This is a genomic window from Bacillus sp. TCT6 (assembly GCF_056033845.1).
In genome coordinates this window covers 57,672-115,342 of the sequence record NZ_JBVYHX010000002.1, presented here as the reverse complement: position 1 = coordinate 115,342, position 57,671 = coordinate 57,672, and the positions used below count along the sequence as shown (strand labels likewise).

The following is a 57,671-nucleotide window of genomic DNA, read 5'->3' as shown; positions in this document are numbered from 1 at the left end:
GTCGGGTTTTCAGATAATAAGTATGTAATTGGTCGTCCACCTGTAAGCTATAATTTATATAAAAAAGATAGTGGGGAAACTATATTAGATAATGTTATTGGTTATAAAAAAGGAAAAACTAAAAGCTATATTCGGAATGAAATTGAATTTGTAGTGATAAATGAGACAAAGGGTAGCTATGAATTGTATAAAATAGAAAAGGCTTCAGAAAAGGATATAGAACGACTGAAAGAAATGAAGAAATTAGAATAAAAGAGACTATCTGAAATGTAAAAATGTCCACTTGTTATTGTTAAATCTAAAAAATGGTTTAGACTGATAATCGGGTTTTATTTTATGAAAAGAATTATTATTAAAATAAAGTATTAGGGGTTCAATCCCATGCCCTCAAGCTAATATTTTGAAGTGTCCTCAAAACGAAAATTTTCTTCGTTTTGGGGAACTACCAATTTCTTAAGTTGATGGATGTGTGATACTACCCCTAGAAATATAGAACTCTTTTTTCGATTTTTGATGATATCATTTTAATTAAATATATAGAATGATTTAGAATTATGATTTAAAATTGGAAGGGCGTATAAAATATGAAAAAAAATTAACTAAAATTACAATGATAAGCGGTATTATTATAATAATTTATAATTTAACTAAATGGTATTTAGTTCAATTAGTTACACCATTTTTCATGCCGTTTGTTAGTATTGCAATTTATGGGTCATTTTTTATAATATTTATTATAGGAATTATAAACTTTATAAAATGTAAAAACTGGAAACCTTTAGTTATACAATTAATCATAATTATTATTTGTATATATGTGCCTTTTGTAAAAATATATATGAAACTAGATTTTATAATTTATAAAGAAGATCGTAAACAAGTAATAGAACTTATAGAACAAAAAAAGTTATTTCCAAATGTTGAGTATAATAGTAAGATGATTCATTTACCTAAACAATTTGTATCAACTTCCAAAAATGGTGGGGATATATTGGTTCAAGAAAAAGAAAATAGTACTTTAATTTTCTTTTATACTTATCGTGGTATATTAGATAATTTTTCAGGTTTTATATATTCGTTTAATGATATAAAACCAATTAAGTCGGATTTTAATAGTGATTTTAAAGAAATCATAAAGGTAGAAAAGAATTGGTATTATGTAACATCATATTAAATAATAAAATTTGATTTGAAGCCTTTGTATTCTTCGTTGGAGCTATTTATTCGTTTAAATTATATAGATAGGAATTTAAATTATTCACTTACAAAAAACAATAAAAACAGTAGGGATTTTATGCACTACTGTTTTTTATTGCCTCTTTCATATTTATAATAAATAAAAAGTACTTATTAATGTTTTAAAAGTGGTTTTAACTTGATGTTGATGTGACGGAACCTACAAATTTTAAAACTGTCATTGCGATTTCCATATTATTTCCTCCTCTGTTGTTGATGCTAATGATTTATCTTTATGCTTTTATCGTAGTAAGCGCTTCCATTTTTAACGATACATTATTATATTCAATATTACATATAGAGAGGTAACGAAATATCACATTTTCTCATTAAGGGGGTCTCGCCACATCGCTATCAAGCTAATAAAAAGAAATGCCCCCTTAAAATGAAAAAATACGCTATTCTTTCTGTAGAATCATAGGAAAGGATGGCGTTTTTTATGTTTGTTTCTGTGTCTAACGAATTACAACTATTTGCTCAAGAGATTCAAAGTGCCCTATCTCCAAATGCCTTACGAGATCTTGCTAGAGATGTTGGCTTTGTACAACGAACCAGTAAGTACCAAGCAAAAGATTTAGTCGCTTTATGTGTATGGGTGAGCCAAAATGTAGCTATGACTTCTTTAACTCAGTTATCTAGCTGTTTGGAAGCATCAACTTTTCTTGTCCAAAAACAATGATAGGTATAGAATTATCCATTTTTATGTCTTTGTACATTTTTACAACTGCAGAAAGACATAAAAGTCTAAACTAAAATTTCATGAACAATCGTTAATAAATAGCCATTATCATAAATTTTGTAGGTACTTTCATGTCTCAATAAAGGGACATGAAAGTCTAAACTACTTATCCAGTAATAATACAATATTCAAAAGTAAGCTTTTGAATACTAGTTTATAGTTTCTTGTCCTTGTACAAAAAGGGGAAGAGGTTAACTCCCATCCATTGAAGAGTTCGTTAAATTCCTATTTAACGAACTCTTGGATACTGAAATTCTATTCCTATTATAGTGTTAGCTTATTTGATTTTTAGGTTTATAATTCATAGCTAGTTTAAGTTAAGTGACTATTTTGAGTGATCTATAAAGAATTAATCGTTTTTATATAATTATATAAAAATAAATTATACATTTTCGGGTATGGATCCCTTTAATTTACAAAAAATAGGAAAAATACATTTTGATTTTATGATATTTTCCCTCCGTTGCATTCATTGCAAGTGACAAATATTTTAAAAGCGTAGAAAGATCTTATTTCTACGCTTCTTTTAATAAGTAGTAGATTTAGTGTTTTTTAAAATTTGTTATATAAGATTTTACAGCTTGCAATAAGAATTCTTCCTGTTTCATACCAGCTTCCGCTGCCATTTGAACTACTTTTTGCTTAAATTCATAATCTGCATGAAAAGTTAATGGCTCTACATTACTTTTAAAGTAAATACCTTCTACATGTGGAAGAATCGTGCCAGATTTCATATGAGAATGTAAGTACTTAATCTCTTCTTGAAACTGCAATGGATCTACTTGTAATACGAAAGGTTTAATTTCTAATCTGATAGTATCTGCTGAAATACTCAATCTCATATTTGTGATACCTACCTCCTTATAAAATAAGTTTATTAGATTATAAGTAATGGAATTAAATAATTGAGGTTTTTTAAAGGAAAAAGATAAATACCCTCGTTTTGTAATTACCGCTTTTTTAATGAAAGGTTCAAAGGTGTAATCATGTTGTTTATAAGTGGATAGAGGGAAAATGTCTTCGTCCTCTGTAAGAATCTTGCCGTCTGCTCCATTGATCTCTATTACTCTAGCTGTTTTTCCGTTATGTTGATGTGTTAATAATTGATATAAGTATATATCTTCATTTTAAATTTTCGTAATGAATGTTTTTCGCTCTTTTGTTTTGGTTTTTTCATAATCAAGCATAAAAATCTCTAGTTCTTCCTCATCGATAAGATATACTTGTTTTCCTCTTTTTTCTACCATTGTGGCGGGTAATTGTCCAGATTTGATGTATGTAAAGATAGTAGATGGTGCAACATTAAGAATTTCAGCTACTTCTTTCGTGCTAAGGCCTTTAACCTTATTTTGATTTTGTAAACGTTCAATATCCTCTAAATAGAAAATCTTACTACCGAATTGCTTCCAGTTATCTTTATATACACGTTCTATTAATCCATCTTTTTCTTTTTTAAAAATTGTTTGTACCGTTACTCCTAATAAGTCAGCTGCCTCTTCGGTCGTTACAGTAGGTTTTGTAATGAACAATAAATCTTGTGTCATGAAAGGACACCTCCATAACTATCGTTTGTTAATATTTTAGGTATGTAGATATCATATCAGAATCTGATTTATATTTTAAATAAGAAATAGATTTTATTAAATATAGTATTCATTGTTATGGTTTGGAAATATTTTTCGTTCAATTTATATGTTAATGAATTATTATAGTTGTTTTTATTATAAAATCACTATGAATTTTAAGTATTTAACTGTTAAAAGATATATATTTAATAATAAATTATTAAAAAATATAATTATAAGTAAATAAAGAAGAATGTAGCGTTCTTACAGAAGAAAAATGAATTATCATTGGTATAATTAATAGAAGTAAAATAAAATAATAATTATAGGTAATAAAGAGAATTATTATTATAATCTTCAATAGGAGAGGTAAATTTGAAATATGGATAATAAAAATTAAAAAGAAAATTTATCTATTATAAATAAACAAAGTGAATATATAGATACATATGTAGAGAATATAAGAAATGTCGTTCCATTTCTGTATAACGATGGTCATGTGGATAAATTGGAAGAGAAGATGGAGGTTGCAGAAAAAGAGGGAAAGAGTAAATATACGTATTTAAGTGACCTGGAAGTTATTTATCATTTCGTACATTTACAAAAAGATATGGATGAGAAGAAGAATAGAAAAGAGGATACGAAAAAGAGTTATGTGTCTGAAATCTTGTCATTTTGTCAGTGCATGGTGCAGCATGCAGAAGAATTTGAATTGAATGGGGAAGAGGTACAGAAAAATGACTCTTTATTGAAAACATTGCAACCTTGGCATATTCGTAAATACAATTCTTGGCTGAAACGGGTAGAGAACGGTAGGAATGGTGACACATATGCAGTCGCAACACTTGCAAAGAAAACAGTGCTCATTCGTTCTTTTCTAAAACATCTTCATGTATTTTCTTACATTGAAAAGCCTCTTCATGAAGAACTGCAGCGCGCAAATGTAAATGAGCAGGATCGGCCAAATCGGGACTTATCCTATGATGAGGTTATGAAAATTTTAGGGTTTTATAAAGAAAGAGGACATGTAGTAAACTATACAATTTTACTTGCTCTGGCAAGTACTGGTGCAAGAATTCAAGAATTGTGCACCGCGAGAGTGAAAGATTTACATTATGACGGAAAGTACTGGTTAAAAGTCACTGGAAAAGGAGATAAAGTACGTGAACTTTTCATTTCGGAACACTTATACCAGTGTATTTGTGAAATGAGGCGGAGAAGGGGATGAGAGTCCGTTATTTATAAATCAAAGAGGAAGTACTTATAACTCTAAAACACTATCGAATCAAGTAACAGATATGATAAAAAAGACAAACTTAGAGTTTCTACAGTATCGTGAAAATCCTATAATGGCACATACATTCCGTCATGCATTCGCAATCATGGCAGTTGAACAAGGAAATGCAGATTTATATCATTTAATGCAAACATTGGGGCATGAAAACATTCAAACATCAAAGATTTATTTAGAAAAGCACATGAAACGAGAAAATAATGTAGGTACCTCAGCAGATCTGTTAGTGTGAATTTGAAATAATCCAAACCCTATTTAATTGTGTATTTTTTATATAATTAAATAGGGTTTTATTCATGTGGAAATATAAATGGATAATTATTGGTAAGTAAATGAAATTATAATTTCACCTGTTAGTTGGTATATAAGTATAGAGACAGCTAGTGAATTAGGAGACATTTGGGTTAGAGGAATTCTCACATGTAAGTAGTTTTGTAGGTGGAGAAATTACGAGATATTTATTTTGAATTAGAAAGGAACAATTATCAGATGAAAAGACCTGAAACTGTCTTCCGTATAGCCATAATAAAGATGTTTAATTTCTAATAAGGATAGCACCACATGGCGATTAACTTAAGAATTTAGAATTACTCCAGAACAATAAAATTTCGTACAAGTTGCTTAATTTTATTATTGTAGGGTAGTTTATTTTTGTTAGGTACTAGTGATGTGGCAGTACCCCTAAAAAGACACATAGAAAATCATTATACATATACAAAAGAGTATTATGTTAATGATAAAATTTTATAAATTTAAACATTTTGATGTATAATACTTTTCAGAATTATACATGTTTTTATATTTTAAAAATTAATATCGTATATTTTAGATTCTTAGTATACAATATATTACCTGAACTATATATAAGAATGGAGAGTTTTAATTGGAATTTTTAGCAAACAGTAAGGTTGGTACAAAACTAAACATATTAATACTTATATCTTGTATCTCCTGTATAGTATTATCCCTAATAGGCGGATGGGGTCTAGAAAGAGGAAAAAGTGCTTCTTCTAATATGTATGAAGATGACTTAAAATCAATCGAGTGGATAGGAACCATAGAATCTAAATTTTACCATGTTAATATGAACTTTATGGAAATAATGCTATCCAAAGATGAGAAAAGAATGAACGATTTGATAAAAGAAATGGATGGGATGCGTAAGGAAAACGATCAGTTATTAAAGCAGTATGAAGCTAAAATTATCTCTAATAAAGAAAAAGAACTATATAACACATTTCATGAAGCATTTAATGAATTAAGAACTCAGATGGAAAAAGCACAAGAATTAGGGAAATCTAATAATGAGGAAGCTTATGCCTATTATCTAAAAGAAATTGAACCTAATATGCAAAAAACAATTCAGTCAATTCGTGAACTAATTATATATAATAGTAATAATGCAGACCAGTTACAAAAAGTTAACAATAGCAGTGCTCAAAATACAATGATAATGTTTGTGGTTATTTCAATTTTAGCAATTGTCATAGTTATATTTATTGGATATATTATTAAACTTACTATACGAAAACCACTTATTTTATTACAAAATGATATGGAAAAAGTAGCTGCAGGTGATTTAACAATACGTACTTCTTATAAAGCAAATAATGAGTTAGGAATCATTGTACAGTCTTTTAATAGTATGTTAGATAACCTACAACAATTAATTGCAAATGTTAAGACGACAACACAAGAGGTGATTTCTTCTACGGAGGGGGTTTTACAAGATACAAAGCGAGCATCTAATATTTCAAATGAGGTTGTTCAGACTATTACTGAAGTAAAAGAAAAAATAGCAGGACAGGTAACTAGTATTCAAGAGAGTTCATCGTCAATGGAAGAAATAACAATTGGTGTGCAAACAGTAGCTGAATCTTCAGCAGTAGTTGCTGAGGTAGCAGTAACAACCACGGAACAAATACATAAAGGTAGTGAAGTGATAAAACATTCTATTCTTCAAATGAATAGTGTTCATGATGTTGTCGAGGAAACATCAAAAGTAATAGATAGACTTGTTACACGTACACAACAGATTGATACAGCTTTGGATGCAATTACTAATATTGCCGAGCAAACTAATCTTCTTGCTCTAAATGCTGCTATTGAAGCGGCACGTGCTGGAGAGAATGGGAAAGGGTTTGCAGTGGTTGCAGCAGAAGTGAGGGATTTGGCCGAAAAGTCTAAAGAGTCCGCGAATGAAATTAATCATTTAATCAAATCTATTCAACAAGATACTCAAGATACAGTTCATGTCATGCAAAAAGGAGAACAAAAAGCAGCAGAAGGAAAAGAAGCGGCCCACAAAGCGGATCAAACATTCTCATCTATTATGAGAGATATTGATAAAATTACAAGTCAAATTCAAGAAGTCTCTGCAGCAACAGAAGAGATGTCTGCTGGCACAGAAGAAGTAAATGCGTCTCTTTCACTAGTATCTGATACTGCAGCACAAGTAGAAAGAGAAACAACTCAAACAGTACAATCAATTCAATCACAATCAGATTCGATCAAAGAAATTTCAATACAGTCGAACAATATGAAAGACAAGGTAGAAGCATTAACAGAATTGCTCTCAAGATTTATTATTACAGAACAAAAAATTAAATAGTAAATCAAAAGACAATTTGGAACAATAAATAAGAAAAATCTTTATATAATAATTTTAAAATAAATGAAATGATATACGATATTTTAAGATGCAAAAACACCTTTCATTCACTATTAATGAAAGGTGTTTTTGCATGTATCTTTTCGTGCATTACTTATATAAATTTATGTTGATGATATTTCGCTTTGTATAATCCCCTTAGTTTACCTAGAATAGATGGGCTAGGAGAGAATTCAATGAATCAGGGATTAATATATAAAGTGGTTAAATTGTAACGATTCTTTTAACTATTAAAACAGTATGTAATATTGCAATTTATTTTGAAAGCAATTCTAAATATCTAATTCCATTAGGATTTTTGAATAAAATATATATAATCTATAGAGAAGAGATAACATCCTTTTTTATACTAGTGAATAGTACAAAATTAGTACTTAAAGGCTTATGAAGAAAAGTTGTTTTTTTCTAAAAAATGAATATTTATACGTAATTTATAATTTTTATGCTTATGTGATTTTATATATCATAAACTTATTAATTTCCATCTACAATAATTATTTATTACAACAGCTTATATACCTAAAATAAGATGTTTCGACAATGGACGATATAAGTATCTTTATAATGACTTTCCAATATAATCAATGTGTTAATGAAAGGAATTCTGTATTATTTTTGCTTTTATACTAACTAATACAGCTTCAAACAAAGGACACAATTGCTACATTATAAGTGTAATCTATTACCTATTCAATATTCTGTTTATTCAATCATTCTAAAAATAAAAAAAGATTAAACTCATAAATATACAAGTTATAATGAGGGCGACGAAAGATAATTTATTCCTCTCTAGAGAAAATATTAAAGCTATTTTTGTGAAAAAATTCTAAAGACCTTGCAAGTAACCTTCTAAAATTAGACACTAATAGGATTATACTACGAAATTTTTGTGATCCGAGAGGAAATTTATTCGACAAAAAAGAAAGCGCTATCAAGTAATCTTATTTTCAATTAATCATTGTAATAACCTAGATTTAACTGCAATTATAAATTATGGAGGTGCTTTATAAATATGAATGTAGCATCTATTAAAGAAAAGAAGGTTATTAAATACAAAAGTTGTTTTGATGTGATTGGACCGGTAATGATAGGTCCTTCAAGTTCACATACTGCAGGTGCTTTGGCTATTGGAACAATTGCCAATAAATTATTTCAAGGTCTTCCAAAAAAAGTCGTGGTAAGATATTATGAATCATTTGCTGAAACCCATAAAGGACATGGAACTGACTTTGCAATTATTGCTGGAATATTAGGATTTGCTGCCGATGACAGCAAAGTGCCAGATGCTATTAAAATAGCAGAATGTAAAGGAATTGACATTACTTTTATTGAAAAAGCGGGCGATAGTCCTGCTGGTCACCCAAATACGGCAGATGTATATTTAGAGGATGAAAGTCGGAGTATTAGAACGATGGGTATTTCGGTCGGCGGTGGATTAATTGAAGTAAAGCATGTTGAAATTGACGGTTTTAGTTTAGATCTACAGGGGCCATTGCCAGTTATTATTACGATTTCTGAAAGAGCTGATTTTGAATTTGTCTTACGCAGGATCTTTAAAGAATATGATGTGGAAATTAACAACTTTCATAGTTTAGAAAAAAACGAAAAATATTTATATGCATTCGCTTTGGATTCGTTATTACCTGGTAATGTTCAGAAGGAATTAGGAAAATTAAGAAATAAAGCTAATCTCATTATTCTTTAGTTATATTAAGGAGTGAAAAAATATGTATTTGGCCATAAAAGAAATTGTAGATGCAGCTAATAAAACCCAAAAGCCAATTTATGAATTAGCAATTGAACAGGAAATCGAACAAACTAAAACTTCTTATGAAGAAGTTTGGAGTAAAATGGAAAGAAATTTAGCGACTATGGAAAATGCCATAAATAAAAGTATCGAGGGCGAAGGGGTATTTTCTCCGACCGGTTTAACTGGAGGTGATGCCGTTAAAATTAAAAACTATAGGAAAAATAGGAAAACTCTTTCTGGAGATTTGATGGTGTTAGGAATACAAAATGCTATCGGTGTTAATGAAGTAAATGCTGCTTTAGGGGCAATTTGTGCAACTCCAACAGCTGGTGCGAGTGGGACAATCCCAGGGGTCCTATTTAGTATTAAAGATACGTTGCAGTTAAGTCATGAAGATATGATTCATTTTCTATTCACTTCAGCATTATTTGGAACAATAGTCGCAAACAACGCTTGTATTTCAGGAGCGTACGGAGGATGTCAAGCTGAAATAGGCAGTGCCTCAGCGATGGCGGCTGCAGCAGCGGTAGAAGCAGCCGGTGGAACGCCACAGCAATCTTCTGAATCTTTTTCAATCGCGTTACAAAATTTACTCGGTTTAGTTTGTGATCCGGTCGCTGGTTTGGTAGAAATTCCTTGTGTAAAGCGAAACGCTATTGGAGCGACAAATGCTTTAGCAGCAGCGGACATCGCATTAGCTGGCGTAAACAATATCATCAATGCTGACGAAGTTATTGAAGCAATGTATAGAGTTGGAAGACAGATGCCTCGCGAATTAAGAGAGACAGGTTTAGGTGGAATTGCGTCTACACCTACAGGGATTGCCATTAAAAATAAAATCTTTGGAGAGAAACAATCAAATTAATGAACAGTTATCGGATATATTGTGAAATAGTTAACAATATATTCTCTATTGTTCTCCTAAGGATGTCAGTATATTGGGGGAAGTACCAATAAAATTTACTACTATATAATTGAAACATTCTGTAAGTGGTAACGAACCCATCCGGTTGCTGCTTCGCTAATTTTTTTGACTTTGATCAACTTAGAAGAAGGATATACGATGTGGCGCACTTTATAAGTATTTCATTTTTCAAGAACGGTCTCTATTCCTATGCCTTAAATTAAGAATAGGACACAAGGAGGAATTATTATATGAATGGGAACACTGCAAAAAACATAGAATTTCAAGCTGATAATACTACAGTAAAAAATGAGAAATATCTAGACCCTAAAAAGTGGCATAAACAGGATACTACCTGGGCATTGAGTCTATTTGGAACAGCAATTGGAGCGGGAGTACTCTTCTTACCTATTAATGCAGGTTCAGGTGGTTTATTATCATTGCTGTTAATTACCATACTTGCCTATCCTGTTATGTATTACTCACATAGGGCGCTTGCTAAAATGATATACGCTTCGAATTCTGCCGAAGAGGGGATTACGGGTACAATAAGAGAGTATTTCGGAAATAAAGCAAGTATCATTTTTAACATCGTATACTTCGTCTCAATTTATACAATCGTGCTGATGTATTCGGTTGCACTTACAAATACTGCAAGTAGTTTTATTGTGCATCAATTGCACATGCCGGAGCCTCCAAGGGCTATTCAATCACTTGTATTAGTACTCGGTCTTATCGCTATACTAAATTTTGGACAAGATATTACTGTAAAGATAATGAGCATGCTAGTATATCCTTTCATTGCTTCTCTACTTTTTATTGCAATATCTTTAATTCCACAGTGGAATACGTCAATGCTAAGTTTTTCAAGTATTTCTACTGATTCAACTGGAACAGGGTATTTTGGAACGATTTGGATGATACTACCGATCATAGTATTTTCGTTTAATCATTCACCTATGATTTCGTCATTCGTTATGAAACAGAGAGCTACGTATGGAATAGAGGCTACTGATGCAAAATGTGCTCAAATACAGAAAGTTTGTTATATCATGACATTTGCTGTTGTTATGTTCTTTGTTTGGAGCAGTACTTTAAGTTTGACTCCAGATGATCTTAAGGTGGCAAAAGAACAGAACTTATCAATCCTATCATATCTTGCTAATGAGCTTAATTCGCCAGTAATTACTATTGCAGCACCTATCATTGCGTTTATGGCTATTACAAAGTCTTTCCTTGGTCATTATATAGGTGCGTATGAGGTAATGCGTGACATGATTATCAAGTCCGGTAAAAAACGTGGGAAAGATTTAGGAGAGAAAACAGTTAAGACAATAATTCTTACTTTTGTCGTATTAACATGCTGGTATGTTGCTTATACAAATCCAAGTATTCTTGGAATCATTGATGCCCTTAGCGGTCCGTTAGTTGCTGCTATTCTATGTCTACTACCAATGTATGCAATTCGTAAAGTGCCTGTACTAGCAAAATATAGAGGAAAGATGAGCAATGTATTTGTAATTGTTATAGGAATACTTACTGTTCTGGCAAGTATTAAGTCATTATTCTAATTTACTATTGTTAGTTCAGATGCAAAAATAGTAGGAGGTGAAAAGAGAATAAAAGACTTTTAGCGGAAATGAATTATATATTTTTAAATCAGAGAGATTATGGTTTTGGACAAACTATTCACCCGGGATAGTTTGTCCTTTTTGGAAATGAAAGAGATACAGTAATGCTTTGTTCAATATTGATTTATATATAAATTCATTTAACACAATATGAAATAATACATTTTATGATAATTTATTAAGATGAAATGTTATATTTTTGTGTGGAATATATAAATGGAGGAAATGTAATGAACAAAAATTTTAAATTTACTCAACTGATAATCGGTATGAGTACGATGGCATTATCATTTGGAAGTATTCAAACACAGGTATCAGCTGAAGAAAAAGCACCCCATAATCTGTTGCAGATAAAACCAATTGGAACAGAAACTTCAAAAGATGAAATGGCTCATGCTACAAAAGCGGACGAAACATTGAATTTTGAAGAGCGTTTAAAAGTAGGCGATTTTTCACAACGACCTAATTCGGTGATGAAACATGATGAAAGGCAATTAAAGCAAAGCTATAATCTGGCAGAATTGAATAAAATGTCTGATAGTGAATTCATTGATACGCTATCAAGAGTTTCATGGAATCAAATTACAGATTTATTTCAATTCAATCAAGATACGAAAGCTTTTTATCAAAATAAAGAACGTATGTACGTTATCATTGATGAATTAGGACAAAGAGGGAAATCTTTTACGAAAGAGGATTCAAAGGGAATTGAAACTTTTGTTGAAGTATTACGTTCTGCTTTTTATGTGGGATATTTTAATAATGAAGTAGGTTACTTAAAAGAGAGAAGCTTCCATGACAAATGTTTACCATCATTAAAAGCAATTGCAAAAAATCCAAACTTTACATTAGGTACAGCTGAGCAAGATAGAGTAGTAGTTGCGTATGGAAAGTTAATTAGTAATGCTTCTAGTGATGCTGAAACAGTACAGTATGCAGCAAATATTTTAAAACAGTTTAATGATAACCTTTCTATGTATGCTAAAAATTATACGAAAGAACAAGCTGTATATGAAATTGTAAAAGGTATTGATTATGATCTACAGTCTTATTTGCAGGAAACGAATAAAAAACCTAATGCAACAATGTGGTATGGAAAAATTGATAATTTTATAAATGAGGTTAGTAGAATTGCTCTCATACGGAATTTAACAACTGAGAATAGTTGGCTAATTAATAATGGTATTTATTATGCAGGACGTTTAGGGAAATTTCATAGCAATTCAAATAAAGGGTTGGAAGTTATTACACAAGCGATGAATACATATCCTCGTCTAAGCGGACCTTATTTTATAGCGGTAGAGCAAATCAAAACAAACTACGGTGGAAAAGATTATGATGGAAATGCAGTAGATTTACAGAAAATACGTGAAGAAGGAAAGTTACAATACTTACCTAAAACATATACATTTGATGATGGATCTATTGTTTTTAAGACAGGCGATAAAGTAACAGAAGAAAAAATTAAAAGGTTATATTGGGCAGCCAAAGAAGTAAAGGCACAATATCACCGTGTAATTGGAAATGATAAAGCACTAGAACAAGGTAACGCAGATGATGTACTGACAATTGTAATTTATAATAATCCAGATGATTATCAATTGAATAGACAATTATATGGATATGAAACGAACAACGGTGGTATCTATATTGAAGAGAAAGGTACTTTCTTTACATATGAGCGTACGCCAAAACAGAGTATTTATAGTCTAGAAGAGTTATTCCGTCACGAATTCACTCATTATTTACAAGGAAGATACGAGGTTCCTGGTTTATTTGGGAGCGGAGAACTATATCAAAATGAACGCTTAACTTGGTTCCAAGAGGGGAATGCAGAATTCTTTGCAGGATCTACACGTACAAATAATGTCGTTCCTCGTAAAAGTATTATAAGTGGCTTATCATCTGATCCAGCAAGCCGTTATACTGCAAAGCAAACTTTGTTCGCAAAATATGGATCATGGGATTTTTATAATTATTCCTTTGCACTACAGTCTTATCTATATAATCATCACTTTGAAACCTTTGATAAGATTCAGGATTTAATCCGTGCAAACGATGTGAAAAATTATGACGTGTATCGTGAATCATTAAGTAAGGATGCACAGCTGAATACAGAATATCAAACGTATATGCAGCAATTGATTGATAATCAAGATAAATACAATGTACCGCAAGTAACAAATGATTACTTAATACAACATGCACCTAAGCCGTTAGCTGAAGTGAAAAACGAAATTGTGGACGTAGCAAATATAAAAGATGAAAAAATTACCAAACACGAGTCGCAATTCTTTAATACATTTACCGTGGAAGGCAAGTACACAGGTGGTACATCAAAAGGTGAGTCTGAAGATTGGAAAACGATGAGTAAACAAGTAAATCAAACTTTGGAGCAGTTATCACAAAAAGGGTGGAGCGGCTATAAAACAGTTACAACCTATTTTGTAAACTATCGTGTGAATGCAGCTAATCAGTTTGAATATGATATTGTTTTCCATGGTGTTGCGACAGAGGAAAAAGAAAAAACGACTACTATAGTAAATATGAATGGACCATACAGTGGGATAGTAAATGAAGAAATTCAATTCCATAGCGATGGTACAACAAGTGAAAATGGAAAAGTTATTTCTTATCTATGGAACTTTGGGGATGGTTCAACAAGTACAAAAGCGAATCCTACCCACGTATATGGAGAAAAAGGAACATATACTGTGGAACTAACTGTGAAAGATAGTAGAGGAAAAGAAAGTAAAGAACAGACAAAAGTTACTGTAAAACAAGATCCGCAAACAGGCGGGTCCCTTGAAGAAGAGAAGGTACTCCCATTTAATACGCTTGTAAAAGGAAATCTGGTTACTCCTGATCAAACAGATGTTTATACGTTTAATGTTACAGATCCAAAAGAAGTAGATATTTCTGTGGTAAATGAACAAAATATTGGGATGACATGGGTACTTTATCATGAATCAGACATGCAAAATTACGTAGCTTGTGGTGAAGATGAAGGAAATACTATAAAGGGAAAATTCGTAGCGAAACCAGGGAAATATTATCTGAATGTGTATAAATTTGATGATAAAAATGGTGAATATTCACTATTAGTAAAATGAATTTATTTCCAATATGTATATAATCATTGTTTTTTTTAGAAGGAGTCTGTCACGATAGACTCCTTCTGTTTTTTTATAAGTTAGTGAGCAGTTAGCTTTGGCTAGCTGCTTTTTTGTATATATTGGAATCGATTCTACATTTTACTGCTTTTTGATGATTCATATATAGATTTTATGGCTTTTAAAAACTCTGTAAGTGATTTGTAATATTTACGAGAGACTTTTTTAACAGTTATGAGAGAGAAAAGAAAGATTTGTTATATATGATGAAATTAATCTTACTAGTAGGTGTTCTAATTGACCTAGAAACCAAGGAGGAAAAATAACAATGAAACAATTAAAGCCAGCAATTAGTGTATTAGGTAGTGTATCGATGGCACTGACTCTAGCATCTCCAGCTTTAGCAGATGTAAAACAACCGAATCCAGGAGGTACAGTTGAAATATTCAAAGAGAATGCAAATGCAAAAAAAGAAGATAAGAATTTCACGCTCGGATCCGATGGGGAGATAGGTTCGCTCATTACACAAAACATTGAAATGGCAAACAATGATTGGGACAAAGATGGTATTTCTAACGACTTAGAGATTAATGGATATAAAATTGAATTCAATTCACAAACTGGAAAAAATGAAGCGAAAGCATGGGATCCTGAGAAGGATAAAGGAAAACCAAAATTTATATCGAATCCTATGAATGCAAATACGGATGGTGATCCTTTTACCGATATGTATGAGGTTGAGAATTATAACAACGATTCTGATACTAATTTCAATCCGATAGTTGCCAACATGCCGAATCTGCAAATTAGTGTCAAACGAATTGAAGTAATCCCTATTGCAACCATTACGGATAATAATGGCGAATCCGTTAGCAGAGGATGGGAAAAAAGCGTATCTACACAACATTCATTTAATGTAGGTCTAAGTGGTTCAGGTGGTGTAGAAGGCTCAGCAGCCGGTCCTGTTCCTTCCGGAAGTGTTTCAGCAAATGTGGGATACGGATATTCCAAAACAACTACGGAAACGGAGAGTTATACAAACAATTTTGATTGGTCCACTGCAACAACTGTGGACACAGCGAACGCAGCAAAATTACGGGTACATTTGGAATATAAGAATGTAGGAACAGCATCTGCTGAAAATGTTTCGCCACATTTTAATATTCGTTTAGGAAACAAAATTATTAATACTGTAAAGGCAACACAAGATCGTTATAAAGCAAACTATTTAAGTACAGAAAAAGGTGGACGGAATCAAACAGAAGTAGTAATTGACAGTTTAGAAGGACAAGCAGATGCAAATATTGTCTTATCTTTGGATGAATTAAAAGCTGTTGAACAAGGAGAACTTCTTTCGATTGAAGTTTTACCTACAAGTACAATGGATTTATCTATTGAAAAAGGTGAAGAAATTATGCATTTGGGGGATGCAGGGAGATATGAGTCTAGGGTGAATGCAGCTACTGAACAATTAGAAACAGATATAGGAAATATACCAAAGGTTAGGGTATATACTCCTAAAGACAAATCCCTTGCTGATAAGCCAGTTTTATCCTATAACGAAGTTTTTCAACATGTAAATATAGATACGAAAAAAGTAAATCATATTGTAAACAAGGCTAAAAGTACTAATAACGTATCAGTGGTTTCAGCTAATAATGGAACTGATGCATTAAACCATTTAAAAGCGGGACAGGGAGATCGCGGTTATTTACATAAAGACTCTGTACACGGTGCTTTTGCAAAACTACAGCAACCAACATTAGTAGAAGGTAGTTATGATTCTGTGACACAAAAGATTAGGGCAACAATTTTACCTGGTTTATTTGGAGTGAGTAAAGAGATTCCTACTACTTATAGCAAGAAATGGAATGCTCCGTCACAAACAGTAAAACTAGTTAAACGTGAGAATGGATTTACATATGAATCTAGAGAAAATATACACCCTATTAAATCTGAAATTGCTGCGCACAGAAAAGTTACATTTGAAATCAATGACGCACACAATCTAACGCCTACACAAAAGATTGATAATGAAGTTAAAGCTAATAAAGAGTTTGAAGATTATGTAGTAGATAATTCAGGTGAATTTGTTACTGAAGGAATTCCTTATACTATAGCTTCATATGGAAATACAGCTTATTGGGGAAGTCATCACGCCGGGAATAAATGGGAGTATCTGTGGGCTGAGCAATCTAGTGATGAAAAAGTGAATGTAATTATTGAAAGAGTAGGTCAACCTAAACCCGGAAAACCAATTAAAAAGGATGAAGAGGTATTAATTAAATTCCAAAATCCTATTTATTCAGATTACGCATATTTAAAACTTCAAGATAGTTATATTCATTTAGATCAAAAACGGAACGCAAGTACTTTTAAATTTAATCATGCATACCCAAAGAATTTCACTGGACACCATAAGCAATGGAACATACTATCTAATGGTAACAAGTTAAAGGTAGGATATTTAATTGATTATATGAAATATGGTAATGGAGAAAACGGGACGGATACTATAGCATGGAATCTATCAAGAGCTCAGTAATAGGTAACAGTTCTGTTGCTAAGGTTGATAATTAACAGTAATGAACTGAATAAAAAAAGTTAGATACAAAAATTTAGACTACTAATAGGGAATGAGTTTGATGTTGAATCGGACTCATTCCTTTTAATTTATATGATTTAGACACTACTATTTTAAATGCTTATCTAGGCATATAAGTAATCAAATGTTAAGATTACTATCTGTATCACATAAATAGTATTCTGAATTTTTATTTGTTTGGATGTTGAAATGAGGAATTTTGATTTGTTGATACAATCAGTTTATATAAATTTATTCGAGAATAGAAAAAATAAATTTTTTTGTTATTGATGAAAAAAAGTGAGGATAGTATATGAAGAAAAGAATTTTAATCGTAGAAGATGAAGAAAATATTCGAGAAGTATGCAAACGGTATTTAGAAAGAGAAGAATATGAAGTATATACTGCTGTAAATGGTAAAGAAGGTTGGGATTTATTTCTTACATATCAACCAGATTTAATTATATTAGATTTGATGATGCCAAAAAAAGATGGATGGGAATTATGCGAGGAAATTCGTCAACAATCAAACGTACCTATTATTATGTTAACTGCTAAGGGAGAAGAAAGGGATCGAATTTTAGGCTTAACAATGGGGGCGGATGATTATTTAACAAAGCCATTTTCCCCTCGTGAATTAGTATTAAGGGTCCAAATTATACTAAGAAGAGGAAGCCAAGTGGCAATACAAATAAAAGAATCTCTATCGGAAGTGATAGAATTTCCAGACTTAAAAATATATCCAAAGACAAGAGGTGTACTTGTTTGTAATAAGGAAGTGGAGTTAACGGTAAAAGAGTTTGAGGTACTGTATCTCATGGCAAAGCATCCAAAACAAGTATTTTCTCGCTCACAGCTTCTTGAACTAATTTGGGATTTTGGACATGAAGGAGCATCAAACACGGTTACCGTGCTAGTGAGCCGTTTACGTGAAAAGCTCGAGAAGCATACGATAAAGAATCGCTGGATTCATACGGTTTGGGGTATAGGATATCGCTTTGAGCCGAATGGAGGAAATGAAACGTGAGATTACGTATTCAATTGTTACTCATGAATTTATTAAGTACCGGTATTATGGTAATTGCTATATGGTATAGTGAGACGAAAATGTTACTTGAACCGGAACAAACGCGTTTATTAACAGTAATTGCATTTGTGGCATTTATTATTTCAACGTTTATTTTTTGGTTAATGACACGCCCTATCATGAGATCTATACAAAATTTAATAAAATTGACGAAACAATTTAGTGATAGACACTTTGAAACAATGTATATAATTGGGCAAGAACCACGTGAGTTTAAAGAATTAGCAACAGCCTTTCAACAGATGGCAAAAAAACTAGAAGAAGGGTTTACTAAGTTAGAGAAACAGGAAAAATCTCGTAAGGAGCTAATTACCAATATCTCACACGACTTACGAACACCTATGGCTAGCATGCAAATGATGATAGAAGCATTACAAGATAACCTGATTGAAGATCCTGAAATGAAAAAGCAATACTTAGCGACGATTTTAAAAGAAATAGAAAGATTAAGTGGATTAATTAACGACTTATTTGATCTTTCGAAATTAGAATTTGAGCAAGTAGATTTTCACCCAAGTTTCACACATTTAGATAAAGTTCTATTAGATGTATTAGAGTCGCATTCTGTCTTATTGGAAGACAAACAAATCAATGTGCAATTGGTTGTTCCAGATACATTACCTAGACTTTTAATTATGCCTTGTAAAATAGAAAGGGTCATAGGGAATTTATTACATAATGCAATTCGCTATTCTCCTAGCTCTGGAACAATTGAATTAACTGTAGAAGAAAATAAAAAAATTCAACAAGTCCAATTCACCTTGCGGGATGAAGGGATGGGAATTTCCCCTAATGATCAGTTACGTGTATTTGAACGTTTTTTTAGAACAGATCGATCAAGAAGTTCGCAGTCTGGAGGTTCCGGTCTTGGATTAGCTATAGCAAAATCATTGATAGAAATGCACAAAGGGGATATTGGTGTGAGGAATCGCGCAGATGGTAAGCAGGGAAGTGAATTTTGGTTCACTCTTCCCATCACATCCGAAAAAAATAAGACAGCTGAAAGACTTTTGTAACATTTATGTTAGAAAAATGAAAGACCTTCTTGTTAACATACTACTAGACAGTATGTTACAGGAGGTTTTTTACTTTATGAAAAGAAAATATGTATGGCTTATAGGTGGTTTAATAATTGTATTGGGGATTTTATGGTCATTGTTCCGACCAGAGAAATTATTTATTGATAAGCACGTAAATGAATCATTGCCACAAGCAGAGATACAATCAACTGAAGTAAAGCAACAAGGTGATCGAGTAATAAGGGAAGGTCATTTTCAAAACGGTGTCCATGAAACAACCGGAACGGCAAAAATTCACCAATTAGCGAATGGAAAACGTGTTTTACGACTTTCTAATTTTGCAACATCTAATGGGCCAGATGTACGAGTTGTATTAGTTCCTACAAATCGTTTGAAAAATAATGAAGACGTGAAAAGCTATCAGTATATTGAATTAGGAAAATTAAAGGGAAATAAAGGAGACCAAAACTACGAAATTCCTGAAGGGATAGATGTAAATGAATATGGTTCGGTTTCTGTTTGGTGTAAAAGATTTAATGAAAACTTTGGTGCGGTTTATTTTAATAATTAAATATGAACTTGAAATTTCATCTTACAGACGAAATTCATATGAGATATGGTAATAGCTGCAGGAGACTTAGTTGCTAAAAAGGGCACTCATAAGAGTGTCTTTTTCATAGTTCTCAAATTTTGTATATTTTAGAGTTATTGGACGTTTACGGGGTACCGCCATACATCCATCAACTTAAGATATTAATTGTTCCAAAAACGAAAAAAATGAGCCTAATTCTCAGTAGTAACTGTAAGAATGCTCATTTTTTTGTTTTGAGGTATTTACATTTCTTAGCTTGATAGAGATGTGGTGCTACTTCATAAGTAAAACAAAAAAATTAATTAGCTCACTAGAAAAGTGACTTTAAGTAAGAGGTATATATACGGAATGCCATCAGCATATCTCTCATTTTCCACTTTAATTTATGGAATGAAGTATTTGACGCAAATAACTTCTTCTAATAATAAGGTAGTAAATTATTTGTACACTAATAAAGCTCGTGAATATCAGAATAGAATTTCCTGCAATAGGTAAGTCTATGTGCCTGCTCTGTGCTAAAAACCTTATTGCCAAGAAGGCCACGCTACTATGAAGAACAGCAATCACAATAGGTATAAAAAATAATATACTAATTTGTTGGGTTACAATTTTTTTTATCTCTCTTTTAGTTAACCCTAATTTAGAAAGCATTTGAAATTGGCTTTTATCACGATCTAAATCTGTAAATAAACGGAAGTATAAGAAACTAATTGTAAATATAAAAAATACAACACCTACTAGTACACTGAGAATAGATAGTATCGCATTCACTTGTTTACCTTCTAACCATTTTAATACCGGGGAATCAAATATAAAAGGTGGGCGTCCGCTTCTATAATCATTTGGAATTATCTTTGTAAGTTTTTTAGCCATATCTGCTGTTTCATACATGTTTTTAATTAAAAAACGATAGTCTATATACTGATCGACCGTTGCTTCTCCTAACTGTGTATTGAGTATTGTTTCGTACATTGAATCCGAAACAACGACAGAAAAATTATCAGATGGGCTGATAATATTATCCATTAATATTTTATTACCAGAAAAATTATAATTCATATTACAGTGTTCCAGTGTAAGGGATGAAGACAGTTTCTTTAATTTCTCTTGAGGAACTACTCTCAGATACATTTTTGATGGTAGGATTAGACTGTCTGTTTCCTTATTTAACGTTTCTGCTGGGTATCCTAGTGTTTTGGCAGTTGCGTTGTAATCAGTCAGTTTCATAATTGGTGTTGCGTGACTTGTTGTATTAAAACCAGTAGAAGTTACTAATTTATATGAGAATCCATCATTATGTAATTGTTTCTCTATTTGAGAAATATGAAATGCCTCCTCCTTGTTGTGTTTATATGATTTATATTCAAATGCATAAGGACTGTTAACTTCCGCTAATGCGCCATTTCCAATAGAAAGGCAAGCACCAATAGAGGTAAAGGCAACTGCGGAAAGTATACTTACTAGAAAGAGTGTTCGTGCGTTATCTGTCATTCGATATGTTAGCTCTGAAATCATTAACATATTGGTTTTTTTAAAGAAAGTGTATTGACGATTTTTCAATATTGTAATGACATAAAAGCTGAGCTGAGTAAATAAAAAGTATGTTCCTAATACAGTTAAGAAAACACATAGTAATAGAACATATATCTCAATTCCTTTTTTTAATGCTATATCCAAATAAAACGCTGAGGCATATCCAATGCAAATACAAAGAATTGAGAAGAAAGCTAGCCATTTAGATGACTTTGGTTCCGCTTTTGGTTTTTCTTCAGATTTCATGAGTTCAATTAGCTGTGATACCTTCATTACTCGTACAGTGAAAAAAGAGACAAGTATAAATAAAATAAAAAACATAAGAGATGTCACTAAAATTGCATTAGTAGGAAAATGAAATGGAAGCCCACCTTTTAACAGGAAAAGGGAACCACTTATCAGTAAGATTAATTTTCCAAAAACTAATCCAAGTCCAATCCCAACAATAATTGCAGAACATCCAATTAACATATTTTCCATGAAAATTAGCTTTTTTAATTGTGCATTAGACATGCCATGGAGTAATAAAATCCCAAATTCCTTTTTCCTTGTTTTTAAAAACATAGTAATAGAATAGAGAATGAAAAAGAAGGAGAAAAATATAATTAGATATTGAACAATTTTAAATCCTTTTGTACTTAAAGAACTCATGGTCTCACTGGTCGATACAAGATTTCCAGTGAAATTAGGGTGAAATGCAAGCAATTCAAAAGTAAATAGAATCATCACGGCAAATGTACTACTCAAAAAATGTCCAAGGTATAATCGTTTATTACGAGTGACATTATTATATACAAGTTGACGAAAATTCATGTTAATTACCTCCTAGTAAAGATAGTACATCTGTAATATCTTTGTGAAATTTTAAACGATTGTCATCGCAATAAATTTCATTATAAAAAGATCCATCTGTAATGAAGATTACTCGATCACAGTAACTCGCAGCTACGGGATCATGTGTCACTAGCATCATAGTTACTTGTTGATCTTGATTTAATTTCTTTAGGAGTTCCATCACATCATTTGCCGCTTTTGAATCTAAATTTCCTGTTGGTTCATCTGCTAATATTAATTGAGGGGAATGAATAAGGGCACGAGCAATGGCGGTTCGTTGAGCTTGTCCTCCTGAAATTTCATAGGTTCTTTTATTTAAAATCTGTTCAATCCCTAGTTTTTTAGAAATAACTTCTACTTTGTTGTTCATTTCATTCAAACTTACATTATCTAATGTAAGTGGTAAAACAATATTCTCTTTTACAGTTAGAGTATTCATGAGGTTAAAGGATTGAAAGACAAACCCTAGTTCACGGCGTCTAAATAATGCTAGATCATTAGAAGATAAACAATGGGGATTTTTTTCGTTAATAAATACTTCTCCTGATGTTGGTGCATCAATAGTAGAGATCATATTTAGTAAAGTTGATTTGCCACTTCCTGATGCTCCCATAATTCCTACAAATTCTCCTTTTTGTATTGTCAAATCAATATTGGAAAGAGCTTTATAAGATACTTTTCCTGTATTATAAATTTTACTTAAGTTACGGACTGTTAATATACTCATAGTTATTATCTCCTGTTCGTTTATTGGCTATATATAATTTAATCTAAAATATTATAGTCCTCATATTGAATTGTCTTACATTTACCTTACAAGCATGTAAGAATTCTATCTTTTAAGAAAATTGTTTCAGAGGAGGTTGAAGATCTAACTCAACATATTTATAGTGTATAACGCCTATTAAATTAAAGGAAGGAACCTATCATATTTCCTAATAGATTCCTTTTTTAAATACAAAAATTTCAAATATATAGAGTCATGCTTCGAATCGTTTGCGTTTTCATAAAGATCTTATAAAGTTAAATTTCTTGTTTTATTTTAGCTTAATATTGATAAGGTACTAGCCTCCCATTTTTTATTATTCAAATTAGAATAAATATTTATTTTCGTTTAATAGGCAATGCATAATAGCCAAAAGCTAAATCCAGTAAGGAACTGGCTTCTTGACGCAGTAACACATCTTTCGGACGGAACATAAAAGATCCGTCAGCATTGATGGAAGTATCAGGGTCTAGAATTCCTTGGGAGGCAAGTGCCTGAATAGATTGGACTGCCCAATCATCTGCGGCATCAAGTAATTTAACTTTAATAGCTCTATCAGGTTGAATCGGTTTCAAGTCTTGAATTTGCTTTACGTTTTGAATCATGGTTGCTGCGGCCTGTCGGGTAATCGGAGTAGCACGATTATACTCTGGAATTCCATTCATCATTTTTTCCCTTGCCTCCTTGGATTCGTCTGGAAAACCATTCCATCCGTGAGCAAGTAACAGCATATCCGCAAATTCTCCTTGTGTCATGGTGTCCATCGGATTAAATAGATTATCTGTTTTAGCACCCATAATGTTTAGAGCATGAAGGTTATCAATGTGACTTCTATATTTACTCTTTGCTGGCACGTCATCAAACGGTGATTTGTTGTTAATTTTCTGAGCATCTGCTACAAAATCAAGGCTTTTAGGAGAGGTGTAGTGAAAATATGTGATTTCTCCTGCTGAATTCTTTTTGAAAGCGACTTTATTGCCTTCTGAATCCTCAAATAACAATGGATGAATCATTTTGAGAACTTGTTTTCCCGTTGTTCCACCCTCCATAATCAAATTCCCATTTTCATAAGTTAAATGAGTGCGAATGGCAGCGAAACGCGTATTCTGGAATAAACCCAAGTATTTATGAGCCTCTTTTTCCTCTAACGGGAGATAACTTGTTTTTACTTCATTCTTCTTAGCGGGGAAATAGTGATCCATGAGAGCTTCATATATGTCTATACTCATCATTGAATCATTATTGTAAGACATGAAGAATGCTGTTTTTTGTTCAGGCACTAAAATCAGCAGTGATTGATGCCCAGGCATACTTCCACCTTTCATTACAACATGTTGACCGTTAGCAAATTTATTAAAAGGCGTTTCAAATCCAATTGTCGCAACAGGGACTGTCTTATCATCAAAAACTTGATAGGCATGCATCATATCTATGCCTTTTTTGCTTACAATTTCTTTGTCTTTAAACGTTCCTTTCTGTAGTTGCATAATCATGTATTTTGACATGTCTTCCGCAGTAGATAAAATGCCTCCTTGTGGTGTATCCCTTAAACCGCTCCCACTTGTTGGAATCGGATCACCTGTGGGACCATAATGTGTAGCCATTCTTTTGAGAAGGTCAGGCGTAAAGCTCATACTCGTAGATTCCATATCTAATGGTTTGAAAATATTTTTTTCCATATATTTTGAGAAAGGGGTGTTAGTAGCATTTTCTACTGCAAACCCTGCGAGCGCAAATGAGACGTTGTCATACGTATAAGCTTCCCCTGGTGGCCGTATCACCGTTGGCATATGCTTAGAGAAAAATTCTTTCATTGGTATACTATTATGAACGTATTCGGGTCCAGTTATATTTGTGAGATCCGGAAAATCTACCCCGCTAGTATAAGTAAGCATATCAAACAGGGTGAGAGGTTTCCCTGTTTGATTAGGAATTTGTAATCCACCAAGGTATTTTTGTACATCTTGATCTAGTTTAAGCTTTCCTTTATCGACTTGCTGCATCACAGCCAAAGCAGTAAAGGTTTTTGAGACTGAAGCGATTTGAAAGACCGTGTCCTTAGTGACAGGGATTTTCTTTTCTTTATTGGCATATCCATATCCTTTATTGACAACAACCTTTCCATCATGAACGACGACAAAACTAGAACCGTTCACATTATACTTCTTCATTTTTTCTTCAAATAACGGGTCTGCAAAAGATTCTATTTCTTTTTTATTAGTAGGTCCTTTCGGCATTTGGATATTAGTTCCGGATGCCAATGGCTTTGATTTTTCAGCCTCTAATGATTGTTGGGAACACGCAGAAATCATGGTTGAAGAAGAAAGAAGAACTGCAACAATCCCCAGTTTGTTAATTGCTTGTTTCATTTTTGTACGCTCCTTTATTTAATTGGGATTTTTTGTTAGCACAACGAGTTAGCGGCTCGTTAGTGTATGAACAGAGTGTAGCAAGAGGCAAGTCATAGTAGGTAGTGAGTTTTTGTAATATTTATAAAGAAGAACAAAAATTGAGTGGGATACAGCGGTATTAATAGTTATGTCATACAAACAATGACATTTTGACACTACCGTATGTGACATAAAAAAACTTAGAATCAAAGAGCAGTTTTTAAAGCATTAACAATAAATGAGGAGGGGAGATTTTCATTGTGCATGACAAAAATATAAAGGGGCGTGAAAGGGGAAACAAGTATGACTTATTTATGAAAAACAAACCAGTAATAAGAGTATTTTAAGGAAAATAAATAATTTATAGGGTCAACATACATGTGGAAAAAGAGCAATTTACCGCTTGTTAGGGCACAATAGCATTTGTGAAAATAATGCTGAGTAAGATAATTACAAATCCATTTTTGTCCATTTATCTTTGGTTAAGATGAAAGCTGTGTGACTAATAGAAAACAACAAATAACTACCGATAAAATATGAATAGAGGAGAGAAATATCTTTATGAAAAAACATTGTCAGATTACATCTACAGGTTTAGTCCTTTTAATGACTGGAAGTTCTTTGTTATACACAACACCAAGCTCAATTGTAAAAGCAGAGTCTGATCAAAGTGTATCTAGTTTGTTACAAACAAATACTCAAAGAGATCGTACTTCCGTCAAGAAAGCAATGCGGGATACACTACAACTTGGATACCCAGGGATACTCGCCAAAATTTCAAAGGATAGAAAAACGTGGAGTTATGCTGCTGGGGTAGCGGATCTGAGAACCAAGAAACCAATGAAAGCAGATTATCGCTTTCGTATTGGCAGTGTTACGAAGACATTCATTGCAACAGTTCTACTTCAATTATCTGGAGAGAACCGCTTGAATCTAGATGACTCCATCGAAAAATGGTTACCTGGCGTCATTCAAGGAAACGGATATGATGGTAACCAGATTACGATTCGGCAGTTATTGAATCATACAAGTGGGATTGCTGAATACTTAAAGTCAAAAGACTATGATATTATGGATACAAAAAAATTGTATACGGCTGAAGAATTAGTAAAGATGGGAATTTCTCTTCCGCCAGACTTTGCTCCAGGTAAGGGCTGGTCTTATTCAAACACAGGATACGTAATACTAGGTATGCTTATTGAAAAAGTAACTGGAAACAGCTATGCGGAAGAGGTTGAAAATCGGATTGTTGAACCGCTCGAATTGTCGAATACATTCCTACCGGGTAATTCAACTGTTATTCCAGGTACCAATCATGCCCGTGGATATCTCCAACTAGACGAAGCAAGTAAGCCAAAAGATGTTACTTATTCTTACCCAGGTAACTCAGATGGAGATATGATTTCTACTGCTGACGATTTGAACAAATTTTTCTCTTACTTACTTAGTGGCAAATTACTGAAGGAACAACAACTAAAACAAATGCTTACTCCAGTTCCTACAGGAATAGTAGGAATGGATGGTTATGGTCTTGGAATTTATGAAAATAAACTTCCAAACGGTGTCTCGATTTGGGGACACACAGGTGGCTCTCCAGGTTTTTCTACTCTTGCTGGAGGCACAATTGGAGGCAAGCATACATTAACCATCAATTTGAACAGCAATAAAGCTAATAGTCCTAATCCTTTTAAAAATATTTTACTTGCTGAATTTAGCAAGTAGGCAAAAAGGAAAAATAGATAAATTTTGTCATAGTTTTTATAGTTGAAAATATCCTTTTCTGGTTCAAAAAACATCTTAATTTTAAAGTTTTTTTAAAATTAAGGTAGTAAATGCTGTTAAGCTAATAAAACAAAATCCTCCGTAACATGAAAAACGTTATTCTTTCTCTAGAATCATAGGAAAGGATAACGTTTTTTTACATTTGGGGTAAAGCAGGGTCCTAATTTGATGGACATGTGGCAGTACCCTATGACTATCAAGTTAATAGAACTGAGTTTTCTTAAAATAAAAACCACCGAATTATAGAAGTGGTTTTGAGCGTAAGGAATTTGTAAGAAAGGAGTAAGAGAAAAGAGATTTTCATTGTGTATGATCAAAATGTAGAGAAGAACGAGAGGGGGAATAGATACTATATATTTATATAAAAACAAATTCATTAACAAAACTCTATGGAAGAAAAGAAGAAATTACAGAGGTTAACATACATCTGAAAAAGAGGAATTAATCATTTATTAGGTCAGAAAGTTGTTTGTAGAAATAATAGGTGCATAGATGATTGCAAATTCAGTGTTGACTTTTATCATTGGGAGAGTTGATAGCTGTGTGGTTAGCATATGACATAGCTATCAACCATCAATACAATTTAAATAGAGGAGAGGAATGCTTTATGAAAACAAGCAGTAAAATTAAATGTGCAAGTCTAGCACTTTTAATAGCTGGAAGTTCCCTGTTATACATAACACCAACATCAATTGTAAAAGCAGAACCTACGCAAAATGTATCTAGTTCGCTACAAACAAGCACTCAAAGAGAACGTAATTCCGTCAAAGAGGCAATGCGGGATACATTGCAACTTGGATATCCTGGAATACTTGCTAAGACTTCTGAGGGTGGAAAAACATGGAGTTATGCCGCTGGGTTAGCGGACCTGAGCACCAAGAAACCAATGAAAACAGATTTTCGCTTTCGCATTGGTAGTGTAACGAAGACGTTCATTGCAACAGTTCTACTTCAATTATCTGGAGAGAACCGTTTGAATCTAGACGACTCCATTGAAAAATGGTTGCCTGGTGTTATTCAAGGAAACGGATATGATGGTAACCAGATTACGATCCGGCAAATATTGAATCATACAAGTGGTATTGCTGACTATGTAAATTCAAAAGACTTTGATATTATGGATACAAAAAAATCGTATACGGCTGAAGAATTCGTCAAAATGGGGATTTCACTTCCCCCAGACTTTGCCCCAGGGAAGGGTTGGTCTTATTCAAATACAGGATACGTATTACTGGGGATCCTTATTGAAAAAGTAACTGGCAAAAGTTATGCGGAAGAGGTTGAAAATCGAATTATTGAACCGCTTGATTTGTCAAATACATTCCTACCTGGCAATTCAAGCGTGATTCCAGGCACCAAGCATGCCCGTGGCTATTTCCAACTAGACGGAGCAAGTGAGCTAAAAGACGTTACTTATATTAACCCAGGTAGCTCGGATGGAGATATGATTTCTACTGCTGACGATTTAAACAAATTCTTCACTTACTTACTCAGTGGTAAATTACTGAAGGAACAGCAACTAAAACAAATGCTTACTACAGTTCCTACAGATAGAGAAGGAACCGGATATGGTCTTGGAATCTATGAAACTAAGCTTCCAAACGGTGTCTCGATATGGGGACACCAGGGTAAAGTTCTAGGGTTTACCACTTTTGCTGGTGGCACACTTGGAGGTAAGCATACATTGGCCGTCAATTTGAACAGTCTTAAAGCTGATAGTCCTGATCCATTTAAAAGTATTTTACTGGCTGAATTTAGCAAGTAGGTAAAAAGGAAAACCAGATAAATTTTGTCTTAGTTTTTATAGTTAAAAATATGCCTTTCTGGTTCAAAAACAACTTACTTTATTCTAAAAATTTTTTAGAATAAAGTAAGTTCTTAAGTTGATAGGCATGAGGTCCTGCCACGTCGCCATCAGACTAGGGTTTTGGAGTATCCCCTAAACGAAATTTTGTTTCTCTACAGGTAGTCACTTTGAGATGTCAGTTCATTTTTTGCTTTTTTTCTTTTTTTCTTTAATTAATGAGTGTGGGGGAGCATCCATTGCTATCAACTTAAGAGATTTTAATACTCGTAATTAAGTACCAAAAAACGTTATCCTTTCTAATCTAGTTTAACCGTTTGAAAAATGACTAACTTGAGCATTAAGTTTACGGAATGAATAATCAAATAACCTGCTCCCTTTATTTTTGGATTGAAGGTTATTTGGTTTTATATTGGTATGAATGAATTAAGAATTTCTTAAAAACCTATTAAGAAATATGTTATTTTTAGGAACTAGAATAAAATTATCTTAACACTAATAAGAGAATTAATAGTTTAAACTGGGGTCCTTAGAGCATGTCAAAAAACTAATAAGTAAGTATTTCAGGAGGGTTTTATGAAAAAGAAAATGATTATTGCAATTGTTGCTTCTGCTATAACAATGACTCATTTTGTAGGAAATACTTATGCAGATTCGAAAACAGAGGTTTCTGTTACAGCTCCCTACAATACAAATAAAATAGCGAAATGGTTAGAAGCACATGCAAAGCCTTTAAAAACAACTAATCCAACTGCATCTCTTAATGATTTGAAACCACTTAAGGATATGGTAGGTTCAGCTTCAATTGTAGGTTTAGGTGAAGCTATGCATGGGGCTCATGAAGTTTTTACGATGAAACACCGTATTGTTAATTATTTAGTATCTGAAAAGGGCTTTACCAATCTAGTTTTAGAAGAGGGATGGGATAGGGCCTTGGAACTTGATCGATATGTTCTTACTGGTAAGGGAAACCCAAGCCAACATCTATCACCTACATTTAAGACGAAAGAAATGCTAGCTTTACTTGATTGGATTCGGCAATATAATGCTAATCCAAAACATAAATCTAAAGTACGTATCATCGGGATGGACATTCAATCAGTAAACGAGAATGTTTATAATAATATAATAGAATATATTAAAGCGAACAATTCAAAACTGTTGCCTAGAGTAGAAGCGAAGATAAAAGGTCTTATTCCTGTAACAAAGGATATGAATACTTTTGAAAGCCTTACGAAAGAAGAAAAAGAAAAGTATGTTTTAGATGCTAAACAAATTAGTGCTTTATTAGAGGAAAATAAAAGTTATTTAAATGGAAAATCTAAAGAGTTTGCATGGATAAAGCAAAATGCTCGTATTATTGAACAGTTTACTACAATGTTAGCGACACCTCCTGATAAACCATCGGATTTTTATTTGAAACATGATATTGCAATGTATGAAAATGCGAAGTGGACTGAAGAACATTTAGGAAAAACGATTGTATGGGGACATAATGGACACGTTTCGAAAACAAATATGCTTCCTTTTATATATCCTAAAGTAGCTGGGCAGCATTTAGCAGAATATTATGGAAAACGGTACGTATCTATTGGAACGTCAGTTTATGAAGGACAATATAATGTCAAGAATAGCGATGGTGAATTTGGCCCCTATGGAACATTAAAATCGGATGATTCAAACAGTTATAACTACATCTTTGGACAAGTTAAAAAAGATCAATTTTTTATTGATTTACGTAAGGCAAACGGCGTGACAAAAACTTGGTTAAACGAACAACATCCAATTTTCGCTGGAATAACTACCGAAGGGCCTGATATACCAAAAACTGTTGATATATCATTAGGTAAAGCATTTGATATACTTGTTCAAATTCAAAAAGTGAGTCCATCTCAACTACATCAATAAATTTGTAATAATGTGGCTCAACGAAGTGTAGTATTGATGATAGTGTTAAGTGTCAATAGAGTTGTTTAGAAATGTCAGTTAGGTTATTTCATTAAAGGATTATTAGATGAAATAAATGTTTTCAAATTAGAGACGATGTGGGATAGAAGCACATTATCATTAAGTTAACAAAATAAAATTCTCCCTAAGTAGATAAAATGAGGAACTAAGGAATTTATCCCACATTAACGGACAATAAGAGCTCAACCTCAAAATGTAGCGAAAACAAAGAAGTTAGGCTGGGTGGGTTGCCCGTAAAAAACTGATTGGTGAGGGCTGATTAAAGTTTACTTTATACGTGTGATGGACTAAATCAAGAAATTGATTAGGGTACGTCGTTTCTTTTAGGAATCCTTATTATAAGGATTCCTTTTTTGTACCAAAAAATTTGCAAAGAAAAAAGATAAAATCGGGAACACAATCTTATCTTTAACATAAAGAATTAGCGTATGAACAGAGTATAACAAGCGGCGAGTCATAGTCGATAGTGAACTTCTGTCATGTTTATAAAGAACAACAAAAATTGAGTAAATAAGGCTGTATTGATAGTTATGTCATACAAACCATGACATTTTGACACTACCGTTTGTGACAGAAAAATACTTAGAATAAAAAAGTAGCTTTTAAAGCATTAGCAATGAATGAGGAGGAGAGATTTTAATTATGAAAGCATCAGCTCAAAAAACTTTGCAAGATTTTTATTTCTTGTTATTTACCTTTGTATCCGGTTTTTTTTACTTTTGTTTCTATCTGGTCAGCATTACATTTGCATTAGTAATGACCATTATTTTTTGGGGTATTCCCTTATTAGCGTGGGTACTACAAACAACTCAAACGTTCGTTCGGTATGAACGTATTCAGACGAAGGTTTATACAGATATATCGATAGAGATATTCGAACCAAGAAAAAAAGAGGAAGGAGATAAATGGATTAAAGCGAGAGATACAATCCTCAATAATAGCAACTGGCGGGCTATTTTTTGGCTCATGCAGAAATTTTTTGTCGGAATAATGAGTCTTATATGTGCCGTTTTACTGTATGTAATGCCACTAGTATGTATCGTTACACCCTTACTTTTTCGATATTTTAATATATACTTATTGGGCATAGCTGTGGATTCATGGGAGACAGCAATTTTTGTCATGATTGTTGGTTTCATTCTCATCGGGATACATAATTTTATTGGAAACTACTTAGTTCAAATTATTGGAATGTACACGAGTTCCATGTTTAAAGCTATAAAGGAGTGATAATTTGTTTAAGACTTTGAAACTATGGTTTTGGTATGATTGGGCCTTACTTTGTATGCGCTTTATTGTTTGGCTATCATTGATATCAACGACTATCCAACAACAAGAACATTTGACAGTACCACTTTGGATCATAATCCTTTGGGAAGTCGTTTCATTTTCAGTACCTTGGATTTGTTTAATGTTCAGTTATCGCTATTATTTATTTACTGAAATAATATTATTTGGCGGAGTTTGTTTCTATTTAACTTTATTATTTCCGTTAGCGTATCTTGCTTTTTTAATGCCAACTTTTATGATTGCGGCAAATAGCGTTCATAAATCTTACCGCTGGTCGGGTCCTATCACAATTATTTTGTTCCCGTTACTCATTGCGATATTTTCCAAAGTGACAGATTTATGGGTAATCATCCTACAACTCAGTTTAGCTTTTGCTATGGGCTCTTTCTTTCGTTTATTGGCTATTAATTATCGTCAAAGTGAAACTATTCGGAACCAGAAACATGTATTGGAACAATACGTATCCCAGGTTGAGCGTATTACATTACTCGAGGAACGTGATAGGCTCTCAAAAGACTTACATGATACGATGGGGCATTCCTATACCTCAATTATTATGGGGATGGAAACATTACGTACGGAATTAAAAACTAAGGAAGGGGAGAAACAGCTCGATTCATTATTACAATTGGCCCGTAACAGTATGGAAGAAGTAAGACTGTATGTACATCAATTGGATTTATCACAAGAATCGCTTCCCTTAGCTGTCACATTACAACAATTGACAGAGGAATTTAAGAAACATGCAAAAGTAAATGTACGTACTCGAATAATAGGGGAAGAGTATATGGTCTCCAAACAATCAAAAATGACACTATATCGAAGCTTGCAGGAATCACTAACAAATGCTGTTCGCCATGGGCATTCCACAGAAATTATTGTGTCACTTCATTTTGAACCACAACAGATAAGATTGGATGTACAGGATAATGGCTGTGGGGTAGAAGAGTGGACGGATGGCTTTGGATTAACTGCAATGAAAGAGCGTGTAAGTCAGTCACAAGGAAGAGTCATTGTTTATTCCAAAAAAGAGGAAGGGACATTAATTTCATGTGTTTTACCGAAACAAGTACAACTGTCTAATGAACAAATCCGCATGTGTATTGTCGATGATCATTCTTTTATCCGAGAAAGCCTTCATACAATTTTAGATGGACAGGAGGATTTAAAAGTAGTGGGAATGGCTGAAGATGGCGAACGGGCTTTGGAATTGTGTGAGAGACTAAAACCAGATGTAGTATTAATGGATTTAGAGATGCCAAATCTGGATGGGATTCATGCGACTAAAATGATTAAGAAAAAATGGCCGGACATTCGTGTACTCATTCTGTCAACCTTTCAGGATACAGAAAGGGCAAAAGAAATCATACGAAATGGTGCGGATGGATATTTATTGAAATCTATAGATTCGCGGGAACTAGCTGAATCAATTCGTCTAGTCTATCGAGGAGGTACGATGATTAATCATGACTTGTTCCATAGAATGTGGAAAGAAAATGAAGAAACAGGATTATTTGAATCACGATCAGATGGAAAAGAGTATGGGTTAACGAAACGAGAATTAGAGATTTTGGAACTAATATCACAAGGAAGCCGTTATAAAACAATAGCTTCGACACTTTACTTGTCAAACGGAACGGTAAGAAATTACGCCTCCAATCTCTATGAGAAGCTAGGTGTTAAAAATCGAGAAGAAGCAGTACAAAAGGCAAAAGATATAGGATTACTTTCTTGACTCTCTCATTTGAACTAGTTAGCTGAAGTCAATGGGACACTTACAGATAATGCAGGGCATCACTACCAAATTCTACATTTAAAACTTCAATGAAAAATAAAGATTTGGAACGCTGCTGCTTTTTTTGTGAACAAAGTTGTTTAAAAAGGTTATTTGGATTTTCATATCGAAAAAGTAAAACACTATAGACGATGACTATAAAATTAGTAGACTATAACTAAAATTGAAACAAGGTTTAAGTTAGATGAATGTTTTATTCAAACCTATATTTACAGAGGACTGGTAAATAGTTTTCATATTCGCTAGTACATCGGTCCTTAATCTGAAAGTAAAATAGGTGTTTTGGTTAATAACATCTGTGGTCTAGATGTTATTGACCAAATTTAGAAAATATTTATTCCGTTTCCATGAGTGGTTTTAGAATTGAAAGAGGCACTTCCATAAATCAGGGGATAATAATACTAAATAGATTCAAGCTCTCTATAAAGAGAAGAATTTAGAAACTAAAGAAATCAGTGTGACGGTGCTTGATTGTAGTCAAATATAAAATATGTTGTTTTGAGTTGAAGTAAGATGTGTAATTGAAAAAGATAACAGGATAATATATTTCTAATCATTTAAAGGGAAGGGGATGTGATTAGGGTGAATAATACATATAATGAAAAGACGCATACATCGATTAAACAATTATTAAAAAAGTTCTCACCAAAAGCTCCTGGCTTTGCATATATTGCTAGTTTTGATAGCGGAGTAAAGTATAAAGGTGCATTTGGCTTAGCTTCTATAGAGGAAAATCTACCGATAACCACAAAGAGCGTTTTTAATATCGCCTCAGTTTCTAAACAATTTACAGCGTTTTCTATATTACTCTTAGAACAAGAGGGAAGATTGAGTTTAGATGATTCAATTATAAGATTCGTCCCGTGTATAGGAACATATGCTGAACCTGTAACATTGAGACATCTAATTCATCACACTGGTGGACTAGTTGATTATATGGAATTGGCTCAAGCAGAAAATATTAAATTTACTGATATATTAACTGTGGAAGAATCGCTAAAACACCTTAATGGTCATCAAATTGCAAGGTTCCCTGTTGACACAAAATTTGAGTATAGCAATACAGGATATTTTTTATTATCACAAGTGGTAGAGAAGGTAAGCGGCAAGTCTTTACGTCAGTTTACAAAGGATCGTATTTTTGACCCTTTAAATATGAGAGACACAACAATTATAGATTACTACCCAACTACTATACCAATTACTAGTGGGTATTCGAAGAATGAGCAAGGAACATATAAAATCTATGAAAGCCCTTGGGAACACACAGGGGATGGGGCAGTTCATGCAACAGTTGAAGACCTGGTAAAGTGGGGGGAGAATTTAACTACAGGTACCGTTGGTGGAAAAGAACTTGTTAAAAGAATGAGCGAAATAGGTCCGAAAATTTCCCCAACTGGGAAGACGATTATTGACAATGAAGATTATGCTTTTGGACTAAGGCTTGCTGAAGGTTTTAACTGTCGGTACTTGGAACATTCAGGAAGTTGGGCGGGTTATCGTTCACACTTCATGCGGTTTCCACAAGAATATTTGACCGTTGTAGTTCTAAGTAACTATGATGGATTTGATTCTAAAAAACATGCTAATGAAATAGCAGAAATTGTTTTAGAAAAGTAAAAAATAGAGGGTAGAAGTCAGTATTTAGATTTGCTTTATCCCACGTTGTTTTAGGTGTAATTAATTTTGAGAACGGAAGGCAAGCATAAATTTATGCCTGCCTTTTGAGGTATTAAAATGAATATAGATGTTAATATTCATACAGTTAAAAAATTAATTAGAAATTATTTGAATATAGATTAATTAATGTTACATTTTAAAACTAAATATTCTAATTGCTACAGCTATATGAAATGGACAACCTGTAAAAGTAATTGTTGTAATATAATTAAAAATGAAGCATATTACAAAAGAAAAGGTGTATAAAAAGAGCTTAGAAGAAATCAAAGGTGAAAAATTAAGAGATTAGCATATAGTATATAGAAATTATTTAACAAAATCGGTTTAAAATATTCGATTTCTCTTTAAATACCTTAACAACTTAAAATAGACTTTAAAGTTGTTGGGTATGATTTTGTATTGGGGAGGCGTTTAAAATCCGATACAAACAAACCTGAGATCTTTTTTTGAGTAACTAGATAAAATAAAGAATTAAATATAAAAAGTGTTGTTTATTTATAAATATGGTGGGATAAAAATATTATTTCAGATGAATATGAAAGAAGAGAGGAATGATAGAAATATAAATTGTTTAATCAAATTATCTAATAAAAGAAAACATTAAATAACTAGCTATATGTTAGATGGTATTATTATTTTAAGAAGACGGTTTCAAAAGAACCGTCTTGTTTTTGTTTCTCTATAAAAAGATACAGACTAATTAATTCCATAAAAATAAAAAAGTACCTAGATATAAATCTAGGTACTTTTTAAATGAGGATAAAAATGTCAGTAGTTCTGAAATAAAAAGAGTCTAGTACGCTCAGTTTATAAATTTTAAGTTTAACTTCTATTAAAATCTTTTAATAAATTTGGATTATCTATATCATAAAACACTAAGTTTATTGCTTTTATATTAACAGTAAAATCTCTAATGTCATGGGTGTTTAAAATTCTTATTTCCTCAATATTGGAATTTATTGTTACATCAATTGAAATTGGAACTATTTTCAAGAAAAGATTTTCGTTATTTTCCTGAATTGCTAAAAAAATATGGTAACGATAACTAGTTTGATTGTTATCTTTTTGATAATAGAAAAAGTAAGATTCTTTTTCTTGATGTGAAAGGTTTAAAAAAGCGTTAGTTATAGTATTTAACACCCTAGAACGAAAAATATTATTATGTTCTGATAATTCAAGGAGGTTGTTAATAGTGAAATAGATAGTGTCAATCATTTTGCCAACACTAACCCCTTCTTTTTTTATAGTATGATTTATACTATTTGTTACAAAAGTATTGTCGTAATAATCTGTAATCTCGATAGCTTTTTGAAAATCAAAGCTAAAATCCTCAATATTTAGAGATTTTTGAAATTCCTGTGATAAAGTTAAAACCTTATCTAAATATTTTTGGTCTAATTGGTACACCTCTAAATATGAAATAGCATTCAGAGAAGGTAAAGCCATGGTAATCACTCGATTATAAAACATATCATTCACCCTCCTAATTAATTATCTGCACTACACAACTATAATATACCAAAAAAAACTATTTGTGGAATATGAAAAAGTGTTTAAATGTTAAATTAAATTAATAAATTTGAATTTCTATAAGTTTTTAATGAGAATTTATTAGCTTTGTATACGAAATAAACCTTAATAGAGTGAAAGGTTTATTTCGATAGCTATTTGATAGTATAAGGATGAGAGGAGGGAATAAACAAAATATCAAAATGTAAAATTCTTTATTAAATTAATAGGAGGTATATTTAAATGAATTTTCTAAATGAAGAAATTTATGATGTTATTGGAATAGGATTTGGGCCGGCAGGTATTGCGCTATCTGTTGCCATGAAGGATTTTGAAGAGGGAAATCCTTCAGATTATTTAAATTTAAAATGTTTATTTGTAGAGCAAGCCAAGGATTCTACTTGGATGCCGGAAATGTTACTACCGGGAACAGATATTCAACATCACTACCTCAGAGACTTGGCTACACCTCGTAATCCAAGGAGTAGGTATACTTTTCCAATGTATTTAAAGGAAAAAGATAGATTATTTACGTTTGGCCAATTTTCAAGTAATCCTGGAAGAATTGAATGGTCGGATTACGTAAAGTGGGTTGCAGATCAAGTATCAGAAAATACCCTTTATAGACATAAATTTTTAAATGTTGAGCCAATTGTATCATCAGAAACTAAAGCGGTAGAAATGGTCCAAGTTTCCACACAAGATTTAAATACTGGGGCTATAAAAAAATTAAAAGCTCGAAATATAGTCTTAAGTACAGGTAGAAGAAAAAACATTCCTGAAATTTGTAAAGAATTTATTGGCCCGAGAGTATTTCACTCAAGTGGCTATAAAAGTCATATTAAAACAGTTCGAGAAAAACAACCTACATTCGCTGTAATTGGGTCAGGACAAAATGCTATTGAAATTGTATTAGATCTTGCGCATCGATTCCCACAATCAAAAATAACCTCTATTCATCGTGGTATGGGATTTCGACTTTATGATTTAGGTCACTTTAGTAATGAAGTATATTTCCCTTATTTTGCTGATTATTTCTATTCTGTACCGAAACAAAAGAAAAAACATTTGTTTGAAAAAATAAAACACACAAACTATTCTGCGGTGGATGCTGATGTAAGTCGATCTTTATATTGGAAAATTTACGAAGAAGGTATTCAGGGAATAAATAGAATTCAAGTTATTAATAATTCGGAGTTAACTACTATAGGTGAAAAAGATAAATCATTTAAACTGGATGTAACTGATATGTACACACAAGAAAAGTTAAAACTTGATGTGGATTATATAATCTTATGTACTGGATTTTATGAAGAAAAATTCCCAAGTGGATTACAACCATTAAGTAACTATATTGAATTGGATGAAGATGAGGATTTAATTATTAGTCAAAATTATGAAGTTAAGACTTCCGAGAGATTTATACCTAAGATTTATGTAAATGGTTTAACCGAAAGAACGCATGGAATAAGTGATGCAGCCTCCTTTAGTATGATGGCTGTAAAAGCTGGGAAAATCCAAGAAAGTATACAATCACAATTAAAAAATACTCGAATATTACAGGAGGTAGAATAAGTGATGGAAGCCTCTTTACTAAATAATTTTGAACATCTATCACCAGTATGGCCACATTTTACTCAAATACATGTTGATTATGCAAAAGGTCCATATATATATGATATAAATGGAAAAGAATTTTTAGACTTTACTTCAGGTATAGGTGTTACCAATACTGGACATTGTCATCCAAGAATTGTAAATGCTATAAAACATCAAGCTGAAAAAATGCTACATGCACAAGCTACTATTTTATATAATACACCTATCACAAAATTATCTCATAAACTTTGCGATTTACTTCCTAGTGAGTTAAACTGCTTTTTCTTTAGTAATAGTGGTAGTGAAGCGGTAGAAAGTGCAATAAAGTTAGCTCGTCATGCGACAAAAAAAACTAATATTATTTGTTTCCAAGGCGGATATCATGGGCGGACTGTAGGAGCAATGGCTGTTACTACAGCAAAAAGCATTTATAGGAAATTTTATCAACCATTAATGTCTGGGGTTATTGTTAGTCCATTTCCTTATGAAATTGGAAATAATTATGACTCAGATGAATTAACAAAACGATGTTTAAAGGAATTAGAACATATTTTATTAACTCAAACTTCTCCAGAGGAAACTGCTGCAATGATTATAGAACCAATATTAGGAGAAGGTGGATATGTTATTCCGCCAAAGCCTTTTATTCAAGGTTTACGAGAAATTTGTGACAAATATGGAATTCTATTAATTTTTGATGAAATTCAAACTGGATTTGGACGAACAGGTAAATTATTTGCAATGGAGCACTTTGAAGTTACACCAGATATTTTAGTAATTGCAAAAGGTTTGGCATCAGGTTTACCTCTTAGTGGAATTGCTGCATCAAAAGAATTAATGAGTAGATGGATAACTGGTTCTCATGGTGGGACTTATGGTGGAAATATATTAGCAGCTGCAGCTGCAATAGAAACTATCAATGTCTTAAAAGAAGAAGAGTTAGTTGAAAATTCAGAAAAAACAGGTGAGATTTTACTTAATTATTTAAAAGGTCTCCAGGACATTTATCCGTTTATTTCGGATGTACGAGGACTTGGTCTTATGATAGCATGTGAGTTTCTAGATTATGAAGGTCTTCCAGATTCAAAAACAGCTAAAAGGATTCGTGAGTTATGTGTTGAGAGAGGATTAATACTCTTGACGTGCGGAACACAGGATCATGTTATTCGTTGGATTCCTCCATTAATCATAAATAAGTTACACGTACAAGATGCCGTATCAATATTTTCTTCTGCATTATTACAATATAAGGAAGAGAAAAATGAATAGTAATAGTGATATCTTGATAGTAGGTGGGGGCATAATTGGAGCAAGTATTGCATATTATTTATCTCAAAATCATGTAGGGAAAATAACTCTATGTGAACAATCACGACCACCAGGAATAGGGGCTACCAGTAAATCTGGCGGCCTTCTGAGAATGCATCATACAAACTCGTTTCAAAGTAAACTAGCTTGGAAAAGTTTACAAATTTATTCTAAATGGAATGAAAATATAGGTGGAGATTGCGGTTTTAATAAAACTGGTTTTGCAATGATTGTTAGCCCGGAATTTAAAAACGAAATTACACACAATGTAAGTATGATAAGTGAAATAGGCGTACCTATTAAACTGTTGTCTCCAGAAGAATATAAAGAAATACAACCGGAATCCTCTATTGAAGGAATAGGATTAGTAGCATTTGAACCACATAGTGGTTACGCAGATCCAGTAAAAACTACTCAGTGTTTTATAAGCAAAGCATTGGAAAATGGAGTGTTATTGAGAGAAGGAGTCCGTATAAACAAATTGATTATCCAAAAAGAAAAAGCGATTGGTGTAGAAACTAACATTGGAAGCTTGTATGCAGATAATATAATAATCGCCAACAATGTGTGGGCAGCTGAAATATTAGAGAAACACAACATAAACCTACCTTTACGTTCAAAACAAATTGGCATCTGTTTTTTATCAAGAGTAGATTCCAAAGTTCCAACAAAATTATTAACTCATATTGACGATACTATTGGTACTTATTTTCGTCCGATTTCAGAGAAAGAAATATTAATTGGAATGTTTCATAATCAATGGGATGTAGATCCAAATAATAAAAATAGTGTTCCAACTTTAAAAAATATAGCTTATACACAAAATAAAATAAAGAAACGTCTACCTTTTTTAGAAAATTTCTTTCCTATAGGAGGGCGAGTAAGTTTTGATGGTTATACACCTGATAAGCACCCTATTATTGGGAAGTGTCCCCAGATTGAGAATGTATACTTAGCTGTAGGTTTTAGTGGAGGTGGTTTTAAAATTGCACCTGCAGTTGGTGAGGCTGTTGCAAAGGAAATACTAACAAAAGAAAAACAACCAGAAATACAACCTTATCAATTGGAACGTTTTTTTGAGAGTAAACTAATAAAAGGAAAATATAGGTATGATTATATGTAATTATGTTCTTTAGTATGAGGAGGTATGTAATGCAAAATATTCGACAAGCGCATCCTTATTATATGTACGAAGAAATTTGTGAACAGGTACGTTATTTGAACAATCTTAATAATTGTTTTATTGATAATGAGCAAATCATAGAAATAGTCAATCAAATAAAATATTGTAGGAGAGTATTTATTACAGGTTGTGGAACTTCGTATCACGTAGCCTTGTCAAGTGAATATATTTCCAGAATGATATTTAAAGATGTAAATCTGATTCGTTCTGTTCCTGCGTTTGAATTAATTCATCATCCATGGAATATAAGTTCAGAAGATGTGGTCATAGCGGTATCACATTCTGGTGAAACAACAATGGTTTTAAAAGCATTAGAAAATGTTCGGGCCGCAAAAGCAAAAACTATTTTAATTACAGGATTCCCAGAAAGCAGTGCTGCACAAAAGGCGGATCATGTAATAAGTAATGGATATCCTTTTGAAAAGTCGTTAGCTCATACAATTAGTTATACAGTAAGTATAGGGGCGATATTAAGTTTGTTTTATGAGTTATCTAAATACTATGGAGTAAAAAATATATCATCTAACATCAAACAGGAATTCGAAAAAATTTCTCAGTTGGTTGAGGAAACAATTTTGTCAATTGATAAAAAAGTTTCAATCTTATCGAGGGAACTACAGCCTGCTAACAATTGGATTTTTGCAGGAACTGGAGTAGGCGAATCTTTAGCAAGAGAGGCCGCATTAAAATTTGTAGAAACTAGCTATTCACCTGCAATTGGCATAGATATAGAACAAGTACTACATGGGTATCTACCTATGTGTAATTCAAATACCGTACTCACTATTATATCACCACCTTTACGTGTTATTAATAGAATTAATGATTTAATAAGAGCAGCAGAAAAGGTTAATAGTAAAATAGTAATCTTTACTTCACAAGATTTTATAGAAACAGATAAAACTAGAGTAATAAAATTGCCATATTGTGATGAGTTGACTAGTGCGTTGGTTGGAATAATTCCCCTTCAATTAATGGCTTACTATGTATCAGTTACAAATGGGTATAATCCTGATTTAATACGTCGAGATCAACCTAAATATATGGAAGCAAGGAGAGTCTATGAATAAATGGTAATTCATAATAATGAATCTAATTTCTATGAATTGTTAATTTTACCTGAACAGGATAAAAACCTACCGTCTTTCCGACTCGGATTAAGTGGAAATAAAGGTTTCCATACTTATGAATTATGTTTTGGTAGTCTCTTGTCTATACAGGACTGGATAAAAGATAATCCATCACACAAGATAGAATTGTTCTGGGAAGATGATAGTATTTTAGGGATTAATGATATACCAGCAGCTGAGCGCTTAGTCAATAAGGGGGTACAAGCTGTAATTGGCCATTTAAGTAGTACAGAAGCTCTAAGAGCAGCACCTATATATGATGCAAATGATATTTTATATTTAGCGCCAGCTTCTACAGAACCTTCCCTAACTGAGAAAGAATACAATAATGTTCTACGGATTTGTGGAAAAGATAATTATTTAGCAGAAAAAATTGCGGATTTTATTTTAGATTTTAATGGTACAAATAAGTATGTTTCAATAATTTGGGAAGATATTATTCATGGGCGCTCTTTATCGAATCAAGTTGAGAAGTATTTAGCCAAGAAAAAGGGTTGCACAATACTAAAGCAAAAATGGGATGTACAAATAAATTTTAATGAGTTAAATATAAAAAGATCTAACATCATATTTTTTGCTGGTATCTATCAGAGTGCTCTAGAATTTCTACGGAAACTAAAAGAGGTAGACTATAGAGGGATAATAATTTTGGGAGATGACTGTTTTATAGATGAATTTGCTAAAGAACTAAAAAATAATAATCAAAATTTATATGTAGTTTCAACAGGAAGAAATATGAATGATAGTTATTACGACACTTTTTCTAAAAATTATAAGAATATAAGTGGCACTCAAGTAGGAGCTTATTCCATAACTAGTTATGTAGCAACAAGTCTATTATTGAGTACATTACCAATTTTACAAAGAAAGGGAATAAAAGAATGTATTAGCACAATTAGTTCTTTATTGAGAACGAATTGTACTTTGTTAGGTAATATACAATTAGATGATAGAGGAGATTTGGAAAATTTTCCGTGGGATGTTTATCAAATAGAATCATCTGAATTTATTCCTGTTACCTTAAAAGAAGGGAGTTTTTAAAATGCCTTGGTTTTTTGCATATGGTATTAGTACAAATCCTGAACAAATGGTTAAAGATATTGGTGGATATAAAAATTACAAAAAAGCTGTTTTAGAAAATTACATCTATACTTTTACAGGTTACCATGAGGATTTTAAAGGGGGAACATCCACAATTATCCCACAACAAGGTGGAGGAGTCTATGGTGTAGCGTATCAAATAGAAATGGAACAAATAGATGACCTTATAAAAAATGGACATGGGTATATCTTAAAAGAAAATATAGCAAAAATAGATAATGGTTCTATTTCAGTCTATACACTACAACTTGAAAATCATGCCTCCCCTGCACTTCCATCTAAAGAATATCTAGAAATAGTTAAAAATGGACTATTGAAAAATTATAAGGAAGACTTTGTTGATTTATATTTGGGCAGAGCATTAAAGCGTGTGCAGAACGAGAGATTGATTGACTACCAACCTGTGTCTAAGGATAGTTTTACAAACGAATATAATTCACAATTTCGCAGATTATTTCCATGGAATGTTACAAAACAACAACCCTTTGGTTCAGCTTGGGCAATAGTAGAACCAGGGGAGCAAACTAATCCACATCATCATGATGAAGAGGAAACCTTTATAGTTCTTAGCGGTAAAGGAATAATTAATGTTGATGGACAAGAAAAGGTAGTCGAAAAAGGAGATATTATATATTTTGAGCCATTTTCAACTCATACAATAAAAAATATAGGTGACACATCTTTAGAGTTTTTATGTATTTGGTGGGGGGCACTACTAGAGGCGCGATAATTAATAGAATAAGATGCTTATTTTCATTTTTGTCAATAATTTATATGGCTTTTTAGTTTTTAACAAATAAAAAGTGAGGGATTATAAATGAAAACTTTTATTGTAACAGCAACTCCCCCTACGACTAATGGGGATTTACACATTGGACATTTATCTGGACCATATTTAGCAGCAGATGTGTTTAGTAGATTTCAAAAAATGAAAGGAAATAATGTAATTTACTCAACGAGTGGAGATGATCATCAAACTTATATAGCAACAACAGCTAAAAGAAAAGGGTGGACTCCTGAAAAATTAGTAGAATATTATACGAAAAAAGTACAAGATACTTTAGGTGCCGCATCTATAAATCTCAACATTTTTTCCAATTCTTTAAACAATCAAGAGCATATTAATTTAGTTCAAAGCTTTTTTAAGAAATTATACAATAAAGGGGTTTTTGTCGAAAAGCAAAAAGAAATACACTTTTGTAATAATTGCGATCAGTATTTATTTGAATCTTTTATAAAGGGTGAATGTCCATATTGTAATGAAAATGCGTCAGGAAACCTCTGTGAAGCCTGTGGTAGAATTAATGATCCAATTGAGCTTATTAATCCGGTTTGTGGTCTGTGTGGGGAAACACCAACAATTAGCAGTTACAAAGGGCTGTTTTTTCCATTAGAAAATTACCGAGATCAGCTGGTAGAATATTATAATTCAAGAGTTAGTTGGAGGCCTCATCTCAAGGAATTATGCAATTGGATTGTTTCAAGACCTATTCGTGATTATCCTGTAACTTATCCCACTAAATGGGGTATACCAGTACCGATTAAGGGATATACAAACCAGTGTATTAATGTCTGGTTTGAAATGTATCCAGGACATATAGTAACTACAAATAAATGGTTACAAATAAATGGTAGTAATTTTTCAGTGGAGAACTTGTGTGAAAATAATGTAACACTTGTACAATTTCTTGGTTATGACAATAGTTTCTTTAATGCAGTTTTGCATGTAGCAACATGTTTTGCAATAGACGAAGGATATTTATTACCTGAGCACATCATTACCAATGAGTTTTATTTATTAGAGCACGCAAAATTCTCGACAAGTAGAGATCATGCAATATGGGGCAGTGATTTATTAAAGGAAGTACCAGCAGACTCTTTACGCTATTATGTTTGTCGTACAAATCCAGAACACACCCAAACAAACTTCTCATTAAAAGATTTCAATCAAATTAGAAAAGATGAATTGGAAGATACTTGGTTTAATACAATTAGTACCTTTATTGAAATTATAAAGGAAACTTCCATGGATTTAAGCCTATTTAATGATTACATTGACCTCAAAGCAAAAGCAACTGTGAGTTGGGCAAAAAAATCTCTAGAATCTTTTTATGATATTAATCACTTTAGCCTACGGCAGGCTAGCCAAGTATTACACGAATATTTACAAATATGTAAGGATTATTTAGATACGCAAGTAATTCCTGTAAAAGATATAAATATGAAAATTTATTTACAAAGATTAACCTCTTTAGGGTATATGATTCAAGCATTAATTTATTTTGCCCAACCTATACTTCCAAGTTTTTCGATGACCCTTAAGGAAGCGCTGGGAGTAGATGTAACTTCCAATCAAAATCTTAATTGGGAAAATATCGAAAAAATAACATTTGATAACACTAATATAAACGGCGTAAAAAATTGGTTCTGTGAAACAAAAAAAGTAATGCAATAAACAAATTAATATTACTTTTAAGTGGGTGGGATAATGAACATACGAATCATGAAATTTGGAGGAACCTCTATAAATACCTTTAGAAAAAGGGAATATATAGTTTCTCTAATTAAAGAAACCATTGAACAAGGCTTTAACCCAGTCATCATTGTCTCCGCAATAGGAAGAATAGGAGATCCTTATTCAACTGATACATTGTTAGAATTTTTAAGAAGCAATAGCGTGAATATAAATGAACATGATCAAGCTTTATTGTTATCTTGTGGAGAAATAATTTCAAGTGTCGTAATTAGTAGTATGTTGAATAGTGCAGGTATAAAATCTATAGCTTTAACAGGCACACGAGCAGGAATTCAAACATCCTCTAAAAAATACATTAATAGCTCTATAACAAAAATCCATACATCTTGTCTTTTAGAAAATGTAAAAAAAGGTTATATTCCAGTAATTGCAGGGTTTCAGGGACACACACCAGAAGAGGAAGTAACAATACTGTCTCGTGGTGGAAGTGATACAACCGCAACAGCTTTAGGATATACATTAGATGCACATGAAATAGACATTTTTACTGATGTAGAAGGAATTATGACTACAGATCCAGCTATTATAAATGAAGCTATGGTTATACCACAGATTTCATATAAAAATGCTTATCTAATGGCTAGGTTTGGGGCTAAAATTATAAATGCAGAATCAATAAAATGGGCAGAGAGGAAAGGGATACCTATCAATGTCCGGATGACTTTAAATAAGCATATCGGTACAAAAATTTCAACTTGTACACAAGATAATATGAGGAAAAACAATGTCTTTGCTATTCAATACAATAATAAAAGTAGAAAAACAGTAAATGTAAATATATTAGGTGTTTTTGATGGTAATCATTATCATATAGTGGAGGCAATTAAGAAGACATTGTCATCACATCTAATACCCATATTACAAGTGATTCCAAAAGAAAATGTAATATCAATAAAAATTTCAACAAGCTTTCTATTTAAGACTCTACAATTACTGCATCGCGAACTTATTGAGCACAATTATACGGCTGAAGGTACGAAGAATATATATGTATGAATACTTTTGTAAAAAGTTCAATATGGATGTAGTGAGGTGTTAAATGATTAATAAGCAGATAGTTAAAGAAATAAAAAGTGTTATAGATGTATCCAATTCTTCATTAGTTGCAGCAGAGAAAATTATTCAAACTTATTTATTACCTTTATATGAGCAGAAATGCATGCTTGCAGAAAAAAATGTGAAACAACAACAAACTATAGATAAGCTTCAAACCGCTTCCGTAGTAAATAAAAACAAACTATACTTTTATAGATAAACTTATTTTATCCAAATAAAGAACTCTTTTACTTTTATAAGAAGTAAAAGAGTTCTTTATTGTGTAAAGTGTATAAAAAGTAAATGGTGTAATAGAACTAATAATTTTGATTTATACTAGTCAATTTTCGCATGTAATTTATATACATAAAATAAAGAATTACCACTATTAATGGTACAAAGAAGTATATACCAAAGAAAGGGATTAATGACAGACATAAAATTAAAGATATTAAAGCAGCTTTTTTTTGTAGTGTACCTTTTTTAAAAAGTTTAATGCCAGCTGCTGATGAAAAAATATATACCATTAAGCCTAATGAATTTGGGATAAATAACAGATCCACATAAGATATTTTTAATGTACTTATTGTTATCACACCTATAGATGCAAAGACGAAAATAAATACTACTACACGAGTGGGCGTTTGAGTACGTTGATTTATTTCAGAAAAATAATTTGGAAATGCTTTATCACGGCTTAAAGCAAAACCTAGTTGTGTTATGCTAGCAATAAATGCGTTGACGGTACCTAAGCAAATAATAAAAGCTAATATAGCAGTTAAATATTTCGCACCGATTCCTATTGAATCTTGCATTAATAGTGCTAAGGGAGAGAGGTTGCTTTCAAGGTTACCATATGTCTTAGTGCCAATAGTGATTAGGCTTAATAAAATAAATAATATGCCTATAATCCCTGCACTAATAATCGTCCCTTTAATAATATCTTTTTCTGGCTTTACAAACTTATCTGCAAGGTTACATATTGCTTCCCAGCCAAAGAAAGACCATAAACACATTGTCATAGCTGTACCAATAGAAATTATCCCATTAGGTGCAAATGGTTTAAAGTTAGAATACTCAAACTTATCGAAAGAAGAGTATATTGTTACTAACAATAAAACAATTAATAATGAGCTCAAAATCAAAGATAATTTACCACTTGTTTGTACACCGAAATAGTTAGAAATTGAACCCATTAATAAGATAAATAATGCTAAACAAGTAATTATCCCATTGGATAAGTTAAAAGCGATTCCTACATAAAAAGCACCAGTTAGAGAGACTATGATTTGTCCTACTGCAGCACAGAAGAAATAAAACCAACCTATTAAATTACCCATATGATTTCCATAAGCCATTCTTACAAAAGTAGCTGCACCACCTGCATCAGGATAAGATCGTGATAAGCAAGCAAAGGTATATGCAAGAGGGAAGCTTAAAATAATTATAAATATCCACGAAATGATTGATGCAGGTCCAGCTATATTAGCAGTACTTGCTGATAAAAATAATACCCCTGAACCCAAAATTGCAGCGATGTACAGAGCAATTGCTTGATACAGTGTAATTGATTTATTTCCCATAAAATCACTCCTTTTATAAAAGGGTAACATGATTAATATAAAAAATTCTTTTTAAATTTTGCTATTCAATTCTACAAACTGGGGCGGGTAGTACATGTAGCCAACTCTGCGAATAGATAAAAGTAATTTAGGATTTTTAAAATCATCTTCGATCCTTTTCCTGAGCCTACATATATATACATACAATTCGTCTTTAGTAATATAATCATTTGTGCCCCAAGCATATTGTATTAATTCTTCACTGGATATAGGAACTTTCTTATTACATACCAAATAAAATAACAACTTAAATTGAATCCTTGAGAGGGATAATTGTAAACCGTTCTTAATAATAGTCTCTTTCTGAATATCTAATTGTAAGTTAACATCAAGAGTTAAAAGTGCATTGTTATTAATCATAATCAACGACCTCCATCTTCAATATATTTAGTTATCACCGTCTGCATACTAATATATCTGTTAATGAAACTTGCTAAGATACCAGAGATAATACGAGTGAAAAATACCTTTTTTTAAAAATTCTATCATTTATATCCAAAATTTGTTCATTTTTTAGAAAATTCTACAAAATATTTATCGACAAAGCTTTGTAATTATGGAATTACGAGTGAAAGTCGATTTTCGAAAAGTGAGTAAAGATTCTGTAGTTGCAAATAAAAATTCAAGAAATTTTTTTGACATAAAATGAATGTTCTTATCGAATTTTTTAGTGAACTCTATTTAAAGTCAAAATTAATGATTTTCATTTTTGGTGTAATTTTCTATATTCATTAGGTGTGTATCCAGTTTTCTTTTTGAATAATGTAGAAAAATATGCTGTATTTTGTATACCTACTGTAAGTCCAATTTCTATTATTGAATAATTGGTTTGCTCAAGATAATATTTTGCCTTTGAAGTTCTGATTTGTTGAATATATTCCATAGGAGTTAATCCTTTAATTTTTTTAAAGGTACGTTGTAAATGGAATGGACTTCCATGACATATAGAGGCCAACCTTTCTAATGTCAAAGGTTCATCAAAGTTTTTATCAATGTAATCTGTAATATGTTTTATCCATTCTTCATTAGGTAAATTTAATGCAGTTGGTTTACAACGCTTACAAGGACGAAAATTTTGAGATAATGCTTCTTGTGCATTTTTAAAAATATTCACATTATCTCTTTTAGGAATTTTAGATTTGCATGAGGGACGACAAAAAATACCTGTCGTTTTTACACCATAATAAAACTTATTGTCATAAAAAGAATCATTATATATAATAGCATGCCACTGCTCGTTAGTGATTTTTGGTAATTTATTTTTCGGGCATAATGGGACAGTTTTTTTATTATTTGGATCATTTTTCATAAACTCACCTCTATCATTAGTATAACTTTAATAGGATTTTGATGTTAATTGTTTTTATTAATGAAAGTAACATGAATATTAGGTCAGAATTTAATAAGATGAGCTGTTACAAAGAAGCGTTTCAAAAGTTTCTAGACTTATTATATGAATGATTAGTCAGAGGTGGTTTTAGACAAGCGATATTCATTTATTTGGCAGCAGCTGGTATGTACAAAAGGAATCATCTTCAATCATCATGATTAACTCAAAAAAACGAGTTATAAAAAAGAGTGGAGCGGTATTTTTTATTGAAGTTTGTTTATAATAGCTTTTTAACTTGTTTGGGGGGAATCGTAAAGTAGATTATTAATCTCTTTGATAATTTTTATTTTCCTTATAGTATTTGACATACTGTATTTAAAATTTTAAAAGGAGAGTTGCTGTTAGTTTGGCTTGATTTCTTCTCCTTATTAGCACGGAACTTGTTTAGCGTCTCCATAATAATCCATAAGGGGAAACCTTTATCTTTTAGCATTTTTCGTAGATCCATTTCAGTAAATTTGACACTAAGTTGTTTCACTTCTTTCGTTAGTAGCTTCTTTCCCTTGAGTAGAAGGGGGGCTTTGAGTATTTTTTACTGTACCCCCAGTTGAATACGTTGTAGATTGATTTATCCTATGTACATTTAAACCAAATTCCATTCCTTAAACCTATTTATATGTATATAAATAGGCTTAAGGGTACTTTTTAAATAAAAAATTATTAATTTGATAATCTAATACATAGAGTAGCAAAAAATGAACAAATTGACAGGCTTGTTATAAAGCCTACGTAAAGAGGCGAGAAATCTATTTCTTGTGTTGATAAGGCTTTAGAAATATACGCTAGAATATTATATCTTATATTTCTAAAGTTCTAAATGATTTACATATATAGGAAGTCGGGGTATGTTTGTAATGATATACAAAAAAATGGATGGAAGGGATGTTATTATGTTTAAAAGAGTAGCATTAGGGATTTCATCGTTAGCAATCACTACATTTGTAAGTTTAGGAATGGCAACAGAGGCATTTGCTGGTCCTGCAGCACCATTATCTTCATTAAACGTTGTACAAGTAGAGTCTGAGCAGGGCGGGGTAGAGGCAATCAATCCTAATAGCTTTAGTACGACAAGAAATCATGGAGGAAGTTACCTATATATTTACACAAAAGAAATTGGATATGGACAAAATCCAATTGCAAAAATGAACGGTTCAGCAGTAAAGAGTATTGGATCAAGTGTGATTGGCGGCAACCCAATTGTTGGTTGGTATTACAAGTGGGATGCATCTGGACATCAACAGGGTACATTTGAATATCAAAAAACCTCTATTAATTTCCCGTTTAATACAATGCGTACTTCACTTTATATACAATAAATAGTCCGGTAAAATCGCAGGAATAACAATTAAGAAACGAGTTCTTATGAGATTGTTAATTCTTTGAATCCAATTTATATTGATATTTTGTCTTTTATAACTATGTTACTCATCTGTAAAAATTCATAATTATAATAACACTACGAATCTATATAAACATAGTTTTAGGAAAGGAAAATTTCCTATTATGGAGTTTTTTATATTTTAGCAGAATTTAAAATGAAAAATTAAATAGGAAATAATTAAGGACTCTTAGATTCAGTACAAACAAATTAAAAATTAATGTTCAATAAATAAGTTTGTTTCATTAGTAAGTTAACTTCCAATATTCAAAAAAGGAGTTTTAACATGAAAAAACAAAGTCTAGCTATAGCTACTATTCTATCATTAGGTTTAACTGTATTTAGTGGTACTACATCTACATTTGCGATGACTGAGCCAAACGATAATGTGATGTTTCGATCTACATTAAAATATATAGGAAATATACCGTCAAAGACCAAGGACTGTAATACTGTAGACAAATATAAGCTATGTACAAACAAAGAAGAAGCTGATGCTTGGGGGAAAAAACAATTTAGTAAGTGGAGTAAAGAAGAGAAATCTGCCATAAGAGATTATACAAAAAATGCAAGACCGTATAATGAATTTTTGAGAACACATGCAGGTAAATTGGATTCTGATCCTACAATGAAGAAAAAAATTGAATCCTTAGATAAAGCATTGAATAGAAAAGAGGCAAAAGTGATTGACAATATAAAAGTGTATCGAGGGGATGATGCATGGATTTTTGGAAAGGAGTATGATAATTCCATAATAAAAAACGGCAAGGTTGACAGAGAGAAGTTCAAGGAAATACAAAAAAAATTCCAAGGAAAAACAACAACAGAATTTGGATATATAAGCACTTCTATACTTATTGATGCTGGATATGCGAAAACAAGACCAGTTATGACAGAATTTAAGGTAGGCTCTGGGGCTCATGGTGCTTATATGAATTCAGATGACTTGACTGCGTATCCAGGTCAATACGAATTATTATTGCCAAGAAATACAGTTTATAAAATTGAAAAGATATATATTGCTATAGATAACAAAACTCAAAAAGAGCAAATAAAAGTGGAAGCAACAATTAAATAAATCTAATGAAGTTAAATTTTAAAAAATAAAGTGGTTTAAAATAACTATATAGATTTGAATAAGCATGTAAATAATTCAAGCAAAAACCGTAAGGATTTCTAATCTTTACGGTTTTTATTACATAACTTAGAAACTAAGATTTTAAAAAATTTCTGGATATACGGGGTTAAATTAGGTTATCACAAAAATTGGATAGTACCGAAAGACTCCGTATCATTTAAACAATCTCATGAAAGCTAACAGACTTACTCAGTGACTATTTTTTACTAATAGATAAAAAGGAGAGACTGGTACTCTCTTTTTTATTTCCTTTCGACATAATATAACAATATAAAGATTAATAGTTTGTTATTATAATTCAGGCAATCTTATATTTTAGATACTGGGGGACACATATTATGAACAATAAACTATTAACTGCACTCACAAGTTGCGTTTTAATTATGGGATTAGCAGCATGCTCAACTAACAAAGCAGCAAGTACTTCTAATGACTCTAAAGCTGAAGAAAAAGCAAAAAAATAAGCTGTTAAGGATCAGAAAGCTGAAGAAAAGGCTAAACAAGAAGAGCAGCAACGTCAAGAAGCTGAGGCGCAACGACAGGCTGAAGAAGAAAAAGCAAAGCAAGAAGAGCAGCAACGTCAAGAGGCCGAAGCACAACGTCAAGCTGAAGAAAAAGCGAACAAAGAACAACAACGTCAAAAGCAAAAACAAGCCGAGAAACAGCAAGAAGTACAAGTGAAAAAACAAAGAGAAGTAAATCAAAAGAAAACAGAGAAAGAAGCACGTGAGGAAGAAGAAAGTTTAGATTATGCAAAAAGGAGAGCTCAATCATTTGAGGATAAAGAACGAGAAAAAATGAGTTGTGATGAAGCGAGAAATGTTCTTGAACAATTAAAGAATGGCGAACAGAATCCAGCAACAAAAGAGCATGTTATTAAGTATCAAGAAAAAGTAAATATGTGTAGCAAGTAACAAAACAACTTAACGTATTAAAATACTATTTGGATTGGCGTCCAATACATATTATTAAAATTAAAATGGTTCAAGTCGGAGGAAGGCAACTTTGGTTGTCTTTTCTTTATGCATAAAAAAGCCTTATCTTCCTATAAAAAAGATAAGGCCTTTATATACTATTTATTATCCAATTCATCAGTTTTATTATAAACATATTTGGCTTCTCCAAAAAGACCACCTGTGTCCCATTCTCCACCATAATATGCATACTACCTAGGTGAATCATTGTTTCATATACTTGGATATAATTTTAGTTTATAGTCATAAACTGAAACCATAAAAATATAAATATATCCCCCGATTAAAAGTGCCGCAGCAACGATTAATATTATTACTCCATCCGGACTATTAAGAATTTCTTTTATATGTTTTTTTGCTATTTGCTTCGTTTCTCCACTTGAAAAGAGATAAACAATGGAATGGAGAATTAGTAAGAAAAATGCCGTAATTACCTCTAACATGGCTTATGTACCTCCTAATATATGTATCTTCAATTAACCAATAATTTCCTTATACATTATATCAGCTAGGGTACATGGAGGTATAATAAATTATTTTTATAATTTAATTTATTAATCGGTACGGCATTAATACAGGATATTTTTTATTGTCACAAGTGGTAGAGAAGGTAAGCGGCAAGTCTCTACGTCAGTTTACAAAGGATCGTATGTTTGCCCCTTTAAATATGAGAGACACAACAATTTTAGATTACCACCCAACTACTATACCAATTACTAGTGCATATTCGAAGAATGAAAAAGAAGCATATAAAATCCATGAAAGCCCTTGGGAACATACAGGAGATGGGGCAGTTCATTCAACAGTTGAAGACTTAGTAAAGTGGGGAGAGAATTTAAATATAGGTACCGTTGGTGGAAAAGAATTTGTTAAAAAAATGAGCGAAATAGGTCCGGAAATTTCTCCAACTGGGGAGACGATTATTGATAATGTAGATTATGCTTTTGGGCTAAGGCTTGCAGAAGGTTTTAACTATCGATACTTCGAACATTCAGGTAGCTGGCCAGGTTATCGTTCACACTTCATGCGGTTTCTAAAAGAATATTTGTCTGTTGTAGTACTAAGTAACTATGATGGATTTGAATCTAAAAAATATGCTAATGAAATAGCAGGAATTTTTTTAGAAAAGTAAAAAATAGGGCGTAGAAGACAGTATCTAGATTTGGTTAACCTCACGTTGTTTTTGGTTTAATTGATTTTGAGAACGGAAGGCAAGCATATATTTATGCCTGCCTTTTTTCGTATTAAAATGAACATAAATATTAATATTTATACAGTTAAAAAATAATTAGAAATTCTTTAAATATAGAGTAATTAATGAGGTCAAATTTTAAAAATTTTTAAATTAATATATAAAAATTATATATTATGATTATAGAAATTGATTTTATTTAAAATTGAAATATTAATTAATATTCCCATTGCTATTAAATTGACCATTAAAGAACTTCCACCAAAACTTACAAATGGAAATGGGGTACCTGTGAGAGGAAATAGTCCTGTAATACCACCTAAATTTACTACAGATTGCATACCGATCATACATCCTATACCAATTGCTATAAAACTGCCGAATGGATCTACACATAATTGTGCAATTTTTAAGGAGCGAAGTACTATAGTCAAGACTCCAGCCAATATAATAAATACACCAATAAATCCTAGTTCTTCAGAAACTATTGCCATTATAAAATCAGTATGTGGTTCCGGAAGATAACCTGTTTTTTGTATGCTATTTCCAAATCCATGACCAGTGATTCCTCCAGAGCCAATGGCAATAAAAGAATTTACAAGCTGGTATCCATTTCCTTGTGCATCAACAAAGGGATTGAAAATTGTAGTAATACGTGTCTTTTGAACTTCTGACAAACTATATTGAATTAAAAAATATAAAATAGGTAACCACAAAATAGAACCGATGGCAGTTCTTTTGATTAGTAGATTTATATTTATTCCTGAGCAAAGAAATATGCTAAAACCTATACCTAATATTAAAAGTGCTGATCCTAAATTTGGTTGTTTAAAGATAAGAAAAAAAATTGTAGTTAAAAAAAATAAAAGTTTTCCGATACCACTCCAGTTATTTTTAGCTTGTTCTTGTCGTAATGCAAAAAAACGGGCTGTTACAAGTATTGTTCCTAATTTAAGAAATTCAGCTGGCTGTATTCCAAAGATCCATGATTGAGCATTATTTACCACTTTTCCTTTCCATAAAACCATAATTAATAAAAAAATCCCCCCAACCATAATACAGATTGAGACTATTCGTTTTTTCCATATTTCATATGGGAGTAAAGCACAAACTATTAACCCTATTGTTCCTAAAAGTAGCTTTGTTAATTGAGAATCAACAAAATGTCTACTGGTATAATCGTAATGTTGGACAGCGACAATGGAGCTTGCACTATACATCATGATAATACCTAAAGTACATGTTATGAATAGAGGAAGGAGCAATAGATAATCGATTTTTAATATTTTTTTCATTTTAATATCCTCCTGATTTAAAACAAAACATAATATTACATTTGCTAATGAATAGAATCTTGTTCTCGTCAATTACTAAATATGACTTTTGTTTGGGAAGATTCTATCGCTTACTCCCTGTTTTTTCACGCAAAAATCCCCCTAGTATGTAACTAGAGGGATTCAAAATGGCATGACTAAATAAGGCTTTTTTCCCCCTAGTAGAGCTTTGGCACTATACAACGTAAAGTAATGAAAATTCATTACTTAGCTATCTTAAGAAGAGCCTTAATCCGACAATTCCTGTTCTACCCATTGGCGTCTTTCGACATTTTTGGGCAATAGCCTGTGTTTGCATAGGAGCCTCACCTAACAGGTTAAGCAATATAAATTTTATGTGTTTGTTTCGTGTAGCAAGCCAAGCATAAATATATTTTTTTTGCTTGTCAAGCAACCATATTGCTAATTTTATTTGTTTTATTGCTTTATAGTCCTTTGAGAAATGATATGAAAAAATGTATGTAATCATTCCGTATAAGTACATATTTTTGACTTGTAGTGAATCGTTTGATTAAGTAGTTTAACCATATAAATTTGATAAACAGTAAAGAAGATTTTAATCATAAAAGAAGATTTTTTTATGAATGTTCTTTCGATATACAGAATGACTAATTATTCATCTTTTGTTATAAAGTTGGAATTTGATTAAAAACAATAAGTTTCATATGCTTTATTACGTTTCTTCGAATTAAATCTATTTGAATTCTATGTTTTTTAAGGGGAATTTTAAATTTATAATAAAATATAATTTCATTTTCTATAAAAGATTTTTTTATGAATGGAATTGAAAGTCAGTTGACAAATATTAAATTCTGGTTTAAATTTTGAAGTAATTCAATAAACTTTGTTAGGTGAGGCTCCTGTATAGAGAAACGCTGCTGCCCAAAAATGTCGAGAGACGCCAATGGGTCAACAGGAACGGTCGGATTAAGGCCCTTCTTAATGTAGCTGGTTATAAAAACCTATGCTATACAGTGCTAAAACTCAACGAGGGAGTGGTATACGATTTGATAGAAAGGCACCTCTGTGATTTTGGCAGAGCTGTCTTAATAATCATTTATTTGTATTGTGAAAAACCTTTACTCCTTTTTGAGTAAAGGTTTTTCTGTTTAATGTTATTTATTTTTATCTTGTCTATATTCAAAAAGGAGGTAATTCTAACTAATGAATTGATTGCAATGTAACTATTATTGCTTTAATAAAAAATTTAAGACA

General features: G+C 32.0%; 38 protein-coding genes, 5 pseudogenes and 2 riboswitches (1 of these 45 only partly in view). Of the genes and pseudogenes, 32 read left to right on the top strand and 11 right to left on the bottom strand.

The features are described 5' to 3' along the window. The 3 genes and pseudogenes from AC0ONG_RS27540 to AC0ONG_RS27530 all read left to right on the top strand — a co-directional run. Positions 1-252, top strand: partial view of a hypothetical protein gene (locus tag AC0ONG_RS27540; RefSeq protein ID WP_000532580.1) — the 3' portion only. Its footprint begins 132 nt before the window's first position; 252 of the gene's 384 nt are visible here — the last part of the coding sequence; its start codon lies beyond the left edge, outside the window; its stop codon occupies positions 250-252. 358 nt (positions 253-610) lie between these two features. Further along, entirely contained in the window at positions 611-1,174 is a 564-nt protein-coding gene (locus AC0ONG_RS27535) for a hypothetical protein (protein WP_474205136.1), read from the top strand. Between the two features lie 501 nt (positions 1,175-1,675). Continuing rightward, a pseudogene (locus tag AC0ONG_RS27530) lies at positions 1,676-1,894 on the top strand (IS4 family transposase); the annotation flags it as partial. Between the two features lie 623 nt (positions 1,895-2,517). Here the strand turns inward: AC0ONG_RS27530 and AC0ONG_RS27525 are convergent. Beyond that, positions 2,518-3,519, bottom strand: a pseudogene (locus AC0ONG_RS27525) (helix-turn-helix domain-containing protein). A gap of 436 nt (positions 3,520-3,955) precedes the next feature. On the opposite strand from AC0ONG_RS27525, the pseudogene AC0ONG_RS27520 reads away from it, so the two are divergent. The 10 genes and pseudogenes from AC0ONG_RS27520 (at position 3,956) to AC0ONG_RS27475 (ending at position 20,164) form a co-directional block, all read left to right on the top strand. Then, a pseudogene (locus tag AC0ONG_RS27520) lies at positions 3,956-5,066 on the top strand (tyrosine-type recombinase/integrase). A gap of 651 nt (positions 5,067-5,717) precedes the next feature. Beyond that, positions 5,718-7,445 (top strand): methyl-accepting chemotaxis protein, encoded by a 1,728-nt coding sequence (locus tag AC0ONG_RS27515; protein ID WP_474204906.1) that lies wholly within the window; start codon positions 5,718-5,720, stop codon positions 7,443-7,445. 1,066 nt (positions 7,446-8,511) lie between these two features. Further along, positions 8,512-9,210: an L-serine ammonia-lyase, iron-sulfur-dependent subunit beta gene (gene sdaAB, locus AC0ONG_RS27510; protein ID WP_474205134.1), complete on the top strand. Its 699-nt coding sequence runs from the start codon at positions 8,512-8,514 to the stop codon at positions 9,208-9,210. Positions 9,211-9,232: 22 nt separating this feature from the next. Next, complete coding sequence (gene sdaAA / locus AC0ONG_RS27505; protein ID WP_474204904.1) at positions 9,233-10,120, top strand: L-serine ammonia-lyase, iron-sulfur-dependent, subunit alpha; 888 nt, start codon at positions 9,233-9,235, stop codon at positions 10,118-10,120. Positions 10,121-10,410: 290 nt separating this feature from the next. Beyond that, positions 10,411-11,730 carry an aromatic amino acid transport family protein gene (locus AC0ONG_RS27500; protein ID WP_474204902.1) on the top strand — a complete coding sequence of 440 codons (1,320 nt, stop codon included), beginning with the start codon at positions 10,411-10,413 and terminating at the stop codon, positions 11,728-11,730. 290 nt (positions 11,731-12,020) lie between these two features. Beyond that, positions 12,021-14,903 carry a collagenase ColA gene (colA, locus tag AC0ONG_RS27495; RefSeq protein ID WP_474204900.1) on the top strand — a complete coding sequence of 961 codons (2,883 nt, stop codon included), beginning with the start codon at positions 12,021-12,023 and terminating at the stop codon, positions 14,901-14,903. Positions 14,904-15,231: 328 nt separating this feature from the next. Beyond that, positions 15,232-17,448 (top strand): binary toxin-like calcium binding domain-containing protein, encoded by a 2,217-nt coding sequence (locus AC0ONG_RS27490; protein ID WP_474204898.1) that lies wholly within the window; start codon positions 15,232-15,234, stop codon positions 17,446-17,448. 352 nt (positions 17,449-17,800) lie between these two features. Further along, positions 17,801-18,514 (top strand): response regulator transcription factor, encoded by a 714-nt coding sequence (locus AC0ONG_RS27485; RefSeq protein ID WP_474204896.1) that lies wholly within the window; start codon positions 17,801-17,803, stop codon positions 18,512-18,514. Beyond that, positions 18,511-19,590: a sensor histidine kinase gene (locus tag AC0ONG_RS27480; RefSeq protein ID WP_474204894.1), complete on the top strand. Its 1,080-nt coding sequence runs from the start codon at positions 18,511-18,513 to the stop codon at positions 19,588-19,590. The genes AC0ONG_RS27485 and AC0ONG_RS27480 overlap by 4 nt, the downstream gene beginning before the upstream one ends. 76 nt (positions 19,591-19,666) lie before the next feature. Beyond that, positions 19,667-20,164 (top strand): DM13 domain-containing protein, encoded by a 498-nt coding sequence (locus AC0ONG_RS27475; protein ID WP_474204892.1) that lies wholly within the window; start codon positions 19,667-19,669, stop codon positions 20,162-20,164. Between the two features lie 399 nt (positions 20,165-20,563). Here AC0ONG_RS27475 and AC0ONG_RS27470 read toward each other — a convergent pair whose 3' ends face one another. The 3 genes from AC0ONG_RS27470 to AC0ONG_RS27460 all read right to left on the bottom strand — a co-directional run bounded on the left by AC0ONG_RS27470 (position 20,564) and on the right by AC0ONG_RS27460 (position 25,687). After that, positions 20,564-22,531: an ABC transporter permease gene (locus AC0ONG_RS27470; protein WP_474204890.1), complete on the bottom strand. Its 1,968-nt coding sequence runs from the start codon at positions 22,529-22,531 to the stop codon at positions 20,564-20,566. 1 nt (position 22,532) lies between these two features. Then, positions 22,533-23,279, bottom strand: a complete 747-nt coding sequence (locus AC0ONG_RS27465; protein ID WP_474204888.1) for an ABC transporter ATP-binding protein — start codon at positions 23,277-23,279, stop codon at positions 22,533-22,535. A 377-nt stretch (positions 23,280-23,656) separates the two neighbouring features. Further along, a complete protein-coding gene (locus AC0ONG_RS27460) occupies positions 23,657-25,687 on the bottom strand; it encodes a serine hydrolase (RefSeq protein WP_474204886.1) in 2,031 nt (676 codons plus the stop codon). 582 nt (positions 25,688-26,269) lie between these two features. Between AC0ONG_RS27460 and AC0ONG_RS27455 the strand changes: the two genes are divergently transcribed. The 6 genes from AC0ONG_RS27455 to AC0ONG_RS27430 all read left to right on the top strand — a co-directional run bounded on the left by AC0ONG_RS27455 (position 26,270) and on the right by AC0ONG_RS27430 (position 35,967). Continuing rightward, on the top strand, positions 26,270-27,430 hold the full coding sequence (locus tag AC0ONG_RS27455; RefSeq protein WP_474204884.1) for a serine hydrolase domain-containing protein: 1,161 nt from the start codon (positions 26,270-26,272) through the stop codon (positions 27,428-27,430). 667 nt (positions 27,431-28,097) lie between these two features. Next, a complete protein-coding gene (locus AC0ONG_RS27450) occupies positions 28,098-29,255 on the top strand; it encodes a serine hydrolase domain-containing protein (protein ID WP_474204882.1) in 1,158 nt (385 codons plus the stop codon). 615 nt (positions 29,256-29,870) lie between these two features. Further along, positions 29,871-31,202: an erythromycin esterase family protein gene (locus AC0ONG_RS27445; RefSeq protein ID WP_474204880.1), complete on the top strand. Its 1,332-nt coding sequence runs from the start codon at positions 29,871-29,873 to the stop codon at positions 31,200-31,202. 699 nt (positions 31,203-31,901) lie between these two features. Continuing rightward, a complete protein-coding gene (locus tag AC0ONG_RS27440; RefSeq protein WP_474205132.1) occupies positions 31,902-32,492 on the top strand; it encodes a sensor domain-containing protein in 591 nt (196 codons plus the stop codon). 4 nt (positions 32,493-32,496) lie between these two features. Further along, positions 32,497-34,287, top strand: a complete 1,791-nt coding sequence (locus tag AC0ONG_RS27435; protein ID WP_474204878.1) for a response regulator — start codon at positions 32,497-32,499, stop codon at positions 34,285-34,287. 642 nt (positions 34,288-34,929) lie between these two features. Then, positions 34,930-35,967, top strand: a complete 1,038-nt coding sequence (locus AC0ONG_RS27430; RefSeq protein WP_474204876.1) for a serine hydrolase domain-containing protein — start codon at positions 34,930-34,932, stop codon at positions 35,965-35,967. 882 nt (positions 35,968-36,849) lie between these two features. Here AC0ONG_RS27430 and AC0ONG_RS27425 read toward each other — a convergent pair. Further along, positions 36,850-37,497 (bottom strand): hypothetical protein, encoded by a 648-nt coding sequence (locus AC0ONG_RS27425; protein WP_061667230.1) that lies wholly within the window; start codon positions 37,495-37,497, stop codon positions 36,850-36,852. A gap of 282 nt (positions 37,498-37,779) precedes the next feature. On the opposite strand from AC0ONG_RS27425, the gene AC0ONG_RS27420 reads away from it, so the two are divergent. From AC0ONG_RS27420 to AC0ONG_RS27380, 9 genes are all read left to right on the top strand, one after another. Beyond that, positions 37,780-39,111, top strand: a complete 1,332-nt coding sequence (locus AC0ONG_RS27420; protein ID WP_474204874.1) for a SidA/IucD/PvdA family monooxygenase — start codon at positions 37,780-37,782, stop codon at positions 39,109-39,111. A 3-nt stretch (positions 39,112-39,114) separates the two neighbouring features. After that, the gene (locus AC0ONG_RS27415) at positions 39,115-40,404 is read left to right on the top strand and encodes an aspartate aminotransferase family protein (RefSeq protein WP_098437712.1); all 1,290 of its coding nucleotides are present in this window, start codon (positions 39,115-39,117) and stop codon (positions 40,402-40,404) included. After that, positions 40,397-41,566 carry an NAD(P)/FAD-dependent oxidoreductase gene (locus AC0ONG_RS27410; protein ID WP_176546541.1) on the top strand — a complete coding sequence of 390 codons (1,170 nt, stop codon included), beginning with the start codon at positions 40,397-40,399 and terminating at the stop codon, positions 41,564-41,566. The genes AC0ONG_RS27415 and AC0ONG_RS27410 overlap by 8 nt, the downstream gene beginning before the upstream one ends. A 29-nt stretch (positions 41,567-41,595) precedes the next feature. After that, the gene (locus tag AC0ONG_RS27405) at positions 41,596-42,696 is read left to right on the top strand and encodes an SIS domain-containing protein (RefSeq protein WP_176546542.1); all 1,101 of its coding nucleotides are present in this window, start codon (positions 41,596-41,598) and stop codon (positions 42,694-42,696) included. After that, the gene (locus tag AC0ONG_RS27400; RefSeq protein WP_098437690.1) at positions 42,697-43,797 is read left to right on the top strand and encodes a branched-chain amino acid ABC transporter substrate-binding protein; all 1,101 of its coding nucleotides are present in this window, start codon (positions 42,697-42,699) and stop codon (positions 43,795-43,797) included. It begins immediately after the preceding gene. 1 nt (position 43,798) lies between these two features. Then, the gene (locus tag AC0ONG_RS27395; protein WP_098292042.1) at positions 43,799-44,587 is read left to right on the top strand and encodes a cupin domain-containing protein; all 789 of its coding nucleotides are present in this window, start codon (positions 43,799-43,801) and stop codon (positions 44,585-44,587) included. Positions 44,588-44,674: 87 nt separating this feature from the next. Next, on the top strand, positions 44,675-46,312 hold the full coding sequence (locus tag AC0ONG_RS27390; RefSeq protein ID WP_474204871.1) for a methionine--tRNA ligase: 1,638 nt from the start codon (positions 44,675-44,677) through the stop codon (positions 46,310-46,312). A gap of 33 nt (positions 46,313-46,345) precedes the next feature. After that, complete coding sequence (locus AC0ONG_RS27385) at positions 46,346-47,389, top strand: amino acid kinase family protein (protein ID WP_474204869.1); 1,044 nt, start codon at positions 46,346-46,348, stop codon at positions 47,387-47,389. Between the two features lie 43 nt (positions 47,390-47,432). Then, entirely contained in the window at positions 47,433-47,648 is a 216-nt protein-coding gene (locus tag AC0ONG_RS27380) for a hypothetical protein (protein ID WP_474204867.1), read from the top strand. Between the two features lie 97 nt (positions 47,649-47,745). Here AC0ONG_RS27380 and AC0ONG_RS27375 read toward each other — a convergent pair whose 3' ends face one another. The 4 genes from AC0ONG_RS27375 to AC0ONG_RS27360 all read right to left on the bottom strand — a co-directional run bounded on the left by AC0ONG_RS27375 (position 47,746) and on the right by AC0ONG_RS27360 (position 50,873). Next, positions 47,746-49,011, bottom strand: coding sequence for an APC family permease (locus AC0ONG_RS27375; protein ID WP_061667239.1), 1,266 nt, complete (start codon positions 49,009-49,011; stop codon positions 47,746-47,748). A gap of 51 nt (positions 49,012-49,062) precedes the next feature. Next, on the bottom strand, positions 49,063-49,410 hold the full coding sequence (locus AC0ONG_RS27370) for a winged helix-turn-helix domain-containing protein (protein ID WP_050426822.1): 348 nt from the start codon (positions 49,408-49,410) through the stop codon (positions 49,063-49,065). Between the two features lie 343 nt (positions 49,411-49,753). Next, positions 49,754-50,359, bottom strand: coding sequence for a bifunctional transcriptional activator/DNA repair enzyme AdaA (locus AC0ONG_RS27365; RefSeq protein ID WP_098833844.1), 606 nt, complete (start codon positions 50,357-50,359; stop codon positions 49,754-49,756). A 373-nt stretch (positions 50,360-50,732) separates the two neighbouring features. Further along, positions 50,733-50,873, bottom strand: coding sequence for a DUF3914 domain-containing protein (locus AC0ONG_RS27360; protein WP_242469800.1), 141 nt, complete (start codon positions 50,871-50,873; stop codon positions 50,733-50,735). Between the two features lie 457 nt (positions 50,874-51,330). Between AC0ONG_RS27360 and AC0ONG_RS27355 the strand changes: the two genes are divergently transcribed. The 3 genes and pseudogenes from AC0ONG_RS27355 (at position 51,331) to AC0ONG_RS27345 (ending at position 53,870) form a co-directional block, all read left to right on the top strand. After that, positions 51,331-51,756 carry a DUF4879 domain-containing protein gene (locus AC0ONG_RS27355; RefSeq protein ID WP_061667241.1) on the top strand — a complete coding sequence of 142 codons (426 nt, stop codon included), beginning with the start codon at positions 51,331-51,333 and terminating at the stop codon, positions 51,754-51,756. Positions 51,757-52,104: 348 nt separating this feature from the next. Next, the gene (locus tag AC0ONG_RS27350; RefSeq protein WP_098437683.1) at positions 52,105-52,896 is read left to right on the top strand and encodes an ADP-ribosyltransferase; all 792 of its coding nucleotides are present in this window, start codon (positions 52,105-52,107) and stop codon (positions 52,894-52,896) included. Positions 52,897-53,294: 398 nt separating this feature from the next. Beyond that, positions 53,295-53,870: pseudogene (locus AC0ONG_RS27345) on the top strand (hypothetical protein). Positions 53,871-54,142: 272 nt separating this feature from the next. Here AC0ONG_RS27345 and AC0ONG_RS27340 read toward each other — a convergent pair. Continuing rightward, positions 54,143-54,373 (bottom strand): hypothetical protein, encoded by a 231-nt coding sequence (locus tag AC0ONG_RS27340; protein WP_061667014.1) that lies wholly within the window; start codon positions 54,371-54,373, stop codon positions 54,143-54,145. 128 nt (positions 54,374-54,501) lie between these two features. On the opposite strand from AC0ONG_RS27340, the pseudogene AC0ONG_RS27335 reads away from it, so the two are divergent. After that, a pseudogene (locus AC0ONG_RS27335) lies at positions 54,502-55,062 on the top strand (serine hydrolase domain-containing protein); the annotation flags it as partial. A gap of 227 nt (positions 55,063-55,289) precedes the next feature. Here the strand turns inward: AC0ONG_RS27335 and AC0ONG_RS27330 are convergent. Continuing rightward, positions 55,290-56,417, bottom strand: a complete 1,128-nt coding sequence (locus tag AC0ONG_RS27330) for an FtsW/RodA/SpoVE family cell cycle protein (RefSeq protein WP_474204863.1) — start codon at positions 56,415-56,417, stop codon at positions 55,290-55,292. Between the two features lie 186 nt (positions 56,418-56,603). Then, positions 56,604-56,780, bottom strand: a riboswitch (M-box (ykoK) riboswitch). 512 nt (positions 56,781-57,292) lie between these two features. Beyond that, positions 57,293-57,458, top strand: a riboswitch (M-box (ykoK) riboswitch). Positions 57,459-57,671: the final 213 nt, after the last annotated feature.

Bases quoted from the DNA above. Each gene is read 5' to 3' on its own strand.
- AC0ONG_RS27360 (WP_242469800.1), bottom strand. From the start codon at position 50,873: ATGCTAAAAGATAAAGGTTTCCCCTTATGGATTATTATGGAGACGCTA.
- AC0ONG_RS27385 (WP_474204869.1), top strand. From the start codon at position 46,346: ATGAACATACGAATCATGAAATTTGGAGGAACCTCTATAAATACCTTT.
- AC0ONG_RS27455 (WP_474204884.1), top strand. From the start codon at position 26,270: ATGAAAAAACATTGTCAGATTACATCTACAGGTTTAGTCCTTTTAATG.
- AC0ONG_RS27490 (WP_474204898.1), top strand. From the start codon at position 15,232: ATGAAACAATTAAAGCCAGCAATTAGTGTATTAGGTAGTGTATCGATG.
- AC0ONG_RS27355 (WP_061667241.1), top strand. From the start codon at position 51,331: ATGTTTAAAAGAGTAGCATTAGGGATTTCATCGTTAGCAATCACTACA.
- AC0ONG_RS27375 (WP_061667239.1), bottom strand. From the start codon at position 49,011: ATGGGAAATAAATCAATTACACTGTATCAAGCAATTGCTCTGTACATC.
- AC0ONG_RS27330 (WP_474204863.1), bottom strand. From the start codon at position 56,417: ATGAAAAAAATATTAAAAATCGATTATCTATTGCTCCTTCCTCTATTC.
- AC0ONG_RS27350 (WP_098437683.1), top strand. From the start codon at position 52,105: ATGAAAAAACAAAGTCTAGCTATAGCTACTATTCTATCATTAGGTTTA.
- AC0ONG_RS27460 (WP_474204886.1), bottom strand. From the start codon at position 25,687: ATGAAACAAGCAATTAACAAACTGGGGATTGTTGCAGTTCTTCTTTCT.
- AC0ONG_RS27485 (WP_474204896.1), top strand. From the start codon at position 17,801: ATGAAGAAAAGAATTTTAATCGTAGAAGATGAAGAAAATATTCGAGAA.
- AC0ONG_RS27535 (WP_474205136.1), top strand. From the start codon at position 611: ATGATAAGCGGTATTATTATAATAATTTATAATTTAACTAAATGGTAT.
- AC0ONG_RS27340 (WP_061667014.1), bottom strand. From the start codon at position 54,373: ATGTTAGAGGTAATTACGGCATTTTTCTTACTAATTCTCCATTCCATT.
- AC0ONG_RS27475 (WP_474204892.1), top strand. From the start codon at position 19,667: ATGAAAAGAAAATATGTATGGCTTATAGGTGGTTTAATAATTGTATTG.
- colA (WP_474204900.1), top strand. From the start codon at position 12,021: ATGAACAAAAATTTTAAATTTACTCAACTGATAATCGGTATGAGTACG.
- AC0ONG_RS27450 (WP_474204882.1), top strand. From the start codon at position 28,098: ATGAAAACAAGCAGTAAAATTAAATGTGCAAGTCTAGCACTTTTAATA.
- AC0ONG_RS27370 (WP_050426822.1), bottom strand. From the start codon at position 49,410: ATGATTAATAACAATGCACTTTTAACTCTTGATGTTAACTTACAATTA.
- AC0ONG_RS27420 (WP_474204874.1), top strand. From the start codon at position 37,780: ATGAATTTTCTAAATGAAGAAATTTATGATGTTATTGGAATAGGATTT.
- AC0ONG_RS27425 (WP_061667230.1), bottom strand. From the start codon at position 37,497: ATGTTTTATAATCGAGTGATTACCATGGCTTTACCTTCTCTGAATGCT.
- sdaAA (WP_474204904.1), top strand. From the start codon at position 9,233: ATGTATTTGGCCATAAAAGAAATTGTAGATGCAGCTAATAAAACCCAA.
- AC0ONG_RS27365 (WP_098833844.1), bottom strand. From the start codon at position 50,359: ATGAAAAATGATCCAAATAATAAAAAAACTGTCCCATTATGCCCGAAA.
- AC0ONG_RS27390 (WP_474204871.1), top strand. From the start codon at position 44,675: ATGAAAACTTTTATTGTAACAGCAACTCCCCCTACGACTAATGGGGAT.
- AC0ONG_RS27500 (WP_474204902.1), top strand. From the start codon at position 10,411: ATGAATGGGAACACTGCAAAAAACATAGAATTTCAAGCTGATAATACT.
- AC0ONG_RS27380 (WP_474204867.1), top strand. From the start codon at position 47,433: ATGATTAATAAGCAGATAGTTAAAGAAATAAAAAGTGTTATAGATGTA.
- AC0ONG_RS27405 (WP_176546542.1), top strand. From the start codon at position 41,596: ATGCAAAATATTCGACAAGCGCATCCTTATTATATGTACGAAGAAATT.
- AC0ONG_RS27445 (WP_474204880.1), top strand. From the start codon at position 29,871: ATGAAAAAGAAAATGATTATTGCAATTGTTGCTTCTGCTATAACAATG.
- AC0ONG_RS27470 (WP_474204890.1), bottom strand. From the start codon at position 22,531: ATGAATTTTCGTCAACTTGTATATAATAATGTCACTCGTAATAAACGA.
- AC0ONG_RS27395 (WP_098292042.1), top strand. From the start codon at position 43,799: ATGCCTTGGTTTTTTGCATATGGTATTAGTACAAATCCTGAACAAATG.
- AC0ONG_RS27400 (WP_098437690.1), top strand. From the start codon at position 42,697: ATGGTAATTCATAATAATGAATCTAATTTCTATGAATTGTTAATTTTA.
- AC0ONG_RS27415 (WP_098437712.1), top strand. From the start codon at position 39,115: ATGGAAGCCTCTTTACTAAATAATTTTGAACATCTATCACCAGTATGG.
- AC0ONG_RS27465 (WP_474204888.1), bottom strand. From the start codon at position 23,279: ATGAGTATATTAACAGTCCGTAACTTAAGTAAAATTTATAATACAGGA.
- AC0ONG_RS27410 (WP_176546541.1), top strand. From the start codon at position 40,397: ATGAATAGTAATAGTGATATCTTGATAGTAGGTGGGGGCATAATTGGA.